The organism is Marinomonas sp. KMM3893, from assembly GCF_004352855.1.
In the GTDB taxonomy this organism is placed as follows: Bacteria; Pseudomonadota; Gammaproteobacteria; order Pseudomonadales; family Marinomonadaceae; genus Marinomonas; species Marinomonas arenicola.
Map to the genome: position 1 here is coordinate 1 of NZ_SJSC01000004.1, position 57,671 is coordinate 57,671.

Consider the following 57,671-nt stretch of genomic DNA (forward strand, 5'->3'; position numbering starts at 1 on the left):
AGATAAGCAAGAGTTTTAGATTGTGTTGGAGTGGTAGTTCAGTTGGTTAGAATACCTGCCTGTCACGCAGGGGGTCGCGGGTTCGAGTCCCGTCCATTCCGCCAATTACTTCTTTTCTTAAGAAAGTAAATATGGCAACGAGTTATTAGATATTCACTTTATCTAAACAGCGGGTGTGTAGCTCAGTTGGGAGATTCGTTTCCTAGCAAGGCGCAAAACACCGGGAGTTCAAACTCCACATCTAATAAGATGTAAAATTATTACGGGTGTGTAGCTCAGTTGGGAGAGCGTCGCCCTTACAAGGCGAATGTCGGGAGTTCGAACCTCTCCACACCCACCACTTACTAAACAGTGGGCTTATTGAGAGATAAGCAAGAGTTTTAGATTGTGTTGGAGTGGTAGTTCAGTTGGTTAGAATACCTGCCTGTCACGCAGGGGGTCGCGGGTTCGAGTCCCGTCCATTCCGCCAATTACTTCTTTTCTTAAGAAAGTAAATTTGGCAAAGAGTTATTAGATATTCACTTTATCTAAACAGCGGGTGTGTAGCTCAGTTGGGAGATTCGTTTCCTAGCAAGGCGCAAAACACCGGGAGTTCAAACTCCACATCTAATAAGATGTAAAATTATTACGGGTGTGTAGCTCAGTTGGGAGAGCGTCGCCCTTACAAGGCGAATGTCGGGAGTTCGAACCTCTCCACACCCACCACTTACTAAACAGTGGGCTTGTTCAAAGATAAGCAAGAGTTTTAGATTGTGTTGGAGTGGTAGTTCAGTTGGTTAGAATACCTGCCTGTCACGCAGGGGGTCGCGGGTTCGAGTCCCGTCCATTCCGCCAATTACTTCTTTTCTTAAGAAAGTAAATTTGGCAACGAGTTATTAGATATTCACTTTATCTAAACAGCGGGTGTGTAGCTCAGTTGGGAGAGCGTCGCCCTTACAAGGCGAATTTCGAACCTCTCCACACCCACCATCTAATTTTTCAGTTAATCCTTTCTAGATTTCTTTTTATAAAGAATTCTTCTTTGTTGATGCAATAAATTATTTTTGACCGATCCGTGCCATAAATGATTCCTATTTTTTGTTGCCTTATTTCAAAAGCCTTTCTTGTGTGTTTTTGAGGTTCGCCCTAATAAGCCACAAATCCTCCAGTTTTTCTCTTTTCGAGCACCTTGTTTCACCTCATTGACTCTTTTTTTCTCTCGCCTAATTTTTAACGTTTGCTGCTTTGTGTATTCGCCTGGTTTTGTGTGAGTAGAGTTCTATTTAAAGCTGTGTGACCTAGGCTTTTTCTTAGTCGGTGCTTGGAGAGACGCTGAGGGTGGTCTATACGCGGGTTTGTTTACGATGTGTTGGCTTGTATAAACGACGGCTATTTCGTTTTAAGGTGACATCTTCCCTGAGTAGAAGCGGTAAACATAGGTCTTTTATTCCCGTGAAAAAATAAAAGACTCGCTTTATGGTGTTTGACAGAGATTACCAAGTGGGATTTAGCCGACGCGTACATTGTCCCGTCCTGAAATAGGTTTACACCTAGGAGACCTATTATGGGGACATCAAGTAATATCAAGCGTAAGCGTACACAGCGTGATTATACAATGGGCTTTAAAATGCAGGTGGTGATGGCCGTCGAAAAAGGCGACATGACTTATAAGCAAGTTCAAAAAATCTATGGCATCCAAGGTCGATCTACGGTGCTGACGTGGCTTCGAAAACACGGCAAAATGGATTGGTCCACTACAATGAGGTTACCCATGTCCAAATCACCGAAGGCAAAAGAGAAGCCAGCCCAAACTATCAAAAGACTCGAGCGAGAGCTTGAAGATGAGCAATTGAGAAATCGTTTACTCAATACGGTGGTTGATATTCTCGATACTGAGCACGGAATGAATCTCAGAAAAAGTATATAGCCAAGGTGCAAGGCGCCTTCAAACTGAAGAAAAAATCAGTTTAAGTCGTTCTTGTCAGCTTCTTGGCATTAGTAGGCAAGCAGTATATCAACAAGAGCGGCGACAGTGAGTTCAACAACAAGCGCCGTCAAACACGTAAGGAAATTTTCCTTTCTCGCATGAATGAGTTGATGCCTTGGGATCAACTAGAAGCGGTTATTGAGCCGTTTTATCCTAAACTAGGGAATGGCAGAAGGCCTTATCCGCTATCAACCATGTTCCGCATTCACTGCATGAAACATTGGTACAACATGAGTGATCCAGCGATGGAGGATGCCTTGTGTGAGATCACGTCCATGCGCTTATTTGCTGACTTATCGTTAGATAACCCAATTCCTGATCACACCAGCATCTTTGATTTTGTGCTAGCTTGGGGTTAAGGGAGGGAGTGGGTCTGTTGCGTCCGTTTAAACTAAAAAGCTCGATAGATTCTAATAATCTATCGAGCTCTTCAAATTTGGCAGATGGTTAGCCATTATTTTTTGGCGTGGTAAGCCTTAGAAACTGCGTAGCTGTTTTCGAACCAGTTCCAGCTTTTTACCTTGCCGTTTTCAACATGAACTCGTACCGCCCAGCTGAACTTTCCAGTATCTACGCCCGATTTGTTAGTAATTGCACTCATCGTACCCATAAATACTGCTTGGTCACCACTTGCAAAGCTGTAATCTGTCGACCAGCTAGTGACTTTTAGGCCTGCACCGAAGCGAGGCAGAAAAACGTTAAGCACAGTGTCTTTAGATTTCCAGTTGCCAATCCACGGAATGCTAGAGTCACCTTCATTGTGCCAGACAAAATCGTCAGCCATTAATGACTGAAGTTTTTTCATATCGCCAGAGCCTGCTGCCCATAGGAATGCTTGAGCTGTTTCTAGCGTTTTAGCCGAGTCAACTGGTTTGGTGTTATCTGCGAAAGCTGGTGTTAGTTGGAAAAATGCCAATAGTGTCGCTAGACCAATTAGTAAATTCTTCTTAAACATCTTTTTCTCCTGATTGTCAGTTTTACATTTTTAATGTGTTGATATGAATATTATGCCTGTGCTATTTTTTTGTATATTCCCTAATTAAACACATATGGTATGCAAAAATGCACAGCTTGCGATGGAGCGATCTGCAATATGTTCTAGCGGTAGCGAATGAAGGCTCGTTATCTGCCGCAGCGAGAGCACTTGGTGTCAATCACAGTACTGTATTGCGGCGTCTTGAGGCGTTTGAGTATCGCCATAAAATACGCGTTTTTCATAAACTCTCTGCGGGTTATAAATTAACGGTTGAAGGGCAACAATTATTAGAGTCAGCTTTGGTGGTGGAATCCACCGTGAAAGCTCTAGAGCATAAAATCTTTGGTCAAGAAATGAAGCTAGAAGGGACGCTAAGATTGACCACGACAGACGCTTTGTCGCGTTTAGTCTTGAGCACGCATCTAGCCGCTTTTCATCAACTCTACCCAAAGATTCAGTTGGAGCTAAGCCTGACTTCTCGTCGCTTAGATATTTCGCATTTAGATGCAGATGTTGCCATTCGTCCTGCTAGTGAGCTGCCAGAAACCTTAGTTGGCTCTAAATTATGTAAAATAACGTTTGGGGTATATGGGGCACCTGACTATATCAATAGTTTGCAGGGCAAACATCCTATTGAGTCTGCAGCGTGGTTAGTAATGTATCAAGGCAGTGCTTCTTTGCAGATTTCAAATTTAATTTCACAAGAAAAAATACTAATGAAAGCCGACTCTTTTGAACCTTTGGTCATGGCTGCTGAAAATAAAATGGGGTTGGCTTACCTGCCTTGTTTTGTTGGAGATGACTCTAGATCGCTACAAAAAGTCGATATAGATATACAGCACCAAAGCATAGACCTTTGGATAATGACCCACAAAGATTTGCAAAGCTCCGCTCGGGTAAAAGTGTTTTTAGACTTTATGAAAGAAGCAATAAGAGGGGATTTAAATAGGCTTTCTGGCTTTGTTAAATAGTACGTTTGAGCATTCGCTTTCTAATTCAGTGCCTAAACAGGTAAGTGGGGTCATGCTGGAGAGGTGTCATAGCTGGCGTAGGAAGATTCGCTAGGCTTGAAAAGCGTATTTGCAACGGCGTTTTTCAAGGTGGTGGTCGCCTCAAATCTTAAGCTACGTTTTTGTGTCGCTCTGGATACTCATTTCTTTTTGTCTGATACCACATTTCTCGCTTCGCCAGTATCCCAACATCAAGACCATACTGTCTCTGGTTTGGTGTCACAAACTTAATCCTGCTATGGCGATGTGCATGGTTGCAGCGATAAACAAATTCATTTACCCGTATGCGTGATTCCTCTAATGATCTAAAACCTTCCACGGCCAACGTGGATGATACCTTATCGTTCTAAACAGTGATTCTGAGAGCAAGACGAATCATTATGGTGTCAGCCCTGCTTTTGACGTGTTGCTTATGGCATCGGGTTGGGTTTCTGGTTAAGGGGGAGCGCGCTAAAGAGTAGGGTGGTGTGGCTGAAATGCTGGAAACAGAATTAATATTGTTTTTTTAAATTAAAGTGTTGATTTAATAAGAATTTCACTTATAATTCGCGTCGTTGTCATCGAGGGCAGAATGAAATTTTCGCTTCTAGTTATAGATTGCTTAAAATTCAGATCGTATTCGTTGAGACTGGAGTGGTAGTTCAGTTGGTTAGAATACCTGCCTGTCACGCAGGGGGTCGCGGGTTCGAGTCCCGTCCATTCCGCCAATTACTTCTTTTCTTAAGGGAGTGAGTTTGGCAAAGCGTTATTAGATATTCACACTATCTAAGTATTAAGGAGTTAAAACTCCACATCTAATAAGATGTAAAATTATTGCGGGTGTGTAGCTCAGTTGGGAGAGCGTCGCCCTTACAAGGCGAATGTCGGGAGTTCGAACCTCTCCACACCCACCATTCGATAATTAAGAAATAAAAATATTTTAAGGCTGTAACTTACTGAATTTAATATATATTAAATTTCTAGTTCTTCTTTTTTTACAGTCTACCCTTCCTTTTTTAAATCTATAAATTTCAGCAGAAACTTGCATGTGGCGAATCTGTGACCATCATGTGACCATCTTAATTATTTACCTTTTCAATTTTTGCTCATATTTAGATCAGCTTGGCTATTTTATAGCTAATTTCGACCTTCGCCTGTTTTAGTTCACGATAAAACCATGATATTCATGGTCACAAATATTCTGTGACCACATTGGTTACTAAGTGACTTTAAAGTACCTAAAGTGCATATTTCTTTACTTGCATAACTTATTGATGAATAAAGAACTTTCTTGTTAGGTATGATTGGTCGGCTTTGTTGTAGTTAAAACTCCCATGTGACCAAAATACTTAAATAAGTTATTTTTTTGTTTATAGTATCGAAGTGGGTGTCTTCGTATTGAACGCTCGCGTATGATTTTTACTCTTAATCATAGGGGGCAGGGAGTGGGCACTAATTACAACGCATTATTTCGTCAGATAGAGATCTTAAGAGCTATTCCAGATAGCCCTGAGCGTGCTATATCGACTGCAACGATACAAACGGTATTAGAGGGGAAAGGCTTTAGTGTCCCAGAGCGCACTCTTCAGAGAGATCTTAAAGCGTTAACTAAGCAGTTTGGTTTAAATCGTGATACATCAAGACCTATGTACAGGTGGAGTTTTAAAGGTAATAGTCCTATTAACTTTGAGTCCATGGACACGCCTGCGGCTTTGGCGTGGGTTCTTGCTCGGGATCAGGTTTCTGGTTTACTCCCAAAAATTGCAACGGAGCAGCTTAATCAATATTTTGAAACTGCTCAAAACTACTTAGATGGCTTAAAGCAAAATAGTCTTGTCGACTGGGCCAATCATGTTACCTCATTGCCAAATGGTAAATATTTAGTTCCTGCGAGAGTTAATGATGAAATTTGGTGGAATCTCTCCCTTGCTTTACTTGAAGGCTACGCATTAGATGTCGTTTATAACAAACGCGGTGAGGATGAACCGAAGAGCTACGTGATCCATCCTTATGGGATGATTATTCGCCATAGTGTGAGTTATCTGGTTGGGTCAGCAAATGACTATCAGGATATAGCGCACTTTGCATTACATAGATTTTTGAAAGCAACAAAATCCGAACGAGCCTATCGTCCTGTGCCTAGCTTCAATATACAAGATCACATTTCTTCAGGTGGGTTTGGTGTGAGGATGTCTGAGCCGTTGAGTGATGATATTCAGCTTAGAGCCACCATCAAGAAGGAATTGGCTCAGACGCTGCTGGAGACACCTCTGAGTCTTAATCAAGAGTTGGTGTCATCAGATAATTCTGACTTGTATGACTTACTTGTTACTGTTCCTAATGATCAGCAAACGTTTATGTGGGTTTTAAGCCATGGCTCACAGATTAATGTAATAGAGCCTATGGAGTGGCGTAAAAAAATACATGAGCATGCTAGGGGGATTTTGAATTCTTCAGCATAGGGTATTCTTGGCTAGAATAAGATATATTTTCTCAAATGATAGGACTTCAAACCTCATGGTCGATGGAAACAGGTGTGGATTGTCTGGTAATTATACAGCCTGATTTGAATGCTGTTTTGTCGTTTTGTATTTTTTAGAAGTAACAACACTTGCAACATAGATAGGTGCAGATTATTCACCTTAAATTTAACTATGTTTGATTCTTGATTATTTAGAGGTGGAGCAGTCTAACTAATTGAAATGTATTATAAATACATTTCAAGCAGTTAGTTTTGATTTGACCTCATTCTGTTATATTAAGCTGTGCATAGTGCAAGATTGAGTATTTCCCCGCATTTTTCTATTGAGCGCTTTTGCGTATCAGCATAAAGGTCTAGTTCATCAAGCACTTCTGTTCCAAGAAAATTTTGAAACTCTATTTGATTAGATGAAATTTTGTATTGTGCTTGAGCATTGTCTCCGAGGTTTGATTGAAAGATTCCAGCAGCACTAACCGGTAGGAAATCTTCATATACTAGAGGTTCGTACTCGATGAACCCAGCGTTAATCAGATCCTTTAAATTAGTTGGTAGCGTCGTGTTGTCCAATGCTTTATAGCCTTTATCTGTTACAAAATAGCGGAAGTAAGCGAGGTCTTGATCGTTCATTTCTTTGTAACTATCAGGGAACTTAGAGAAATTTTTTACTAGTATTTCTTTGTAGTGTTGTGCGTTTTCCTCATTAGGGAATTCTTTCAATTCAGACCGGCTGGCGTTTAATAGTTCGTCATATAGTGCTCTACCTTTTGGAGTTAAAGCTGCACCACGTTGTTCAATTTCCCCGAAGCGAGCAGTGTGACTGCCTGCTTCACTGCCTTGGTTGCTGAATGTTACTTTTTCTTGCAAAGCTTTGAAGCTAGTTTGGCGCAGTAAAATAGGACAATTACGACGTGGTGGACCTTCTACAACGGCTTTCGGTGTGATGTTTCGAGCAGGCATTTGATCTTGAGCTTGATCGATATCTAGCGTGCGAGGAGTCAAATGGTTGATGTGAGGCCCTTTGAAAGCAACCACATCCGCAATCAATCTGTGCTGATTATGTAGTTTTTTATATTCGTTACTTGTGACAGTAGCAGTCGTATGCCAGCGAAATGTTTCTAACGCTTCATCAATGAAGGTCTCTGCGTCAACCTGGCTCAAACCACCGTCGTGTTCGTACTGTTTGATTAGTTCTAATAATCTTGGAGTGAATATTTGTCGTTTAGCTAGAGTGTCGACTGCAAGTTGTCGTGTTTCTAAATTGTCGATCAATTCGAGCCTAAGTAACGATGTAAACACTCGAAAGGGACTGACTTGTAGGTCTTCCTCACGTACCGCGCGAAATGCAGTGGAATGTACAGGTACGCCAGCAGCTGTTAAATCGTAATATCCAACTGGTTCCATTCCCATGACAGAAAAAAGGCGACGAATTGTTGAAAGCTCAGATGGTGTGCCTACACGAATAGCACCATGGCGTTCCATTGATAAGCGTTTTATCTCGCCAGTACGCTCTAACTGAGCTTTAGTATTTGGTGATATTTCAAGCACTTCTTGATTAATGTCTTCTACTAAAGTGAGCAAATCACCATACAGTGGCACCTCTTCTTGGTACATATCTGACATGTGCTTAGAGAACTTCGCACGAATTTTAGATGGATTTTCAAAACTCTCATTCTTTGGTTGCATGGCTTAAAACCTTTCAGAATTATTAAATTGGAATCTTTAATAAGCGGACGATTACGCTCATTTAAATCATCAACGTTAATTATTTTGATGTAGACGGGAGTAAAATATAAAACGATTTATACGCATAACATCATTCTAAATTTGAATGCTAAGCCTTTAATCTAAGATATTATGATGCGTCAAGGCTATTGATTTATACAGATTTTGATTTTATATGATCATTTTATTCGACAAATATCAGCTCATTTAAAATTAGCTATTGTTTTTGTTGGTTTTTTATTTTCATATATGAGGAACTAAAAAGTAGATCTAATTTTCCATGAAAAAGACACGAATTCAAAAAATGAATGCATGGTGTTCATATTTTGATGTTGTCTTATGTTCTTATTTTTTAGAATATGTGTATCGAATATATAAATAAAACCTAAAGCCGAAATAAAAATAAAAGAGGCAAAAAAATGAAGTTTAAAAATACTGTTATCGCAATGTCCCTTGTTGCTTCAAGTGTTGTAATGGGGCTGGGATCAAGCTCTGCCTTTGCTGATTGGCCAACGAAAGACATACATCTTGTAGTGCCGTACTCTGCGGGTGGCAATACGGATGTATTGTCGCGTCGAGTGGCGGATCTATTGCAAAATGAACTGGATGTAAACGTCATTGTAGAGAACCGACCTGGTGCTGGTTCAACGGTGGCGACGGGGCGTCTTGCTCGTGGTGGTCGTAATGCAGATCATACGATTTTGATGGCTTCACCTGGGCATGTAATTGGTGCTTCTATATACCCTAATCTTCCTTATGATGCTGTAAACGACTTCAAATTTATAGAGAAGTTGCTTGATGCTCCGAATATTATGGTTGTGCCTTCTAGTAGTTCGTATAACAGCGTTGCAGAATTTATTACAGCGGCCAAATCGAAGCCTATGACCTTCAGTCATCCAGGGGTAGGCAGCTCCGTACATATGTCTGGCGAGCTATTCAAAACACTAACTAAAACAAAGCTTACAGCGGTTCCATTTCCTGGCAGTGGTGCAGCACTACCTGCTCTTTTAAGTGGTGATGTTGATGTCTCATTTGAGAACGCTTCTACCGTTCTTCCTCATATCCAATCTGGTGGCTTGAAAGCTCTTGCCGTCACTTCAAGCACTCGTTTCAAATTATTACCTAATCTACCAACCGTTACAGAAACGGAAGGTTATGAATTGGGGGGATTTGTGACAACGATATGGAATGGGATAATTGCAGGCAATGCCTTTCCGGATGAAGGGGTAGTGGTCTTACAAGCGGCATTACAACGCGTGAAAGAAAGAAAAGAGTTTACTGAATTCATCGAAAAAATGGGCGCTGAGCCGAGCACGGCTTCTGGTGAGGAGTTCAAATTGTTTATCGCTTCAGAAGTTGAACGTTGGAAAATGGTTGCCGAAGAAGCCGGTGTTCGTCAGAAGTAATATGGTTACCGAGAGGGGTAGGATTTTTCTACCTCTCTAAATAATAATAAGCTTAATAAGGTGCCTGAAAATGTTTAAAGGTTCTAAGCAATCATCCGCTGATATTTCGACAGTCATGGTTGGCAGTGTGATGCTGGCCTTCGCTTGTATATTACTATTTTATCTTGTTCCTCACTATGTCACTGAGCCAGCAATGGTTCAGAACCCTATGATGTCTCCAAGCTGGCTACCTCGTTACATGGGGTGGTTGATTTTTATAATAGCAATTTTGCTGATTATCCAAGGCCTATTCAGTCAGAATAAAGACAATAAGGAAACTGACGGATCTGAAAAAGGCCCCATTTTACGGTTTTTGTTAATGGCTCTGGCGTTATTGGTCTATTTGTTTTTATTTGAACTATTTGGTTCCATATTTAGTGGCGTCTTAGCCACTCTTATACTCTTTGCCGCTCATCCAATTCGGAATAAATGGATTTACAGCCTCGCAGTAATTATTCCTGTTGCTATCACTTTATTATTTACCAAGGTTCTAGGTGTGCCATTACCTGTAATGCCTTATTAAATAAGATTCTTGAGTATATTTAGGACTGTTTTATGGAAAATTTTTCAGAAGTGTTAACACTCTTTTTTGTATGGGATAACTTCATTGCAATTGCTATCGGTGTTTTTTTAGGGGTGGTGATTGGTGCTATCCCTGGGCTTACAACAACCATGGCCGTGGCGTTAGCGTTACCTTTTACATTCTCTATGGAGCCTGTTTCAGCGATACTATTGCTAGTGGGGATATATAAAGGTGGTATGTATGGAGGATCAATAACAGCAATATTGATTCGTACACCAGGCACACCGGCTTCTGCTTGTACGCTACTGGATGGCTATCCTATGGCGCAGAATGGCGAGGCGAAGAAAGCGCTAAAAATGTCTCTATATTCATCAGTGATAGCCGATATCATCTCTAATATTTCACTGATATTTTTTGCGGCGTACCTTGCAAAAATTGCTTTAAATTTTGGTGCTCCGGAATTCTTTTGGCTCATCTGTTTCTCTTTAACCATTATCGTGTCTTTATCAGGTTCTTCGATTCTCAAAGGCTTTTTGGCAGCTACGTTAGGGATCATGATTTCCTTAATAGGTTTAGATCCTGTCTATGGATCTCAACGCTTTACTTTTAATGACTACAATTTGATGGATGGGATCTCATTCGTTCCGTTGCTAATTGGTCTTTTTGCTATCCCTGAAGTAATTGATTTTTACCAACGAAAAGTCGCATCAAAAATTGTTATTAATGCAAGCGGTAAAGAGGTCTCTTGGAGTGAGTTCAAAAGATGTTTTAAAACAATTGTTCGAGGCAGTTTCATTGGCGTCATCATTGGTGCTATTCCTGGTAGTGGTGCGACTGCGGCAGCCTTTATCTCTTATAGTGAAGCGCGAAGAAAATCTCCAAATCGAGAGAGCTTCGGTAAAGGCGAAATAGAGGGGGTTGCAGCCTCTGAAGCAGGAAACAATGGTGTAGCAGGGGCGACTATGATTCCATTGCTTTCACTTGGGATTCCAGGAGATGTTGTAACGGCGATTATTCTTGGGGCATTCATGGTTCATGGGCTGACACCAGGTCCTTTGATGTTCCAAGATAATCTCTCTCTCATCTATGCGCTCTTCATAGGAATCATGGTCAGCTCCTTGTTTTTATTGGTTGTTGGACTTGGTGCAATAAAGTATTTCTCAAAAATCGCAGATATTCCAAAGGAAATCTTATTCCCAATTATTGTGATGTTTTGTGTATATGGCGCCTACGCGGTCAATAACAATACATTTGATATCTGGTTGATGATGGGGTTTGGTGTTTTAGGTTATATATTCAATAAAACTGGGATGGCTTCTGCACCTTTTTTAATTGGATTCATATTAGGACCTATGTTCGAAGATAATCTTAGAAGATCTTTGTTAATTGGTAACTATGATATGTCTATTTTCTTTAGAGGGCCAATTACATGGTTCTTTATTGCACTTACATTACTATCAATTATCTTTTCTGTTAAGCGATGGCTTTCATATAGAAATAAATAGAAAGTTATTGTTCTGATTTAAAGGGTTAATTCAAAACTCAATGATTTATTTCCTTTTCTGGTAAGGGTTAACCTTGCCTGTTTATAAAGATTTTTATATTCACATTTATTATAGAATTGAGGGTTTATATGGATGCTTTATTGGATGCCATAGAAAAAGTAGTAGGTGAAAAAAACATCCTGCGTGATGAGGATGTCCGTTCACGATCAGCAGATTGGATTACAAGAGAGCCGTGTTTGGCGTTAGCGCTTGTTAGGCCAGTTAATGTCGATCAGTTATCACAAGTAATGGCTTTGTGTTACGAAGCGGATCAGCCAGTCGTGACACATGGTGGTTTGACAGGCTTGGTGCGCGGTGCTGTAGCCGCATCGAATGAGTTGGTTATCTCGCTTGAGCGTATGACTGAAATTGAATCGGTAGATCCTGTGGGCGGTACTTTGACTGTCCAGGCTGGGGCGCCGCTCCAAGTTGTTCAAGAAGCTGCGGAGCAAATCGGGATGCAGTTCGCGTTGGATTTGGGTGCTCGTGGATCTTGTACTATCGGTGGCAATATTGCGACGAATGCGGGCGGTATAAGAGTTATCCGCTACGGCATGATGCGAGATCAAGTGCTGGGTCTTGAAGTGGTACTGGCTGACGGTTCAGTGGTCAGTTCAATGAATAATATGCTTAAAAATAACGCTGGTTATGATTTAAAACATATGTTTATCGGGAGTGAAGGAACGCTTGGAATCGTTACCCGTGCGGTTCTCAAATTACAACCACAGCAGTCTGCGTCACAAACGGCTCTAGTTGCTTGCGACAGCTTTGAAAATCTCATTGGGTTACTGCAGCACATGAGACAAACCTTAGGGGGAGGGCTCGGCGCATTTGAAGTGATGTGGCGCAGTTATTATGCATTATTGACGGAAGAAAGCGGTCGTCATAATCCCCCTCTCGATACAAGTTCTCCCTTTTATGTGTTGATAGAGAGTTTGGGTAATGACCAAGGAGAGACAGCACAACGATTTGAGCAGGCGATTACATCGGCTTTTGAAAAAGAACTTTTAAGCGATGCCGTAATAGCAAGCTCGGATGCACAACGTGATCGTCTTTGGGCTATTCGAGAAGATATAGAAGGGCTTTCAGAGTTAATCGCTCCACGTTTTGTTTTTGATATTAGTTTATCGATTGTAGACATGAATACCTATGTTAATGCATTAGAAGTTTCAGTGAGAAATATCTGGCCAGATGCGAAAGTGGTTGTATTTGGACATTTAGGTGATGGTAATTTGCACGTCTCAATTTCTATGGGAGAAGTTAATGAGGAAATTCGGATTATCATTGAAGACTTAGTTTATAAGCCACTACAAGCCATTGGTGGATCTATTTCAGCAGAGCACGGGATAGGTATAAAGAAGAAAAATCACTTAAATATTTCTAGAAACCCTGGTGAGATAGCGTTGATGATGAAGCTAAAAGAAGTAATGGATCCGAAAGATTTGTTGAATCGTGGAAAAGTTTTACCGGATAAAACTAACTTATAATTGTTTTAGATTTTTTGAATGTAGATGATTCTAAGGTAAACGCTAATTCACTCAAATAAAAATGTCGGGATGTTTTTATGAAAATCATTGTTAGCGTCAAGCGCGTTATTGATTACAACGTTAAAGTACGCGTAAAGACTGATAACTCAGATGTGGATTTGACTAATGTTAAAATGTCTCTAAATCCCTTTTGCGAAATTGCGGTTGAAGAAGCAATCCGTCTAAAAGAAGTGGGTGTGGCTTCTGAAATCGTGGTGGTTTCAATCGGTCCTAATGCTGTTCAAGAGCAGCTGCGTACTGCCATGGCACTTGGTGCGGATCGTGCCATACATATCGAAACGGAGATGCAGCCAGAGCCATTAAACGTGGCTAAACTCCTCACTAAGATCGTGGAATCGGAGGAGCCTGGATTGGTAATCCTAGGCAAGCAATCTATCGACTCTGATAATAACCAAGTCGGTCAGATGCTAGCCGCTTTGACCGGCTGGCCTCAAGGTACTTTTGCTTCGGAGGTAAAGATTGAAGATGGCAAGGCATTAGTGACTCGCGAAGTGGATGGTGGACTACGATCTTTATCATTAACTCTGCCCGCTGTTGTTACTACAGACTTGCGACTAAATGAACCACGTTACGCCAAATTACCAGACATCATGAAAGCCAAGCGAAAACCAATGGAGGTGAAAACGCCAGCAGACTTGAGCGTTCATCTTAAGAAGCATATTTCTCAATTAAAAGTAGAAACACCACCTCAACGCCAAGTGGGCATTAAGGTTGATAGTGTTGATGCGCTAATTGATAAGCTGAAAAACGAAGCCAAGATTATTTTAAGGAAATTGGGATGAGTATTTTACTAATTGCTGAACACGACAATAACAAACTCAATCCAGTGACCTTAAGTGCAGTGACCGCTGCTCGTCAAATTGGTGGCGAAATTACAATACTGGTCGCAGGCAGTAGTTGCCAGAGTGTTGCTAATGACGCGGTCAAGGTTATGGGTCTTAGCAAGGTGTTGTTGGCTGATAGCGCAGTGTATGAAAAAGGCTTGGCGGAAAGTCTAAGTGCCTTGATTGTTGAGTTAGCTGCTGACTATAGCCATATTATGGCCGCAGCGAGCAGTACCATTAAGGATACTATGCCACGTGTTGCAGCCTTACTTGATGTGGGGCAACTTACAGAGATCGTCGGTGTTGAATCAGACGATACTTTTAAGCGTCCGATCTACGCTGGTAATGCTATCGCAACGGTTCATTCCCATGATGTGGTTAAGGTTATCACTGTTCGGGCTTCAGCGTTTGATAAGGTTGAAGCTGAAGGTGGTAATGCCAGTATTGACGTTGTAAATGTTGTCTTCGATATGGGCCGCTCGCGCTTTGTTAGTGAGGCGTTGCTTAAATCAGATCGTCCAGAGTTAGCGGTAGCTAACACCGTGATATCTGGCGGACGGGGCATGGGCTCTGCCGAGAGTTTTAATTTGCTTGAAAAGGTTGCTGACAAACTTGGAGCTGCGGTTGGTGCTTCTCGGGCTGCTGTAGATGCCGGTTTTGTAAGCAACGATCTGCAGGTTGGTCAGACCGGAAAAATTGTGGCGCCGGAGTTATATATTGCCGTGGGGATTTCTGGTGCGATCCAGCATTTAGCGGGAATGAAAGAATCTAAGGTGATTGTGGCGATCAATAAGGATGAAGAAGCGCCAATCTTCCAAGTGGCTGATTATGGTTTGGTAGGCGATCTGTTTGAGATTCTACCTGAACTGGAAGCGAAGCTCTAAAACCGAGTCCAGAGCTTCTAATTATACTCTGTAAAATTAAACGCGGCTGACGGTGCTCCTTTCTCATATGGATCATCGTGTATGTATAGTCACGCGCTCATTATTTGTAAACGAGGTTCCCCCATGCGTGAATCCATGGAATTTGATGTAGTCATTGTCGGTGCCGGGCCAGCTGGGCTTAGTGCGGCCTGTCGCTTAATGCAACAAGCGCAGGAAAAGACGATGGAGCTTACTGTCTGTGTTGTCGAAAAAGGTTCTGAAATTGGTGCCCACATTCTTTCGGGGGCTGTTATTGAGTCCCGTGCTATGGATGAGCTTTTTCCAGATTGGAAGGCAATGGGAGCACCATTGAATACGCCAGTGTTTTCAGATGAGCTTTACCTTCTTAAAAGTGAAACGATAGCGCAAAAGCTGCCTAACGCACTGATACCCAAGACGATGCATAACACTGGCCATGGTTTGGATAACTACGTGGTTAGTCTGGGGAATGTATGTCGTTGGTTGGCTGAACAAGCCGAAGGTTTGGGCGTGGAGATATTCCCTGGCTTTGCGGCCGCTGAAATTCTGTTTCATGAGAATGGACCTTTCAAAGGAAGTGTTAAAGGTATTGCAACAGGCGACATGGGGGTGACAGCTTCAGGTGAGCAAGGGCCAAACTATATGGAAGGGATGGAACTTCATGCGAAGTACACTCTTTTTGCAGAAGGTTGCCGTGGTCATCTCGGTAAGCAGTTGATCGAGCAGTTTAACCTCGATATTGAAGCGGATGCTCAGCATTACGGGCTTGGCATCAAGGAGCTTTGGGAAATTGATCCGAAAAAGCATAGGCCTGGTTTGGTTGTGCATGGTTCAGGTTGGCCGCTTGAAGGCGATACTACTGGAGGCTTCTTCCTATATCACCTGGAGAACAACCAAGTGGCAGCTGGTCTCATTGTCGATTTAAATTATACAAACCCGTGGCTTAGTCCGTTCGATGAGTTTCAGCGATTGAAGCATCATCCAGTGTTGGCGAATCATCTCGATGGCGGAAAACGTGTGGCGTACGGTGCTCGTGCCATTGCTAAGGGTGGATTTAACTCGCTACCTAAAATGGTATTTCCTGGTGGATTATTGATCGGTTGCAATGCAGGCACTCTTAATTTCAGTAAGATCAAAGGGACCCATACCGCCATGAAATCGGGCATGTTGGCTGGTGAAGCAGTGTTTGAAGCCATTGCTGAGGGTAATGAAGGCGGCTCTGAACTGAATAGCTTCAGTAACAAATTTAAGGCGAGCTGGGCTTATGATGAACTGTTTCGATCCCGTAATTTTGGACCATCGATGCATAAATTCGGACCGATTCTCGGAGGCGTTTTTAATTTTGTCGATCAGAATCTGTTTGGCGGTAAATTGCCAATAACGCTGCATGATAACAAGCAGGATTATGCTCAGCTGAAGCCTGCGGACCAGTGCACGAAAATTAAGTATCCCAAGCCAGATGGCAAGCTAAGTTTCGATAAACTGTCCTCAGTATTCATCTCAAACACTAATCACGAAGAAGGTCAGCCCTGTCATCTAAAACTGAAGGACTCAAGTCTTCCAATAGTGCGAAACCTACCTATTTTCGCAGAACCAGCTCAACGCTACTGTCCCGCGGGGGTGTATGAGGTTAATGAAAGAGAATCTGGTGCGTTTTTTCAGATTAACTCGCAGAACTGTTTACACTGCAAGGCGTGCGATATTAAGGACCCTTCTCAGAACATCATCTGGACGGCTCCTGAAGGTGCTGGCGGACCAAATTATCCGAATTTCTAATACTGTACTGCTTTATATGCCAAAGCACTGCTAGTCGTTAAGAGTTTTATTCGGCCAGTACAGTGCTGTTCTGGATAGGGGTATGAGAGATCTTAGGCGATCAAGTAGCCTGTAATGTTATTTATCGGTTCAGAGTCTCTTATGGTTATTGATAGGATTTGTTATTGGGTAGACATTTTTAGAAGCCACTCCCGTAAAGCTGATACAGTAGGAGACTGGTCTTGATGAGGGGTTATATGTAGAGAGTAGTCATATTTTAGTGCATCTACTTTTAATGGGGTGAAAGGTATAACTAATGATCCGTTTGCAATTTCATCTTCAACGAGACAAGAGGGTACCAACGCAATTCCAATTCCAGCGGATGCGGCTTGGAGTACATGGGAAGTCATTTCGAATTGAGGCCCAAGACGAATATTGGTTGTTGAAAGGTCATGGACAGCAAACCATTGAAACCAATCATCGGGCCTTGTTGATACTTGTAAAAGCGTGTGTAATCCAGCATCAGATGGTGTGTTAAAAGGTACCCTTTCGAGTAGTGCAGGACTGACTACTGGTACTAAATAATCCTTGACTAGGTGGTACGATGTCATTCCTGGCCAAGCTCGACCACCACCACTTATAGCAGAGTCTATTCCTTCTAATTCCATATTAAATTGGCGTACTTTTGCATGTATGTGAACAAGAATGTTGGGGTGCTCAATATAGAAATCAGCCAAACGTGGCATTAACCATTTTGCAGCGAAGGTTGGTAAGCAGGCAAGGTTAATTGATGTTGCTGTAGTCTTATAGGTATTTAAATTTTGTGACGCATTGCGTATTCGTTGAAGTCCACTGCTCACTTCTCGCATGTACATTGCACCCGCATCATTCAATTGTAATTGTTTTCCGTTTCGGACAAATAATTCAACTTCCAGTAAATCTTCCAATGATTGTATGTGCCTGCTTACAACGCTTTGTGTGAGAGAAAGCTCTTTGGCTGCTAGCGTAAAGCTAAGGTTCCTTGCAGATGCTTCAAAAGCTAATAGCCAAGGCATGGAGGGGGTAAGTCGGCGCTGGTTTGTTGATTTATTAGTCATATATGTACTCTATAGACCTCTGTCTCAATTTTAGAATTTTAGGAAGTTTAAATGTAGTGACTTAAATGTACAATTACTGAAACGCCAGATTTATGCCTTAAATAAAATAGGTATGAATTAAAATAAGATAGCGAAATAGCTTCGTGTAAACAATCCACTTTTATTAAATAGCCTCAACGTAACTCATGACCTATTTCGGGATTTTATAAAACCCATCTCCTGCGTCATATGGTGACGCATGCTTTTCACGACTACTCTTTTATTTTCTGTTTCGTCTGTTAGTATCAAAAAGTCAACTGATTGATTTTTGTATTTTAATGGTGGATTACACATGGCTGAAATGAACTTAGGTGAAGTGGTATGTAAGGTGGATCTTGAAATTGAAGGGATAGCTTTTTATGAGAAAGAAGGTGGTGTGCTTGTCTCTGCGATGGACAGTAGTGGTAATGAAGCTGTTAAACTTATCAGTAAACTATTGGGGGATATTTCGTTTATAGCCAATAGTAACGGTCTCCTGAAGTTAGAAAAAAAACAAGCAGGCTTCAAACTAAAAAAAGATTGTTTCTCAATTCTAATATTTCCTAAATACTTTAAGATTTTGTATTTTTTCGATGATAAAAACAGAGACTTATTTAGTACTGTGCGAAAAATTGTATGTGATGTTATGGATACATCGTTCAAATATTACGGTAAATGCTTTGATACTATTAATAATGCAAAAACTAAGCTAGACAACTCAGTTTATGATATTGCAGGCGAAAACTGCGTTAAACAAATTGCGAGTTCAGTTGCAACTATACGTGAGCTATCTAAAGGCAAAGAAATTACTGTCGAAATTGATGATTATCAACCTATTATCATTAATACAGAAACTGTTCCACACAAGTTAATTAGTAAAATTGATGATAAGCCGCATAATTTAGAACAATACGAAATTATAGCAGTAGATAAGAAAAAGAGCGAAACTATGGTGTTGCCGTATACGGGTAAGGGCAGCAAAAAAATAACATTATCCCATGATCAATTCTGTTTGTTTCGAAAGGAATATGGTTTTGGTTTGTTGCCTGAAGGTCCTTTTTTCGACTTTAAAGTTAAGCAGATTACAGGAGGGAAATACAATTTACTTAGTTTTAACGTATTTGAAAGTCCGCAAAATCAGTTAGGACTTTGAGTATGATTTCTCAATTACTGAGTAATTGGCCTGAAGAGGGTGTGTCATTTGATCAAAAGAGGGCCGCGCTTCGTTTTTTTGTCCGAGGTTTACGTGCTGTTAAATACAAGCAAAATATAGAAGAGCCACTATTAAGCGTAGATGCTTTATTCCAGGAAAGCGTCTCGGCTGAAATTGATTTACATCTGCTGAAAACAAACGTCACAGGAAAATTTGAATCTAGAGCTGTGTCTACTTTAGCAACTATTGATGTTGCTACTTACTATTCAGTTGAGCTGAGTAGGGTTCCATTATTAATGCAATCCGCTGTATTTATTTCACTATTTTCCCACAACAATTCACCTCGCGATAGTGTAACTATTATGGAGGCAGCTGGAAATATTCGACGTTTGATCACGTCTAGTAGATTAATGATATCTGAAGTTCCTGATGGCTTGGATTTGTTGGAAACATTGGAATATGTTGTACATTTGAACATCAAAAGAAATGCAGTCTCGTTTGTTTTTTTTAAACTTGTTAAACAAGGCTGGTCGGTTTTTACTCAGTTAAAAAGTGATGTCCGTGCTGACATCATCCCACCGCGAAGAAAGCGACATCACAAGCCTCAGATTCAAACGCAGCCAATACCCTTTTCTGGTAATGAATTAACGATAGAGGAACCCGAAGAGAGCCAACACATTGAACTAGATGAAAGCTCTGTATTTCCAGTTCGTGCTGCACAGCGAGATTTATTTCGTAATAAAATCATTGAAACCAGAGAGCAGTTTGGTCTGCTGCTTTGCCCAGTTCGTTTATCATCTCTCGAAGTGCAAGGTGTTCGGAAATGGTTGAGTTCAGCGTCTGGCTCAATATCATCTGTATTAGCATCATTAGTGATGCTCACTGCGTTGAAAGAGCATGAAATTTTGGGGCTGCATGTTACTAATTTAACGACTGAAGTAGAGCCTCTAATGAGTGATGGAGCTGTGTATGGTGTGGTTGATCTTCAAGCACATGTCTACTGGCGTAGAGAGCTTGATGTCCAAAACCGCTTTAGTCCTTCAGAAGAAAACTTACCTTGGTTAAATAATCATCAGCAATGGTTAGCTTTACCCATCCCTGAGCTTTTTATTGGAATTATATCTGGGGTAGTGCTCCATTCAGATCAATGTACAGTTGAGACATGGTTGGATCTCAGTAATGAAAAACAAGCAAAGGAGTTTCTTAATCATGCCTGTAGAGAAATTCGAGAAATAGGGCAATTACAAAGGCCTATTAGTAGAAGGGAGCTTCGTTACTGGCTATTTGCTTGTGTTGCAGATCGGTTCGGACAACATGTTGCGTCGTTAATTTTTGCAAATAACAGTTTTTCTAACTCGACAAGGCACTACTACATGGCTGCGAGTGCAGAAGATCTTCAGCGGCTCTTTGTACAAGCCATCAACCCATTTACACCAGTTGATATGTCCAGTGCCCGAGATGTTGATCAAGCAGGGATGGTAGGATCTCGTCTATCTATTTCAGTGGCTCGTTTTAAACAACGATTAGCAAGTAAGGTGAGCGCTTTAAATGAATTGTTGCTGACAGTTAAAACGGAAAAAGACCTTGAACAGCTAAGATATATTTATAATTTGATCGCAGCTTATACAGTGACCATGTTCGCGTGTGCTACTAGTCATCGACGACACAATTCAATTTTTATTGAACACTCTTGTTGGAACTATGATTATTCACAGGTTCTTGTTGCTGATAAGATTTTCTTCGGTGAAAGTGCCGTTCGAATTATACCCGTTCCAGAAATGTTATCCTCACAAATCAGAAATTCTAAGGGGTGGGTTGAGCAAATTATTAAGCGCTTAATAGCTATACGACATCCTTTTTCTGAAATATTGATTGCGTCTTTATCCCGCAGAGGCAATACCCCTTTTCTTGGTGTTTGGGTGGGTGAGAATACGTTGACTACAGCTGGAACTTCGCAAATTTCAATGTGCTTAGGTGACGATTGGACACTTCCCCAAAATTGTATGCGACAGCTTTCTTATCAAGCCATGTTTCAGCAACCCCAATCATCTCAATATTTAGATCATCAAATGGGGCATGTTTCATCCGCTCTTAATTCTTTTCAGAACACATCGTTAAGAAGCTTGCATGATGATGAGAAGAATTCACATCGAGACTTTATTGGGAATAGTTTAAACGAACTTGGTTTTGTGAATTTGAGGCGTACCAAATTTAGTGGCATTGCAAAGCTTGATGCCACTTATTTTTTGCCAGAAACAATCAACGGTAATGACACTATAACGACTAAACAATTAGCGACAACCGCTCTAACTAGTGTTATGGCAGAGGTGAAAGCTACTAATAAATCAGTATATGAGCTTCTTGATGAAAAGCTTGCTGATCAACCATTTATACATGAAGAAGCGTTGAAACAATTAGAAGCCTTAATGATCGATGAGAATGGCAATCAGTTAGATGATGAAACCTTTGAGCGTTTACTCAAAGGTGTATATTTCAAGAGCCCAAAAGTTGAAACGGTTTTTCCTTATAGAATGCACATGGCTGAGCATAGTCACCAAATTCTGTATGCTCAATTTATTGAGCTAGTTGCAGCTCTGTTTAATCAATATGAAGGTCTAGATAATGACTATTTAAAGTCGATATTATTAATATCTCTCATATTTGATGGGGAAAATACAGTCGCTGATTTTTTAAAAATAAAGACTGAGAAATCCTTAATCATTGAAAATATTTCCTATAAGAACCATTATTTAACTGGCGATATTGAGAAGAAGCCTATCATCTTTTCAGGCATTAGTAGTGTGCTATTGATTCTATTGTTGAATAAATCGGATTCAAGAAGTGTAAAGTTCAACATTGCACAACTTGATAAATGTCTTATCCTTCTAACTGGCCGAAAGCGTCAAAGCATTGCTGGAAATCTCCTAAACCTAATGCGTGACTTTGTTAATGTAGCTTTGCGCGAGCTTCAAGCTAATACCTGGAGTCTGGTTGGCTTGCTTAAACACATTAGTATTAATCCTCGACCAGGTGAAACTGGGGTTCTATTCGGGCTACGTCAAGGTACGGTTAAAACGAAACACTTATCTTTTCATGCCTTGATGCGTTTGATATCACCAATACAGTTTTTTACGCTTAACAGTACTCAGGAGCTAGCCTCTGTCCAAGAGAGGGCATTGGAAAAACGATCCTATAAAACGACTAAGGACAAATCGTTTTACAAAGCGTTTTTTAAAGAGTTACCGCAAGCACTTGATGAAGCAGATAACAATGCAAAGATGGGCATAAGAAGCTATTGGAATCATTTGATTAAAGATGGCAAGTCACGATCATCTGTTAGCGAGTTGGTAAATGACTCCAATTCGCTGCCTGAAATAATAGTATTGATTCTGTCCTGGCTACTTGAAGCGGCTTCTAGACATGGGCAGCGCGATACTGGGTTGCAGATATCGACAATAAAAACATATTTATCTACGATTGGTCCTGCGTTGTGTGAGCTATGCTCGAATACATCATTACTATCATTAGACTACGACGACCTTATTGATGTTTATCAAGGTGTGATTGACATGGGAGAGCCGACTCACACGCAATCCAGATCAAAACGTTTGATGGACTTTCATAAACAATGCCGACGATATTTTCCATTTCCCAAAGTAGATTGGCAAGATCTGGATGTGCCATTAGTCGATGAAGCAATTACTCGAAATATCATCACGCATGTGGAATACGAAAGGGCGTTTAATCTTCTAGAAAATGACCAATATCTAACCCCATCAGAGCAAGAATCTTGTCTTGCTGTTCTCATTATTAGTTATCGACTAATGACAAGACGTGGAGAAACTCGACGTCTAAGAGTAAACGACTGGTGTGTGCAAAGTGGTCTGTGTTCGGTGCGTAGTAATGTTTTTGGTAGTACCAAGACGGTTAAGGGGAATAGACGAATTCCTTACACTGTCTTAATGACAACAGATGAGCAAGAGCGAATTCACGGGTTCATTGAGAAAGCAAAGACGCAAAATGGCAATTCTCCATTATTTTGTGATTCATTGTTTCCAAACCGTATTCGAAGTATGGATAAAACATTCAATCGAGTAACAGAGGCCCTTCAACTGGCAACAGGTGATAAAAGTACGCGTCTTTATGATTGCAGGCATACGGGTATAAACTTTATTTCAACAGCATTGCAATTAAGTGATAGCCAGACAGATCCGATTGCCTTATCCATCAAGCGATGGTTGCCATGCGGTACTTTTGCAGAGTTTCAAGAGAGTTTTCGCCAAGCGACTATAGGCAACCCATCAACACGTCATGCCTTGTTACCAGCGTTGGCAATGATGGTCGGTCACAGTTCAGCGACAACCACCATCAGTAACTATATTCACCTGACTCATTATTGGAGATGGCTTGCGATAGAGCGAGAACTTAGATCTCTGAAAACCTTAGATAGCGGCTTACAAGCTCTTGTTAAAATGCCTAAAGCACAATTTTTCCGACAGAAAAACAAAACAGGTTTATCTGCTGCTTATTGCATACTCGAAGATTTAATAACAAAGGGCGCCACAGCAAATCTTATTAGTGAAGAGGGAAGCCACTTTCCAGAACTAGAGTTAAGTGATATTGCGCAAGATACTCTTACTGCGAGGCTGGTATCGATCAAAGACATTGAGCGGTCACTTAGAGTGCTGGAATACCTCAATGTGACCTCAGGTAGTAACGGTATTGATCTGAATGGTGAACAGGCCCAGTATGTGATTGAAAAGTCTGATTTAGAAACCAGCTTTGTGAGTCGTGTTTGGCAAGCCTATCAAGACACGTTAGAGAAAGATGTTGGCTATCGGGCTTTTTCCATTCCAGCTCGCCTCAATAATGTCGTGTTGCCTGATGCCTATCGTCCAAAAGCCGCTGAAGCATACCTATCTGACCCTGATTTTTGGGGACCCATAAAAGTATTACTTTCTCTTGATCAAACTACATTAAACCGTTTTTTATCCCTATGGGGGCACGCTTGGGATGCCTCAGACCGAGTGTGTAAAGTACCCGAAAATAAACGAGCGGAGTGGCAAGCTATTTTGGGGCGATTATCTTGGTATCCAGAGTTCAAGCCACAATCAGAGGTGAGAAGGCATCAGCATGGTATTCTAGTGAAATGTCATGAGTTAAGACTGCTAAGCAAGAATAGAGAAGAAGAGGGGGTGAGTATGTTGAAGCTAAGTCATGCCTTGTTCTTAATGACGTTACAGCAGAAGCTAGCATTGAGTTAATGTAACGTTAAAAAGACGGCTTGCTCATTGAAAGGAACAATAGCTTTCTTTGCTCATCTTTTCTGGATTAAACTTTATGAATGAGTGGAGGTATCTCGATATGATGAACACTTGGTTAGAAAGAAAACTTGAAGAAAGCTTCCTTTGTTTACTGCTATTGTCTCTTCCTGCTGCTTTCGCGGTTGGCTACTGTATTTTTTAAAGAAAATAATGTGATCGGAAGAGTTTTTAGGCGCCGCGAGGCGCCCACAGCAAAGCTGTGTTTGCTCTAATGTAGAAGGCAGTGCCCGAAGTGTTCCAAGGGGGAGATGCAGGGATGGCGCAGGTTACTGATAGAGATAATTTAGCTGGCGATAAAAGGCTATAGACTGCTTTGGGTTATCAATAAAAGACATTATCAAGTAATATACCTGTATTTTTTTCGCAAGGTAAAGTAGTTGCTATCCAGCGTTCATGCATCTTACTTTGCTTAGAACAAGTACCCCGTTTAGAACAAGGCGAAACACCGCCAATGGAGAAAATCCAGCTCATGGAACCGACAGAAGTAAACGCAGCATCGGCTAAACCTGTAAAAACCCCTTCAGCAAAAAAGAAACCCACTAAGAAAAAACCAAGCAAAGGCTTTGAAGAAACCTTATGGGATACCGCGAACCAATTGCGCGGCAGTGTTGAATCCTCCGAATACAAGCATGTTGTATTGAGTTTAGTGTTCCTTAAATTCATCAGTGATAAATTCGAAGCCCGTCGCCAACAAATGATGGACGACGGTCAAGAAGCCTTTATCGAGATGAAAGAGTTTTACCAGCAAGACAACATCTTCTATTTGCCCGAAGAAACGCGCTGGTCTTATGTAAAAGTGCGTGCCAAGCAAGACGATATCGCGGTGATTATTGATTCCGCCTTAGCCACCATAGAAAAGAACAACCCAAGTTTAAAAGGCGCACTGCCAGACAATTACTTCTCTCGCCAAAACTTGGAAGTAAAAAAGCTTGCGTCCCTTATCGACAGCATTGAAAACATCGACACCCTCGCCAACGAATGCGACACCACAGAAGAAGACCTAGTGGGTCGAGTGTACGAATACTTTTTGGGTAAATTTGCTGCCACAGAAGGCAAGGGCGGCGGCGAATTCTACACGCCAAAGTCTGTGGTGACCCTATTGGCACAAATGCTCGAACCCTACCAAGGCACAGTGTATGACCCTTGTTGTGGTTCTGGCGGTATGTTTGTGCAATCTTTGAAATTCGTCAAAGAGCACGAAGGCCGCAGTAAAGACATCGCCATTTATGGGCAAGAACTTACCTCGACCACCTACAAACTGGCGAAGATGAACTTGGCGATTCGTGGCTTGTCGGGCAACTTGGGTGAAAAGCCCGCAGACACCTTTTTCTCCGATCAGCACCCTGACTTAAAAGCCGATTACATCATGGCGAATCCGCCATTTAATCTAAAAGACTGGCGCAGCGAATCGGAACTTACAGACGATCCACGATTTGCAGGCTACCGTACGCCGCCAACGGGCAATGCCAACTATGGTTGGATATTACACATGCTCTCGAAACTCAGCGAAACCGGCACCGCAGGGTTTGTACTGGCGAACGGCTCCATGAGTTCGAACACGTCAGGGGAAGGGGAGATACGCCAGCAGCTAGTGGAAAACGACCGCGTAGAATGCATGATCGCTTTGCCGGGGCAGTTGTTTTACACCACACAAATTCCTGTTTGCTTGTGGGTTATCAGCAAAGACAAAACTGCGAACGCAAGCAAAGGTTTCCGCAACCGCGAAACCGAAACCCTATTCATCGACGCCCGTGAAATGGGCTCCATGATCAGCCGTGTACACAAAGACCTCACTGTGGATGATCTCGCGAAAATCGCCGACACCTTCCACGCCTGGCGCAGCAGCGATGAAGCCTTGAAACAACGCGTGGCAAGCGGCGACTGCAAAATCAGTGAATACCAAGACCTTGCAGGCTTCTGCAAATCCGCCACCATAGAAGACATCAAAACCAACGACTATGTACTCACACCGGGCCGTTACGTGGGCGCTGCTGAGATTGAAGACGACGGCATTCCCTTTGAAGTGAAAATGCGCGAACTCAGCCAAACCCTTTATAGCCAAATGAAGCAAGCGGAAGAGCTTGATAAAGCCATTCGCAAGAATTTAGAGGGGCTGGGTTATGGAGAGTGAGTGGCCGTTACAACCATTAGATAGTTTAGTCACGATTCATGACTCAAAAAGAAAACCTATAAAAAAATCAGAGAGAAAAGCTGGTCCTTATCCTTATTACGGTGCATCAGATATAGCAGATTATGTTGATAGTTATGCCTTTGATGGGCTTTATCTTCTTCTCTCTGAAGATGGTGATAACTTAAGAACTAGGAATACCCCAATTGCATTTACGGCAAGCGGTAAATTTTGGGTTAATAATCACGCTCATGTATTACAAGGATCTGATGATTTAGATACCATTTTTTTATGTTATGCATTGCAGTATGCAGAAATAGATAGCTATATTTCTGGTTCGACGAGACCTAAAATCACTCAGACAGACTTAAAAAAAATTCCTGTTAGAGCTCCTAGTATGAAAGTTAGGCATGCAATTGCGGAATTTGTATATGACTTTGATAACAAAATCTCCCTTAACCGCCAAATCAATCAAACCCTAGAACAAATGGCGCAGGCCTTGTTTAAATCGTGGTTTGTGGATTTTGATCCTGTGATCGACAACGCTTTAGATGCAGGCAACCCCATTCCAGACGCCTTGGCCGAACGTGCCGCATGTCGCCAAGACGCTCGCGCCAGCGATGACTTTCAACCTTTACCAGATGATGTACGACAACTTTTCCCCAGTGAATTCGAAGAGAGTGAACTTGGGTGGATTCCGAAAGGGTGGAATGATGTAACGCTTCATGATTTAGTCGAATCAAAGTCTGTTACTTATCCTCTTAAAAGTGTTAAGGAAGTTGTGTTCTTAAATACTGGAGATATTGAAAATGGCCAATTTTTACACAGAAATATCTCTAAAGTAGACGGTTTACCAGGGCAAGCAAAAAAATCCATTAAGGAAAAAGATATTTTGTTTAGTGAAATACGCCCAAAAAATAAACGCTTTGCCTTTGTTGATTTTAATTCAGAGCAGTATGTTGTTTCTACAAAATTAATGGTTTTAAGAGCTAAAGCTGGAATCGAACCAGAGCTGCCATATTTCTTACTGACATTAGAAAAAACAACAGATGAGCTTCAGCGTATTGCAGAATTACGATCAGGTACCTTTCCACAAATAACATTTTCTGAACTGGCGTTTATTAATTTTAGCCTGCCATCAAACATGGCTTTAATTGAGAAGTTTGTTTCTCAAACATTAAAGCCTTTTTATAGGAGAGTATCTCAGTTAGCAGTCGAAAATAGTTCGTTAGAGTCACTTCGTGACACCTTACTCCCCAAACTCATTTCCGGTGAGTTACGTTTGGATTCTGTCGAAGTTGAACAGGCCAAAAGCCTGCTTGATGGTGAGTAAAACGAGACAGTCAATGGGCAATACAACGCCAAATATAGAAGACTATTTGGTGTTGTATTACCGCCGGTAATTGAATAACGTTTTTTCGCTATTGCGGCAAGATGTGCGCAGGCTAGAGTATGTATCTTAATCAATTTTTTACTGACTACGACGAGACCATCACCCAATCTTTAAATATTGACCCATTAGGCATGACCATGATTTGGTCGAGCTTGGGTCAAGCCATTTTCAATAATCGTGTGAGCTCAATTTCGAATGATGTGCGCAATTACACGCTCAATCTCGTGCATCATTATGTGATAAAAACCTTAGTCGACAGTGTTGATGCCAAGTTAAGCGGCGAGCTAGAGAAGGTCTATGGACAAATAGACAGCTTGGCTTTTAAGCAAACGTGTTTGATATTTCTCGAAAACGTTTTTGTCTTTTCCATGCTGGCCGCAGAATCGGCAGAAGATGTGCAAACACAAGGCATTTTGGGGGCATCAAAAGCACGCTTAAAGATTTCTCAAAATACGACCAAACGCATACCCAAAGCACCCCTTATTTTCACCCGAGACTCGCAAGAGCAGCTTTTGGTTCGACAGCTGACCTTAGGTGTCAGTGGCCGATATAAAACCCCTTTTATCGAATTATCCTTTTTTGACAAAGCGCTTCGTTATCATCAACCCCACTCTATTCCACAATGGGAAAACGCCCAGGCGTTTATTGTCTCTCATAAGGGGTTGCGCCAATTGGCTGAGACATCTGTTTCGTTTCTAAAAGCATTCATCAAACAAAACCATTTTAAACCCCGTGTGAGTTGGCAAGACATTCCCGAAGCCATAAAGCGCCAGTATGTTGAATGCTTTGCTTCTTCTGAAGTGGTGGGAAGTTACAGCAAAGACTTTTGGTTGAAGGTGACGGCGCTGGATCAAAAAGCCTCTGGTTCGCTTTATCAGGCCATTAGTGAGTTGGGCAGTGACCATTCTTCTGCTCAAGTGTATTTTGAGCGCGCTCTTCAGCTAGAAACCGATGATCAAGAAAAGAAGAGGCTCAATGATATTTGCCAAGTGGAGCCTTTTCTCGCGGAGTGTGAGCTGTTGTTTACCGTATTGATGAGTCAAAAGCTTCAGACAGAGAAAGAGGTTTACGATACCTACTGTGGTTTAAAACGAAATGTGAGTTCAATCATCACGCTTGCACGAGGTTTAGCGACTCTTGATGTGAAATGGTCAGATTCTGCTAGAAAGCGTTATGAAACATTGCTCGAAATGAGAGAGCTGGAAGGTAGTGACGCACAGGCGAATATGACGGTGCTGGTGGATAAACTACTCCAATATCACCACAATATTATGGCGCAGAGAGGGCAGAGCCCTTGGGTCGAAAAAGATCGTCAGGGAAATTATCGGTGTCATGTGGCGCTTCGAAGTCTTCCCGAGCCAGAGAGAAGGCCGTATAAATCTTGGTATCATAGGTATTATCTTGACCAATTTAGCCAGTTAATTCGCGGCTTAGAAGGAAAGGGTCATGACGCAAACATTTAAAATGACGGATGCCTTAAAGCAGCAAGTTCAAGATTTAGGGACGCTAAAATATGCTTGGTTTACCTCTTTTAATCTAAATGTGGACTTTTTCGAACGCCACGTTTTGTCTACGCTGTTGGAAATGGAGCCTCCTCGAAGTCGGATTGATTTTGAGCTGATGCAGCAAAAGCTTAATGGTTCCGTATTAGACAATAGAAAAGCGGGGCCTAGTATTGATGTTAAAGTGTTTGCTGATCAGAGAATGTACGATGCCAATGACGTTAAGCGCACGGCAATAGAGGTGTATGGCGTTGCTCCGGTTTCCATGACTGGCGTGAGGAAAAGTCGTCTGGATAAGAGTTCTTTATTCCACCCCAAGGTGATCTTTCTTCAGGACGATCAGGGAAAAGCTATTTTAGGGGTAGGCAGCGCCAATTTAACGCAAAGTGGTTGGTCAACAAACCAAGAAGTCTTTTCTTTTCATCAGGTCGAATGTGCCCATCAAGCAGAGGCAATACGATGTTTTTTTAAACCACTCTTCAAATTTAATGCTATCAAACACCCATTTAAGTTTGGAAAAACGTTAAGAAAGGCGCCAAGCCCATCCGATTGGTATTTTGTGCATACCTTTTTGAATGCGGAGCGTGGCTCTGAACACACTTCTCTTCTTGGGCATCTTTTGAATGAGCCAAATACAAAGGAACTTGTTGTCTGGTCGCCTTACTTTCCGAGAGACTTAGCTGGGTTTATAGACCGCCTTCGAGGCATCCATTCCAGTGAGGAGTTGACCGTGTGTTTGATTCCAGATTTGGTTGAAAATAAACAAATGCGTACGGAGTGGTCTTCTTCCTTAAATGACCAGATTAATGATCAGCAATTACGGTTTTATCGAAACCCTGTTCAGCCAGATGAACGCAGCGAGCTATGCCACGCTAAGGTCTGGATGACGGAGCACAAATTGGCTATTGGTTCTTGGAACTTTACGGCTCCGGGTTCCAATATTGCACTTGAAGAGGGCGAATCTGGTCATGTGAATGTGGAGGCCGGTGTGGTGTTTAACCATACCCAGCCATTAACGGATGTGCTGAAAGAGTCTTTGACTATTGGTGAAGGTAACTTCATGGAAAGCGTAGAGCTAAATGCGCATGCCCTTGAGGTGGCTGAACTTTTGCCTGTCAATGTGAGAGTGTCATTTGATTGGGAAACACTGACTTACAATTTAGCCGCTGAAAAGGTGGATAAGAGCCAAGTTTTACAAAGCGTAGAAATACGCTTGCCTGATATTATCGGGCCCATATCTTTCGTCTTTGAGACGGATGGCGCTGCTCTTGAACTTAATAAAACGTTGACGGTTGAACCAAGCGAATTACTGGTTAATCACACTTATGAGTTGATCATAAACAGCGATCAACGATACCGTTGTTTCATTGTTGAACACAATAGTGTCATGCGTCGTGTGGAGCAGTTTGACTCGTTAGATGAAATTTTTGACTGTTTAATCTCTGGTCAACCGCTTGTGAATCACCCAAATGCCTCATTGCGAGAGAGCATTTTAAACAATGACCACGATCTGCTCATTGAGCAAGAAGCAGGCTCTTTGGGCTCCCAATCCGCCCCTTCGGCGTTAAGTTATTTCCGAATGTTTCAAGCGATGCATGAATACGAGAAGCGCATTCAGTTGTCGAAGTCAGACGTCATGATTGAGCAGTATGGCTTTGTCATTCCTGGGTGTCTCATTGAGATGAAGAACAGAATCGAGACAGAGCTAGACCGAGAGATGAATGTGTTCAATTGGTATATGGCGCAGGAGTTTAATCGATTAATTAAGTTGGCTAAGTGTAAAGCGAAAGCACCAAGCTTAGAAAAGCGCTTAAGTTCGCTTAGTCTCCGCGACTTGGATAAAGCAAAGGACATAGGCAGTCATAAATATCGTAAATTGATCAAGAAAAAGAGTGATTATGTCACTATCTAATTGGGCAAGGATTACCCCTCAAGAAGTATCAAAGCAGATGAGTTTTGTAGAAGGCGATAAAAGCTGGGCATACAAAGCGGACCAAAACCATTCTATGGCGGCCAAGCAAGCAGAGGGTGTCGCTTACTTATGTCGATTATTGCATCAGCACGGTCTTGCCTTACTCGCTGATGAAGTGGGCATGGGAAAAACCTTTCAAGCCATCGGGATTATTCGCCTGTTACAGCAAGTAAAACCGGATGCCAAAATATTGGTGATTGCCCCCAATAAAGGTCTCTGTATTCAATGGATAGGGGAGTTTGATACATTCGCGAAAAGTCATTGGCGCGGAGGCAGTACAGAGCCTCTTAAGATTGCAGAGCCTCAATCCCAGCTTGAAGATATGGTTAACTTGATCGATAAAGAGCATCATGTTTACTTTACGACGATTCATTCTTTTAGTGGCTTAGCGGACAGTGAAAACGGAAAAATTGCGCAGGCAGAGAGCAAAGCTAAAGCGCTAAATAACCGTGTGATGGAGGCTTTAGGCGGGGAAGGGTTTGATCTTTTAGTGATCGATGAGGCCCATTATTTACGAAATATAGAAGGCGGCTCGCAAAGAGTGGCCGCTGCAAAAGCGTTTTTTGGCGAAGGGGACGAAGCGCTGGCAAAGCAAGTGTTGCTGATGACAGCGACGCCCACCCATTCATCGGTAAATGATGTCGCCAATATCCTTGGTTATTTTGCCCCTGACAGTGAATTGAAAAACAGTGAAACACAAGCGCCTTATGATGCATCAGACCTGTTAACAAGGTACGGATTAAGACGGCACCGTCTTTTAGAAGGCGCTAGTGGTCGTCATTATGCTAAACAACATTATCGTAAAGAGACTGTACTCCCTGTTTCTTTTTCTGGGAATCAGAACGCAGAGCTCTTCTTCGGGCTTTATCAACGGGAATTAGTAAGGAAAGTTCAAGGCAAGGGAGCTAATCGACAGTTTCTCTATGGTTATCTTGAAGGGTTTGAATCCTTTGGTGAGGATAAAGATCAAGCTGATAAAGCTAAACAAGAGAAAAAAGAGAAGCAGGACAAAGAAAAGACTAATAGTGCGTTTAAGAAAGCGGCAGATACTGAGCTTCTGGCTTGTTTGAGTCGAGAATATTATGAATATTATGAATGTTTTGGAGCGTTTCCAGAACATCCAAAATACAAAGCCTTAGTGGATCATTTTGTTCCAAATCAACTGAATCACACAAAGCTGGATAATATTAAACACCTTGTATTTGTTCGTCGTATCCCTTCTGTTAGGGAGCTTACTAAGCGGGTTAATTCACGTTATGACAAGGTATTTGGCGATCAAATATCCGAGGCACTTAACTTAAGCAAGGCTCAAAAGCAAGAATGGCAGAGTACTCAGTGGAGTCGGGTTTGGCTGAACAATCAGTTCAATAAAGAGAATGATCCTACCGGACAAGACGCTCTTACAGATGAAAAAGAAGATGGCGCCGATCTTGATCAGTCGAATAACAGCGATAACTACTTACGGTCACGGATCACCGAATTGTTCGTTGTTAAAAAGCGTGATGAAGAAAATCTGCAGGAAACTCAGAACACGGTGTGTACGAATATCGCGCTGCGCTTTAGAAAGCCTGAAAGTATTTTTTCTATGTTTTTGGAACCCGCTTTGGATTATCTGGAAGAAGATTACCCCTATTTTTGGGAGGCTCAGAGTGGTCAGAGTAAGCGAGCGATGTACGCGACAGCGGCACATCACCAGCGTGCTGAGCGGTATTCGTTTAACGTGACTGATTCTAAGGGCAATGAGAAAAAGGAAGAAGAGCCACTGCCTACTATCTGGAAGTACTTAGTCAATAAGTTGAACGATAAAGAAAAAAGTACACTAAATAGCTGGGACCCATCGACCAAAGAAAACTTTTCGAACTATTTTAAAGCCGGTGTGTTGTTTGCCAGCCCCGTTATGATCGAGCTTTTTTGTTGGCTATATATATTTGATAACGATGTAAGTTTGCATAAGCGTGGTGAAAGTGCCCAACAGCGTTATAAGCGCTTCATCAAAGATTTTTCTGAGAAACTGTCAAAATCAATGCTTCTGTGGTATTTCAAAGCGGCACTGACAACGTTTGAAGATGTGTGTAGAAAGGTTGCTCGTGTGGCGTTAGATAACATAGAGAATGACTGGCATGAGCTTAAAGCGCACAGCTCTCCTGCAGCCTATGCGAGTGGTGAAAGCTCTAATAGAGAAAATTTACAGCTTGGGTTTAATACGCCTTTTTATCCGAATGTGCTGGTGGCGACGTCGGTTTTTCAAGAGGGTGTCAATTTACACCTTCAATGTAATGAGGTGCATCATTATGGCCTGGCTGGCAGCCCAGGGAGTCACGAACAACGCGTAGGTCGTATAGATCGCTTATTCGGCAAAGTGAATCGCCAGTATAAAGATCAACAGCAAAGTGAATTGAGAATAAACTTTCCGTATTTAGAGCATTCCTTTGATGAAGATCAGCTAGCTTCTTTCCTAGAACGTAAAGTGAAGGCTGAAAGTAAATTAGACAAATGCTTAATGGATGACACTGATTCACGAATAGGGACAGAGAAGTCGTATGAATGGAAGTCTTACTTGAAACAACCAGAACGGACAGAAGACAGTACCATTGAAGATCCGTATCCCGCGATATTTTCTGAAGAGAAAGAGTAATAAAAGAGTATTTCAAAAACGATGTAAAATATCGCTTACGACGAGCGGTTAAAAGGCTTGCCTGGCGTAGTGTAAAGTGAGACTGTAAATACGCAGTACGAACAAGGACATAGAGGGAATTTTTAGGCATGGTTGCAGTGGTTCGCGACATTAAATTTACCGAAGCAAGATTAGAGCAAGCTATTATCGAGTTACTCGGTGAGCAGGGCTATCCCCATGTTCTGGGTCAGGACGTGGCGCGAAACGAGCCGTCTCAAGTATTGATTCTGGACGATCTACGACGTTATCTGTCTAAGCAGTATCAGCAAGACGGCATTACGCCCAGCGAAATCGAATCCATTATTCGTCAGTTACAGAGTTTACCCGCCAGCGACCTTTACCGAAGCAACAAAACCTTTTGTCATTGGTTAGCAAATGGTTTTTTGTTTAAACGAGAAGACCGTAACCAAAAAGATTTGTACATTGAGTTGATCGACACACAGCAACTTAATGCCGCTCTCGCTCAATTATTCAACGTATCAGAGACGTTGGCCGACGAGGCTGATTTACAACAAGTCGCTGATCCTGTGCCGCCTTATTTCCTTTCTCCGTCGAACGTATCTTCTGACTCGAATGTTTATAAATTAGTGAATCAACTTGAAATAGAAGGCGTCGATGGGCAAATGCGCATTCCCGATGGCATTTTATATGTGAACGGTTTGCCGTTGGTCGTGTTTGAGTTTAAGTCTGCGGTACGAGAAAAAAGCGCTTCGGTTTATGATGCGTGGAAACAAATTTGTATTCGCTATAAACGCGACATTCCACAACTCTTTGTTTATAACGCCTTTACCATCATCAGTGATGGCGTGAATAATAAGCTTGGTAACCTGTTTGCGCCTTACGAATATTATTATGCGTGGCGCAAGGAAACTGGCTTTGAATCTGCCGAAAAAGACGGCATTAATTCCCTTTACACCATGATCCAGGGTTTGTTCAACAAGACGCGATTATTGGACGTGGCGAAGAACTTTGTCTTCTTTCCCGACACCACGAAAAAAGAAATCAAGGTGTGTTGTCGTTACCCTCAATATTATGCGGCTCGCAAGCTGTATTTTAATATTTTAAAGGAACGCAAGCCCCAAGGCTCAGGTAAGGGCGGCACTTACTTTGGTGCGACAGGCTGTGGCAAAAGCTACACCATGCAGTTCTTGTGTCGTTTATTGATGAAGAGCATCGACTTTGAAAGTCCCACCATTGTCTTAATCACGGATCGTACCGATTTGGACGATCAGCTTTCTAAGCAGTTTGAAGACGCTACTAACTACATTGGTGACGACACCATTGTGTCGGTCAGCAGCCGTGAAGATTTGCGGGCTAAGTTACAAGGTATCAAGAGTGGTGGCGTGTTTCTGACGACCATCCATAAGTTTACCGAAGACCTGCAATTACTCTCTGAGCGCACCAATATCATTTGTATTTCAGACGAAGCTCATCGTTCTCAAGTGAATCTCGACAAAAAAACCGTGATCAAATACAGCGAAGGCAAAGCCATTTCGATGAAAGAAACCTACGGCTTTGCCAAGTATTTGCACGACTCTTTGCCGAACGCCACTTATGTAGGTTTCACCGGCACGCCCATAGACGCCACGCTGGATGTATTTGGCCAAGCCATCGACAGCTACACCATGACCGAAGCGGTGAACGACGAAATCACGGTTCGCATTGTCTACGAAGGCCGCGCCGCGAAAGTCTTTTTGGATAATAGCAAATTAGCGGAAGTTGAAAAATACTACGACGATTGCGCCGCAGAAGGCTCCAGTGAACATCAAATAGAAGAGAGTAAAAAAGCCTCGGCCAATATGAATGCGATTCTGGGCGACCCTGACCGCATTGACGCCTTGGCGAAAGACTTTGTTTTCCATTATGAAAGCCGAGTGAACGAAGGTTCTTCTATTAAAGGCAAAGCCATGTTTGTCTGCTCGAACCGTGAGATTGCCTATGATTTTTATAAAGCGGTTAAAGCACTGCGACCAGTTTGGTTTGAAAAACGCCAAACCGCCGATGAGGTTGAGTTAACTGAGAAAGAACAAAAAGAGCTTATGTCTCTGGAACGGGTGCAAATGGTAATGACCCGTAACAAAGATGACGTAGCCGAGATGTATCAGCTGGTCGGGACAAAAGATCATCGCAAAGAACTGGATCGCCAATTCAAAAATGCGAAATCCAATTTCAAAATCGCCATCGTAGTGGACATGTGGCTTACTGGGTTTGACGTGCCAGAGCTAGATACCATTTACATTGATAAGCCGTTACAGAAGCATAATTTGATTCAAACTATTTCTCGGGTAAACCGTAAGTTTGAAGGCAAAGAAAAAGGCTTGGTGGTGGATTACATCGGCATTAAATCTCGTATGAATCAAGCCTTGGCCATGTATTCCAAAGCCGACACAAGCAGTTTAGAAGATGTGAATTTGTCGGTCGTGGAAGTAAAAAACCACTTGGATTTACTCAAGCAAATGTTTCACAGCTTTGATGTTTCACCGTATTTTAGTGACGAGCCACGTTTGCAATTGGAGTGTTTAAACCAAGGGGCCGAATTCGTCTTACAAACCAAAAAGGGTGAAAACCGTTTTATGGGCTTGGTTAAGCGTTTAAAAGCCGCTTACGATATTTGCTGTGGCAGTGATCGTATTGATCAAACCGAACGCAACCTGATTCATTTTTATATCTCCGTGCGGTCTATTGTCTTCAAATTAACCAAAGGCGACGCCCCCGATACTGCGCAAATGAATAACCGCGTAAGAGAACTAATCGCCGAAGCACTTAGAGCGGATGGGGTGGAAGAGATTTACACCATTGGCGAAGACAAAGCCGACGCCATCGATATTTTCGATGAAGAATATTTAGCGCGGATCAATAAAATCAAACTGCCTAACACCAAGATTCAACTGCTGCAAAAAATGCTGCAAAAAGCCATTAGTGAATTTAAAAAAGTGAACCAAGTGAAAGGCATCGACTTTTCCTCACGTTTTGAAGCCTTGGTAGAACAATACAACGAACGCCGAGAAAACGATGAACTCAACGGCGAAGAGTTCGACACCTTTAGCCAAGAAATGACCGACATGATCTACGACATGGCAAAAGAAATGGGCTCCTTTGCTGACCTCGGAATCGACCTAGAAGAAAAAGCCTTCTTCGACATCTTAGAACACATGCAAAAGAAATATGACTTTAGTTATGATGCTGGCAAAATGCTTGAACTCGCTAAAGCCATGAAAGTCATCGTCGACGATGTCTCCAAATACCCAGACTTTGCCAAACGCGATGATATTAAAGCCACACTCAAAGTTGATTTAATACTGCTGCTACATAAATACGGATTCCCTCCCGTCGCCAACGACGACGTGTACAAAAGCGTGTTAGAGCAGGCGGAGAACTATAAAAAATACAATTCGAATTAGTATGACCGTTTCAATATTAGGTATAGCACTCGAAAGAGTGTGGGGGATGAATAGGTATTTTTAGTATGTTGAAGATTGAAGATTTAATTTTTAAAGAAATCAAAAATAACCCACATATTAAAGCTAGAGATATAGCCAAAAAGCTATCTCTTGATCGTAAGCTTGTTAATAAATACCTTTATGGTCAATTGAAAGATAAAGTTTTGAAAAGTTCAGATTTCACATGGTCTTTAAAAAATATAAACCAAAAGGAATTCAAGAAAGGAATGGAGAATATGTCGAATACTCAGGAGGACTCTAATTTTTCATTCGATTCCTTGCAGGCTATTAGAAATAGATTGTTAGACCTTACTGGGCGAAACAGACTGCTTAATTTTAATCATGGCAAATCGGGATTTATAAGAGTTGTAGATGAAATGCCGGATCAATTAGCTTCTAATATACTTGAAGGTGATTCTTTTACTTTTATACCTGTTGCGGAACCATTGCGAGAAGAATTAATTGAGAATGGATATATCCTTATTGATGATAGCCAAGAGGTAAAAGTAAAAGCTGATCCAAGTGCTAAAGAATGGGCAAAAGTCAAAGGGTTTAATACAAGCTATGAGCTGCCATTAAGTATTAAATCTAAAGATTCAAAGCATAACGATACCAATATCCAATCGCTTCTTTATCCACGAGAGCTAGAAGCACAGTTACGTAACATTCGAACCAAGGCAAATACTGCTATTGAAGAAACTGGCGCAAATATCCTTTATTTAGCATTTGGCTTTCTTGAGTGGTTTGAAGATGAAAAATCAAACGTAAAAAAACAAGCTCCATTGTATTTGATGCCGGTAAAAATTGATAAAGCTTCATTAAATAAAGATCTTGGTACATATACTTACACTATTGAATACACAGGCGAAGATATAATTTCAAATTTATCTTTGAGAGAAAAGCTAAAACATGATTTTCATCTTGAACTGCCGGAATTAACGGTAGACGTTCTACCAGAAGAATACTTAAAGAATGTTGAAAGCCAATTTTTACAACATAAACCTAAATGGAAGGTTAAGCGTTTTGCTACGCTATCTATGTTCGATTTCGGAAAGTTATTAATGTACTTGGATTTAGATCCTGCTCGCTGGCCTGAAGGTGCGAAAAACATTCAAAACCACTCAATTCTTAAAAAGTTCTTTGCTAAACAAGGTGTTGATGATGGTAATGGAAGTAACACAAGTTTCGGTGAAGAGTATCTAATAGATAAGCTTGATGATGTACATCAACAATATCCATTAATAGACGATGCAGATAGCTCACAGCACAGTGCGTTGGTTGATGCTATTCAGGGAAAAGACTTAGTTATCGAAGGTCCTCCAGGCTCTGGTAAATCTCAAACCATTACTAATTTAATCGCAGCGGCTATCTCTCAAGGTAAGAAAGTACTTTTTGTTGCTGAGAAAATGGCTGCACTTCAAGTCGTAAAATCTAGACTGTCTAGAGCTGGTTTAGGTGATTTTTGTCTAGAACTACACAGTCATAAAACACAGAAAAAACAAGTATATGAAAATATAGCCAAGCGAATAAACAACCAAGATGATTATCGTTACCCGTCAACAATTGATATTGATATCCAAATGTATGAAGAGAAAAAAGAAGCATTAACTCGTTATGCAAATTTGATCAACAGCACATGGAAAAACACAGGGAGAACAATTCATCAAATCTTTTCTACAGCAACACGGTATCGTGAAGAATTCGCAAATATTTCGTTAGAAGATATTAAGCCTGATCACATTAATGGCCAAAGATTCGATGAAATATCATCAAGAAGAACTACAGATGAACTTAAGAAATATACTGATGTTTTTGATGAGGTGAAAAAACAATTCGGTTCAGAGGCTGAGTTATCAGACCATCCTTGGTTTGGTGTCTACAATAAATCAATCCAGCTATTTGATTGTGATGATGTATGCAAGCTGTTGGTTGCTTGGAATAGCACTATTGCTGATTTAGAAGAATCAGTTAAGCCATTTAATGAACAACTTAACAGCGATATAGTGAATGATATTAGCTCATTGAAGCAAGTATTAGCTGACAGTAATAAGATACCTAAACTAAAAGGTTCGGAATATCTTCAAGCTCTAAAATTAATAACCGATCAGAAAGCCAATGAATTAACCGAATACATCAAGCGATTTAAAACGACATCTGCGCAGTTAGAGTCGTTGAAAGAATTATTTGAGCTAACCGTTTTAAGCGAAGGTGAAAGCCTAGAGCACTTTACAAAATCGAATCAAAATTTACAAAAAGAGTGTAAAAATCTCGAATTAAAGCTAACTAATATTTTTCAACAGTTGCAGCAGCTTAAAACATTAAGAGACGTAAGTCTTTCGCTTTCAGATGATTTAAAAACATTAACTGAGCAAGACACCAGCTTATCTAACTTATTATCCTCATCGTATAATGGCTTTTTAGAATGTAAGCAGTATTTTGAACATATTAACGCCCTTGATATCACGTTAATATCTAGAAGGCATGAGCTATTTGATAATGAACTTTTAGACCGTCACCTAGCTAATTTAGAAGAGCTTCTTCCTAAAATTCAACCTCTACACAAGAGCTTAGAACAACACTTTAACCTAGAAAATTTACCTACAGAAAATGAACTAAAAGAAATTGATAGCATTATGAAAAATGCAGGAATTTTCTGTTGGTTTAGTAGTGAGTGGCGAGCAGCTAAATCAAAACTGCTTATGTATGCTAAGGGTTTGAAGCCTAAAGCTAAAAAGTTAGTACCATTTATTGCTAGCTTAACAGCGTATCGAGAGTTGATAGATCAATTAAACAAAGAATCCGCTTACCAAACTTTGCTACAACATGAGTTTAAAGGGATTGATACACCAATAGCTGAAGTCATCAGCCTTAGAGCGTGGTATAAAGATATTCGTGCCTCGTATGGTGTAGGCTTTGGTAACAAAGTGTCTTTTGCTAATTCATTATTTTCTATCGAGAGTGAATTATTTAAAGGGTTAAAGCATTTAGCTGCATCAAAATCACTTGCAGAATTCGAGCAGTTTTCTCAATTGTTTCCTCAACTTGAAAGTGTTTTTTCTCATCCATTATTTGACGATAAAAATACAGATTTGTCAGCAGATGTTGGTATTTCATCGTTTGTTGATGAACTAGAAAGCGATATTAGAACTTTACAATTCTTATCTAAGAAAGACTTTACTTTAAGTCAGTTAACAAAATGTATTGAACAAGTTTCAACTTTAGTGAGTGCAGAGCATGTACTTAATGAGAATGATATTGTTCGAGAGTTATTTGATGAAAGTACTCAATTATCAATTAGAAATGATTCTAGAACGCAACTCATAAAAATAGAATCTACATTAGAACTAAGTAGAGCAATTAATTTTCTCGAATCAGAGCCTTTAAAAGAGTACTTATTAAGTAATGTTAGCAGTGAAGCACTTCAGATAATTAAGGGGAATTTAGAAAATATTTCAATTGTGTTTAATAGCTATCAACATACATTACAGGAGTTTTCTCACAAAGTTGATTTGGATGAGAATGCCTGGTTTAAAGGCACAAATGGTAAATTAACGCTCATGCAAGAACGTAATAACAAAGCCATTAGCCAACCTCGCTGGTTAAGTACTTGGGTAGACTTTATAAGAATAAGATCATCCTTATCAGATAAAGGATTAGAAAATTTATTACATAACACCGAAATTGGTGCTTTAGATTTAGAAAATATTGAACAAATCTATGTTTACTCAGTATTTGATATTCTAGCCAGAGAAATCATAAATGAAAATGAGGAGTTAGCTTATTTTTCAGGAGCCGACCAAAATGCAATTCGTAAACAATTTAGAGAATACGACAATAAGCTAAAAACATTACAACAAGAGAAAATAGCTTATCAAGTCGCACAAACCGGCGTGTCTAACATCGTTTCTGGTATTTCTAGCGGCAAGGTTTCTTCTTACACAGAAATGGGGCTTATCAATAATGAGGTGAACAAAAAAACTCGTCACGCACCGATAAGGCAACTAGTTAGACGAGCAGGTAAATCTTTAGTGGCTTTAAAACCCTGCTTCATGATGGGGCCAAATTCAGTAGCGCAATACCTAGCACCTGGGGAATTAGAGTTTGACTTGGTTGTGATGGACGAAGCATCACAAATTAAACCTCAAGATGCTTTAGGTACTATTGCTAGAGGTAAACAATTAGTTGTTGTTGGCGACCCTAAACAGTTACCACCAACTAGTTTTTTTGACAAAGCAGTTGATAACGATGATGAAGATACCACAGCGATAGAGCAATCAGAAAGCATCCTTGATGTCTCTTTTCCTATGTTCCATGCTCGTAGGTTACGTTGGCATTATCGCTCGCGTCACGAAAGCTTAATCGCCTTTTCAAACCAAGAGTTTTACGACAGTAACTTAGTGGTATTCCCATCACCATCAAGTAAAAGTGATGAATTTGGTATTAAATTTACTCATGTAAAAAGTGGTCGCTTTGTAAATCAGCATAACATTGAAGAAGCGAAGGTGATTGCCGAAGCAGTGAGAAATCATTTATTGCATCGCCCACATGAGTCGTTAGGTGTGGTTGCTATGAGTTCAAAACAGCGAGAGCAAATAGAGCGTTGTGTGGAAGAACTATCTAAAGATGACCCTCAATTTAGAGATGTACTGGCGGATAACGCTAATACAGATGAAGCATTATTCCTTAAAAACCTTGAAAATGTGCAAGGTGATGAAAGAGACGTGATCTATATTTCATGCACCTACGGTCCTCAAGAAGCAGGTGCGGCTCAAATGCCACAGCGTTTTGGCCCAATTAATTCAGCCGCAGGTGGTAGACGCTTAAACGTCTTATTTACCCGTTCTAAAAAACGTATGCATGTTTTCAGTTCGATGACCGAAGGGCATATTGTCGCCTCAGAAACATCAAGCCCCGGAGTGAAAGCGCTGAAAAGCTTTTTAAGCTTTGCCCAGACTGGCAAACTTCAACAGCAAAAACATACTGGCAAACAGCCAGATAGCGATTTTGAAATTTCAGTGATGAACGCCCTAAAACTTGAAGGGTTCAATTGTGTGCCACAAGTTGGGGTTGCCGGTTACTTTATTGACCTAGCTGTACAAGATCCAGGGCAGCCTGGCCGATATTTAATGGGCGTGGAATGTGATGGAGCAACATACCACTCTGCTAAATCTGCTCGTGATAGAGACAGATTGCGTCAGTCGGTATTAGAAGGTTTAGGTTGGAATATTAAACGAATTTGGTCAACCGACTGGTTTAAAAACCCGCAGGCTCAATTAAAACCGGTTATTGAAGCACTTCATCAGCTAAAAACTGAAGTACCTGAACATGCAGAAATAGAATCTGAAGTAGAAGATATTGAAAGTGTTATCGAGCACGAGAGCCAGGTATTAGACGAACTAGATAGGTTTATTCAAACAAATGATTTATTAGAGGACAAACTTCAAAAGTTTGCTGAGGAAGTTATCCCTACTACCGATGAAGTGCCTTTGGCAAGTAGGCTGCTAAGACCTGCTATGATAGCCGCTTTATGTGAATTTAAACCTATTTCAAAAAGTGAATTTCTGGAGCTAATACCTTCATATCTCCGTACAGCTACATCTAACAAACATGGAGGATATCTTGAGCAAGTACTCAATCTTATTGCTCAAGATGAAAAGGAAATTTAGAGATATGTAATATTTAAGCCTAAACTGAAGTGTATAAACTGCGTAGATATCAATCTACGCAGGCTTTGAATTTTACTTTTAATCGCCAATTAATCTCTTTTCCCATATTTTGAAAGGAGTCTGGTTCTTAAGTTGGATTAATTCCTTGCCTACGATTTCAATATTGAGGTTTTTATAAACCTTAGCTGTGAGATCAACGCAAAACTCATAATCGTTAGTATTTGAGTGTTGCTGATAAAGCTCTAAGCTACTGTAATAATTGGTTTTTTTGTTGAAATGCTGTACTAATTTTAAGCAATGCTCCTTAATTTGGATGTCAGTGATGGCGTTTATACGTTCGAATAATGATAAATAAATTTTATTGTTTGGCTTTACAGTCTGGCTTTTATTTAAAAAAGTTATTTCAGAATTTAGTGTGTTATTAGTCACTGACTCATACCACGCTAAGTAAAAAAAGTACCCATGTTTATAGTTCTTTACAGCAGCCTCAAGCATGATGTAGTCGTTTACCTTTTTTTCTAGCCGCTGAAAATTATCACCAAGTAGACGGAGCTCTAATTCACCAGTTCCTTCAATATCGGTGATAATTGCTACGCGCTGGGGGTAATTGCTTTCATTATGAATGACGTTTAACTTTTTCAAAAAATAACACCCCTTGAATCGGACTAGATTACTAATATCATCTAAATCTGGTTGGGTGGCGGAGCGAGCTTGTAAGTTACGCATGACGAATCTCCAATTTGGTGTTTAGTAATTTTTCCATGGCACTGCCATCCATTCTGGTTAGATTGGGAACGTATCGAGAGTAGACGCGAAATAACATTTCGGTATTTGCATGGCCCATTTGTCGGGCAATCCACTCTGGTGACTCTCCTGAGGCTAACCAGAATGTCGCGGCTGTGTGTCGTGTTTGATAAGGCCTTCTTTTTTCGATACCTAAGCTGCCAAGTAAGGGGTACCAAACCCGTTTGGTAACATTGTTATGGCTTAGTGCTTCGCCTTCACGATTGCAAAAGACAAACTTATTAAAATGAGCAGAATGTTTTTGCTGACGCTTTAATGCCTCAAAAACCGGTGTGCTCATTTGGATATCACGAAGAGAAGATTCGGTCTTGGTTTCGTCCTCTGCACCAGCAACGATAGTTTCACGGATCTTGATTAGCCTTTTTTCGAAATCAACGTACTTCCATTTAAGACCATCAATTTCACCTGTGCGCATTCCTGTAAAGAAACGTACGAGAAAATAGTCTCGGTAATCAGGTCGAACTTTACTGAGAATTCTATTTACTTCAGTCACTGTAAAAGGGTGCGCGTCCGTCTTTGGTGACTTTAATGGTTTAATGCGAATGTAGGGCGTGATAAAGTTAAATTCATCGGCAGCGTCCTCGAAGATGCGTTTCAATGGATTCATGATCTTATTAATACGAGTGTTAGATAGGCTTTCTTTACTGTTTCGTCCAGGTACTTTGGCGAGAACTGTGCGAAACGTAAGCAGATCATTTCTTGTGATGCTGTCGATTTTCTTGTCACCAAAAAATGGCAGATAATGTTTATTGATGATGCTTTCTACATTGATTATATGAGACCGTCTCCAACTTACTTTATTGTGTTTGAACCAGGTTTCAACAAACACAGAAAAGACTTCAGCTTCTTTTCGTCCTTGCTGTTCCAGCCAAAGATCAGGCTCGTACGTTTTTTGTTCTATATCTGAGAAGTAACCACTCATTTTGCTTTCTGGAAAACGCATGGCGTATCTGAAGGTACCTGCAATGATTTCAGACTCGACCTGTGTGAGTAGCTTTTCAAGCTTACGCTTATTTGCAATGGTCGCTTTCAGCGCTGTTTGTTCTCTGCAACGTTTCCCCATGTATCGAAAATCAAGGTAAAGAGTGTTTGTTTCTTTGCGTACGCTGACACTTGCCATAACTACATCTCCTCTGAGTAGGCCAAAGCCAGTGAGTCTTCCACTAGGCTTAACATGTCTTGCTCGACATTTTCCCAAATAAAAAGAATTTTTCTTCTATTGAAAGGGCGTATGTAGTGACGTCCTTCAAATAGGCAGCTATCCACTAAATCGTTACGGATAGTGCGAACGTTATAATGGATTCTCTCTGCGAGCTGTTCTGTGGTAAGGTAAGTGTTCATAGTTATCTCCTCAAATGAGTAAATATATCATTATTTGATAATATATATTATCAATATGATCAATTTAGGTCACTTCGAGTAGGTTGTCAACATTTTTGATTAAAAATATTATCAATGGATCTTAAATATGATCAGATTTAGGTTGCAAGAGTTGATTACTGATAAGTCGTTTAAAGAAAACAGGCGTATAACAATAGGGGAGGTTGCTGCTGAGACTGGCATTAATCGTATGACGTTATCTAAAATGATTAATCACAAAGGTTATAGTACTGTGACGGATAACTTAGATAAGTTGTGTTCATACTTTGATTGTGAATTAGTGGAGCTTGCGGAGTATCTACCTGTAAAACAAGATGATTAGATTTTCTCAAAGTCACAGTGCTTTATGACTTTTATATAAAGAAATTCGTAAGAATGAAAAAACAAAAAGTGTGAAATCAATGCCTTTTCGTTGGTAGAGGAATAGTTATTTTTGGCGTCAAAGAATTATATCTTCTAGTTGGCTTAACAATTGTTGGCCTTTTGATGTAAGTCTTACTCCTCTGTTGAAACCAGTGTCTGCATACTCTACCAAGCCAAGGCCATCACTAGAGCGATATTTACTCCCTGAAGAAAGCTTTCGAAATTGTCCTAAGGCGAATTTATATTCAGCAGAGGTTGCGTCATTAGTAGAAGCTAGGTCGAGAACGGAAAGAGCTGCTTCTTTTTCTTTGGCGATCATTAGAAAGAAAATCATCTGATTGATGCTAGTAATACCGAAACTTTGGGCTATATGAAGGGCTTTTATGAGTTTCTGGTGTTCATTCATTTCTATTTAGGCTCTTTCGCTTTATGAGTATTTGGACTGTCGATTGTAATAGTTTCCATTACAAAGGCCATCGCGTAAACCTATCAATAGGGCTTAAAAAATGCTAATTCAAGTTATTCAAACGGCTAATATCAGCATAATCAGTAGCCCTGATAGACTGCCTGCCACTAACTCTGGAGTATCCTGGCAGTTTGCCTAGAGTAGATTCCCTAATTTTTCTCTTAGAGTTTGGAATTTATCCTCTTGCGAGAATTCACTTGGCTATTCGTAGTCTCTAAATATATACTGTATATCCATACAGCATATTGGTGAGTTATGCGTGTAACTTATTTAGGTGTATCTGAATCGTCGGAGTTTATCGCGGCAAATAGTCTGCGAATTCCGCTTTATGCTGACTCTGTGTCAGCTGGGTTTCCTTCTCCGGCGCAAGATTTTGTTGAGCGAACGTTGGACCTTAATGAGTTTTGTGTCTCCCGTCCTGCATCTACGTTCTATGTTCGTGCCCAAGGTGACTCCATGATTGAAGCTGGTATCTTATCAGGTGATGTTTTGCTGGTAGATAAGTCATTAACCGCTCGTCATGGTGATATCGTAATTGCCTGTATTCATGGAGAAATGACTGTAAAGACCTTGGAGTTACAACCTAATGTGCTTCTTCGCCCTAGAAATCAGGCTTATAAAGTCATTGTGATAACAGAAGAGTCAGAGTTCGAGGTTTTTGGTGTAGTAACCAGCGTGATTCGTAAGTATGAGCGTGGCTGATGCAAACAGTGTTTGCTTTAGTCGATTGCAATAACTTTTATGCTAGTTGTGAGAAGTTGTTTCGACCTGATTTGAAACGCACACCCATAGTTGTCTTATCTAACAATGATGGCTGTGTCATTGCACGTTCAAAAGAAGCAAAATCGCTGGGTATTAAGATGGGCGTGCCGATGTTTCAGGTTCAGGAAGAGATAAAGCAGCATGGGATTGTGTGTTTTTCATCGAACTATGCACTGTATGCGGATATGTCGAATCGAGTAATGACTATTTTGGAAGAGGAAGCGCCACGGCTGGAAGTGTATTCCATCGATGAAGGCTTTATGGATTTAACCGGTGTTGATCATGTAACGGGTTTGCTGGCGTTTGGTAAACGAGTAAAAGCTAAGGTCGATAAATGGACAGGAATTACAGTGGGGATTGGTATAGCTCCCACCAAAACATTGGCTAAGTTGGCTAATCACGCTGCAAAGAAATATCCAGCGACGGGTTCTGTCGTGGATTTGATGGACTCAGATAGACAAAAGCGTTTGCTTGCATTGGTTGACGTGAGTGATGTGTGGGGCGTTGGCAGTCGTACTACGGCAAAGCTAAAGGAGAGGGGGATTCATATTGGGTTGGACTTAGCTAACGCTGATCCTAAATCCATTCGTAGTGAGTTTTCTGTAGTGTTAGAGCGAACTATTCGAGAGCTGAATGGTGTGTCTTGCTTGGATTTAGAGTTAGTCAGGCCGACTAAACAACAAATTATTTGTAGTCGTTCATTTGGTCATAAAGTGACGGAGAAGCGCGAACTTCGGGAAGCCATCGCCAAGTACACAACCAGAGCCGCCGAGAAACTACGTGGGGAAAACGCCTTTGTCGCGTTGTGAGTGTGTTTATCCGTACCAGCCCCTTTATTCCAAACGAACCGCAGTACTCGAAAACGTTATCTGCAGAACTCCCCAATCCAACTGACGACACACGATATTTATTAGAAGTGGCCGACGTGTTGTTTCGTCGTATGTATCGGACGGGCTATCGCTATGCCAAAGGTGGGGTGATGCTGACAGACTTCTACGAACATGGAGCCTTACAACAAGATTTATTTCGAGCAGACAGCACGAAAACCAATTCAAAAGCCCTAATGAGTGTCGTGGACAAAATCAATCACAGCGACCTGGGTAACGTCTTTTTTGCCTCGCAAGGTGTGTCACCACAATGGTCAATGAAACGAGAACATCTATCGCCAGCATACACGACTAGGTGGGAGGAGTTGCCAAAGGTTTTTTGATTCAAAGTGTAGAAAATTTAAATTGACTATTGGTTTAAAAACGCCAACGACAATGATTGATTGAGAGGTATTCCATGAGCGATAAAATCACCAAAGAAAATGCTAGTAATGTGCCAACAGACCAGATAGTAGCAACGGTTGTTTTATGGCTTGAGAAACAATGCCTACAGGAACGTTGGGATATATCTGATGAACAGATATGTACTTTTCTCGGTGGTATTTCGGTTTTTACGTGGAATCAATGGGTAGAGACTGCACAAAGTCATAAGAGTATCCAAGTAGACCAAGAGACTATTGATAGATTAGCGCTACTAGTGGATATTGATAAGATGATTCGTTGGAGTGCACCAAGTGGATATGGTTATGACTTCTTCAAAAGGGCAATTAATCACCCGACATTTAATAGCAAATCAGCTAAAGAGTTCATGCTAGAGAACCATTCGCTTGCTGATTTTGTTAAGGTCAGAAATCATTTTCGAAGCAGAGTGCTTTTTTAAAAACACCTTAGTCTTATTTGGCTTTTCATGTAGATTGTCATTGTATTCAACAGTCATTCTGGGGGAGATAGATGATGCCTAAACGAGAGAACTATGCAGAAAAAAGCATTGATATTAATGATGTTGAGAAAAATCTTGATCGAGTCTTGAATGAGTCTAAAGATGCGTCTATTGCTATTGTGAAGGACGGAACCCCCGTATTTTACTGTGTACCTGCTGACACTTATGCCGTTATGCTAGAAACGATTGAAGCATCTGAGATGGAAGAGTTAAGTGCAGAATTCATCAATTAGGCCTGAAGCTGTTTGGTGACGATGACAAGTGGAAGTCTTGGATCAAAAAGCCAGCGTTAGCTTTAGGTGGTGAGGCTCCAGAATCAGTGATGGTGACTAAAGAAGGAATGCAGCGGGCAAGTGATCTTTTGGGAAAAATTCGCCACGGAGTTATAATTTAAATAATAACTTAGTTATCTGATACTAAGAGTCTAAATGCTAGCCGCTTTTTTACTTGCAATAGACTCATAGTTGGTCGCTACTGGTTAGATCTCTGATCTATCAAGATTCTCAGTTTTTGCTGTGACTGGGTTTATAACAGTCAGGGAAGTCCATCCAGTTTAGTTTGAACTTTCTCTGATAATCAGTTTTCCTGTTACCAATGCTTTTACTGGCGGATTAGTAGACTGGGCTATTATCATGTCATCAATTAATCGGATGGCCATAGATCCTATTTGCTGCTTTGGTACATCTATAGTTGTTAGGGAAGGGGATAGAAGGCTACTCATTGGTAAATTATCAAAACCTATTACTGATACATCCGCTGGAATTTTGTGCCCTAATTCTTCCAAGGCGCGCATTACGCCAAATGCAACTATATCGTTGACGCAAAAGTAAGCATCAGCCACACTATCTTGTTGTTCTATATATTGCTTTGCTTGTTCGTACGCTTCGTCACGAGTTGCTGCTACAGTGAACTGATCTTGTTTCGATATTTTGATATCTAGCTTGTAACAAGCTCGGTAGAAAGCTTCTTCACGTAATCTGAAGTTTTCAACCTTGGTATTACTTCCAACAAAACCCACTCGCTTAAATTTAGAGTTCTTAAATTGTGAAGCAACGGCAAAAATTGTCTGATCATTATCCATATTTACAAAGTTAGCTTCTAAAAATGGATAAAATGTATCTATGAAAACAATATGTTGTCCACATTTAGAAAGAACTGTGATGTCTTCTTCAGTCAATTCTGTGCCTAACGCTATAATACCACTGAGATCGCTCCCTTCTATCGCTGAAAGTATGCTATGCATGTCAGTCCCATTCAATGTAATGACCTCTAGAGCATAATCGCGTCGAGAAGCTTCGATTGACATACCGTCTATATAATCAGAAATAAAATGGTTGTGGTCACGATTCACGGTTTGGCCATGCTTCGCTATTTTAAGAAAACGTAGTGTGTGTGATGAGTCATTCTTTGATTTGTTTAGCCTAGGTCTATAGTTTAGCTCCAAGACAGCTGCATGTACTCTGTCGCGAGTCGATTTCGAGATGTCACCTTTACCATTGAGTACAAGAGAGGCTGTTGATGTGGAAACTTGAGCGTGATTGGCAACTTCTTTCAGAGTGACAGTTTTTTTGTTCGTTGTATCCATGGTTTAAATGTAGGTTCCTATTATTAGGTTATTTAATAAAACTTTTTAAATTCTTCTAAACCCATGACTCATGCTTTTTTTAAGAGATATGTATTGTACACGAAAAATCTTACTGATATGGTTTAGTAAATCAATGATTAGTTTTACTAAATTTTAGGAGGGCTTATGAAACGCGATGCAAATCTTTGGGTGTTATGTACTCTGATCATCGTTTTATTCGGATTTGGTGGTGTCGTTTCTGGCGGGACTTATCTGTCATTATTCAATCTTCAATCTATGGCGATGCAGGTTCCAGAAATTGGTTTGTTAGCTATTGGTGTTATGTTGGCTATGTGTGCGGGAAACGGCGGAATTGATTTGTCAGGGATCGCAAACGCGAATCTTTCTGGTGTCGCGTCAGGTATTTTTACTCTCTCACTTTTTGATGCTTCTCAGGACCCTATGCTCTTCACTATAGCCTTTGCTGCTGGATGTGTTGTGATTGGATTACTTGGAGGGATTTTTAACGGAGTTATCATCTCGAGATTTGGTATTACTCCCATTCTTGGGACTTTAGGAACACAAATGTTATTTACTGGAGTTGCCGTGGTTTTGTCTGACGGACGCTCAGTTACAGTCGGTTCACCTGACCCTTTGTATGTGATCGGTAATGGGCTTGTTTTTGGTATTCCTACTAGTTTTATTATCTTTATTCTAATTGGTTGTTTATTGGGTGTGATCTTGAAATATACACCTTATGGCATGCGTTTGATGCTGACTGGTGCAAATCCAAAAGCAGCAGTTTATAGCGGCTTTCCAAGTGGACGAATTATTATCACGACATATGCTATTTCAGGGCTTTTAGCCGGAATTGCAGGAATTATTATTGCGGCACGTAATATCAATGTTAAGTGGGACTACGGATCATCTTATCTGCTTGTTGCAATCTTGATTGCTGTTATGGCAGGCGTAAGACCCGAGGGAGGGTATGGCCGCATTATTACTGTTATTTTATCCGCAGTCGTTCTGCAATTACTATCGAGCTTACTGAACTTTATTGGTTTGTCTAACTTTGTTAGAGATTTAGCTTGGGGAGTACTTTTGTTGTGCTTCTTAGGTGTGGGGCGCTTTGATCTGATAAACCGGATTTTAGCCTCTTTAACTTCGATGCGCTCCCCTCACGTGACGAAGTAATGAGATTAAAGAGGGATCATTGTAGGAGAAAGGAAATGAAAAATAAAAATAATACGCTAAATAAAAGAGTCAAATTAGCTTTACTTACTGCCGCTATGGGTATGGCTGGTCATAGTGCATTTGCTGCAGATGGAAACACAATTACAACCGTTGTAAAAATTAGCGGTATTCCATGGTTTGACCGTATGGAGACGGGGGTTGAGTTGTATGCTAAGCAGCACCCTGAAATGAATATATCTCAAGTTGGTCCCGCAACAGCAGATTCAGCACAACAGTTACAAATAATCCAAGATCTTATTGCTAAAGGTACTGATGCTCTTGCAGTTGTCCCGATGGATCCCACAATTCTTGAGGCTCTTTTGAAACGAGCTATGGCTCGTGGAACAATCGTTGTGACACATGAAGCAGATAACCAAATTAATACAATGGTCGATGTTGAAGCCTTTGATAATACAGATTATGGAACTGCTTTAAATGAGCGTCTTGCTGACTGTATGGGGGGGGCTGGGAAGTGGACTACATTTGTGGGATCACTTGGTAGTCGAACTCATTTACAGTGGGTTGGGGCTGGTGAAAAAAATGCGATGAAATATCCTGGAATGAAACTTGTTGATCCGAATAACGAATCTTTCGATGATGCAAATGGTACCTACAAGAAGGCTAAAGAAATTCTACGTAAACACCCTGATATTAAAGGGTTTCAAACATCTGCGGGTAATGACGTTCTTGGTGTAGGGCGTGCGATTGAAGAAGCAGGTCTTGCTGGTAAAGTTTGTCTTGTCGGAACAGGGTTGCCAAATCCTTCAGCGGCGTATCTCGATAGTGGAGCTATCACAGCTATTGGTTTCTGGGACCCTCAAAAAGCCGGTATGGCAATGAACGAAGTTGCACGTATTTTACTTAAAGGCGGACAGATTGAAGATGGTATGAACCTTGGTGTTGAGGGATATGAGCACGTTTCTGTTCGCCCTGGTGCAGGTGATGGAAAGCTTTTGGTTGGTAATGGCATGGTCCTTGTCGATAAAGAAACTTACAAAGAACACCTTTTCTAAATAACGATGGATATGTCCAGTCGGAGATGAATTCTCCGACTGTTTCACCTACATATGTGGCAGATCTTTAGTCTGTCTAAAGCGTCTACTTAGAGGGTTAATCCTATGAGTAAAACTCCATTACAAAATGCGCCTTTTTTGTCTCTAAACAATATTCACAAACATTTTGGCGGTGTCCGGGCTTTACGTGGTGTCGATCTGACGATTGAGCAAGGTAAGGCTTATCATTTACTTGGAGAAAATGGTTGTGGCAAAAGCACGGTAATCAAGATTATGTCAGGAGCGCATGATCCAACGGAAGGTGTTATTAATCTTGACGGCGAGCGGCTTAATCGTTTGACACCGATGAGCGCACTCGAAGCTGGAATTGAGACTGTTTATCAGGATCTGTCGCTCTTACCTAACCTTACAGTAGCTGAAAATGTAGCGTTAGGTGAGCAACTAGTCGCTGGAAAAGGAAGGCTGCTTCGTTTACTAAATAAGCAAAAAATCAAGCAAACCGCCATCGATGCTTTGCAGAAAGTGGGCTTGGAAGCAGACGAATCTCTGTTAGGGCAAGTTATAGCTGATTTACCTTTGGCTGTCCGTCAGCGTGTTGCAATTGCACGTGCAATTGCCGCAGAAGCACGTCTTGTAATTATGGATGAACCTACAACGTCTTTGACTAGACACGAAGTTGAAGTGCTGATCGAAGTTGTTGGGCGACTTCTAGATAATAATGTTGCCGTTTTATTTGTAACCCACAAACTTGAAGAAAGCTACCGGATCGGCGGAGATGCAATAGTGTTCCGTGATGGTCTATGCGTGGCACAGGGGGCTCTTGAAAACTACACTCGTCTTCAGCTTGCTGAACTTATGACTGGGCGATCTATTGAGGCTGTCCGCTATAGAACAGGGAAACCAAAAGGTACAGTGCTATTGGAGGCAACAGAGCTTGGTTCAGGGCATGGTTTCCATAATATTAGCTTTAATATTCAACATGGTGAAATTGTTGGAGTAACAGGTTTGTCGGATTCTGGCCGCAATGAGCTTGCTATGGCTTTGGCTGGTCATGTGCCTATTCAGCAAGGCGTGCTGACGCTTGAGGGAGAAGATGTCCGTATATCTTCGCCTGAAGACGCTATCAAATATGGTATTGGATACGTACCAGAAGACCGTTTATCGGAAGGTCTGTTTATAGAAAAGTCTATTTATGAAAATGAAATCCCTTTGATTCTTGATCGTATTTCTGGAAGTTTTGGTTTGCTTGATGACAAAAAAGGACGGGCGGCTGCGGGTGAAATATCGGCGGAAATGAAACTTAATACTACAAATTTAGATTTACCTGTTAGCGCATTGTCCGGTGGTAATCAGCAACGAGTTTTGATAGGGCGGTGGCTTAGTATCAATCCGAGGTTATTGATCTTGCATGGACCAACTGTTGGAGTGGATGTTGGATCAAAAGAGACTATTTTTCATGCAATTCAAGAAATGGCCGAACGTGGAATTGGCTTGTTGATTATCTCCGATGATTTGCCAGAATTACTACAAAACTGTGACCGTATTCTTGTGATGCATTCAGGGTGTATCGTTGAAAATTTTAATGCTGAAGAGGTGAGTGATGATCGCATTTATAAATCCATGCTTGCTAGCTCCCTAGAAGTCTCAGAATAAAAATGGTGGTGTATAAAATGACAGATAAAACAATGGACAATCAATCCGATTTTTCGCCTCATCTAAAACGGAAACGGAGATTTTTGCTCTTTCAAGGGCGTCCAGAAACAGTGAGTTTACTTCTACTCATCGTGATTTTTGCTGGGGTTTCTTTTATTAATCCTTCTTTTTTGCAGATATCATCTTTAGTCGATATCGCGCGTGCAAGTGTGGTGACTGGATTGTTTGCTCTTGGTGTATTTACTGTTTTAGCGGCTGGTGGAATTGATATTTCGTTTCCTGCAATCGCAGCTCTTGCTATGTATGGTGTGAGTACGTTTGTACTCGATGTTTTTCCAGAAATGCCGATAGCTTTGATCGTTTTTTCATCCGTGTTGATAGGGCTAATACTTGGATCTGTGAATGGTGTTTTGGTACATGGTTTGAGAGTGCCAGCTTTAATTGTAACTATTGGAACACAGTACTTTTATCGAGGAATTCTACTCGTTTTTGTTGGAACTGTGTGGTTAATGGAAATGCCATCTCAAATGACTGATTTTGGAAAATGGTCCTTATTAGACATAGAGTCCAACAACGGAGTTACCGTTAGTTTACCTGTATATTTTTTAGTATTACCAATTGCTGCTTTTACTACATGGTTCATTTTTAACCGAACACTTATGGGGCGTGCAATTTTTGCAGTGGGCGGCAACGCTGGTGTGGCTGAACGACTTGGATATGATCTTAGGAAAGTGCGTGTATTTGCTTTCGGCTACGCCGGAGGGCTAGCTGGACTAGCAGGTATTATTCAAGCTTCTGCAAATCGTATGGCCAACCCTTTTGATTTTGCGGGAACTGAAATCGGCGTCATAGCGGCGGTTGTTTTAGGGGGGGCCCGTATAACGGGCGGTACTGGATCTGTTATTGGGACCATTCTTGGTGTTTTGCTTGTCACAGTTGTTAATAACGTACTTGTTCTAGTTGGCATTCCAAGTACGTGGCAACGAGTTGTTGTCGGTGCCTTTATTCTTCTGGCTGCGGCCTTTTTTGTTCTGCGTGACCGTAAGTCCGCTCGGTAATATTGGAGTTAAACATATGAAAAAATTTCTTAATAACCCTGAAAACTTCGTCGATGAAATGCTCGAAGGTATCTACCATGCACATCCAGAAGTAACCAGTGTGGGTGAAGATCTACGCTGCTTTGTACGGACGAAACCGGTAAAAGGTAAAGTCGGCTTAGTTACTGGTGGAGGATCTGGACACTTACCTTTGTTCCTCGGATATGTAGGCGATAACATGCTAGATGGTGCGGGGGTTGGCGGAGTTTTTCAGTCGCCATCGTCTGAGCAGGTTCTAGAAGTAACAAAGTATGTAGATCAAGGTGCTGGGGTTCTTTATCTTTATGGTAATTATTCGGGTGATCTCATCAATTTCGATATGGCTGGTGAATTGGCAGATTTTGAAGGTATTAAAACCGCTACAGTTGTTGGGCGTGATGATGTGGCATCTTCTATTGTTGGTGAAGAGCACAAGAGACGTGGAGTTGCAGGTATTTTCTTTCTTTACAAAGTTGCAGGAGCTGCCGCAGCGCAGATGAAACCACTAAATGAGGTAGCTCGTTTGGCTGAAAAAGCAAGTGCGCGTACACGGACTATTGGTGTGGCTTTATCTCCTTGTATTGTGCCAGAAATTGGTAAGCCAAGTTTTAACCTTGGAGAAAATGAAATGGAAATTGGTATGGGTATTCATGGTGAAAATGGAATTACTCGTAAGAACATGACACCAGCAGACGAAGTAGTAGACGAGATGATGGTTCGTATTCTAGCAGAGCAATCTTACGAAGTAGAACAAGACGTTGCTGTGTTGATTAATGGCCTTGGAGCAACACCTTTGGAAGAGCTTTATGTTATCTACCGCCGTACTGCTCAAGTGTTGGAGAAGGCTGGAGCAGTAATTAGGCATGTTTTCATTGGGGAGTTTGCGACCTCAATGGAAATGGCTGGTGCTTCTATTTCTGTAATGCAGTTAGATGATGAGCTCGAACCTCTGGTCGCTGCAGGCGCAAACACACCATTTTTCAAACACATTAAGCGTCAAGGATAAGTATCATGGACTATTTTACTTCTAGCAATATTCCGGCTCTATTCGAACGCTTTTCCTTAGTTTTCGCAGAGCAAAAAGAAGCGTTAATTGAGCTTGATAGCAAAGTTGGTGACAGTGATCTTGGTTTGACAATGGCAAAGGGGTTTGCAGCAGCAGCTGCTGCTGTTTTAGAACTTGAAAATGCAGATATAGAAACCCAGTTTAAAACAGCAGGGGTAGCAATTGCCCGTGCAGCGCCATCAACAATGGGAACGCTTATGGCGACCGGGTTCATGCGTGGGTCTGGTGTAACTAAAGGATGTGAGACATTAGGAACAGTGAAACTTGCCGAGTTTTGGGTAGCATTTCGAGATGGGGTGGCGCAACGTGGCCGTGTGCAACTTGGCGATAAGACGGTCGTTGATGTATTACATCCGATTGCTGAAACCATGATGATACAAGCGAAAACGGATACGGCTTTGCCTGATGCATTGAACAGTGCGTATGTAAGTGCAGTCGAAGCCCTTGAGGTTACCAAGGGGTTAGTGGCACAGCATGGTAAAGCCGCAGCTTTTCAGGAAAAAAGCCGAGGTGTCCAAGATGCAGGAAGTACGGTAGCTGTTATTTTAGTTAAAACGATGGCTGATTTTATTTGTGAAGTTTGAATTCAAGCTTTCTCAAATTGAAAGTGTATAGGGAGAATTATTATGCAGTATCGAACACTTGGGCAAAGCGGATTGAAGGTTTCAGCTTTATCGATGGGGACTTTTTCATTTGGTGGGGCTGGGCCATTCGCGGCTATAGCATCTCAAGGAACTAAAGAAGCGTCACGATTGATGGATTGCTGTATAGATCACGGTGTCAATTTGATTGATACTGCTAATATGTACTCAACGGGTTTGGCAGAGGAAATTGTTGGTGAAGTGCTTGTTGGGCGCAGCGCAGATATTTTGGTGTCGACCAAAGCTCGCATGAAAATAGGAGATGGGCCAAATGACGAGGGAGCGAGCCGATGGCATTTAATTCGTGAGTGTGAGCGTTCTTTGAAGAGGTTGGGGCGGGATCATATAGATATATACCATATCCATGAATGGGATGGACAAACACCGGTTGAAGAGACTATGGAAGCTCTTGATACACTCGTACGTCAAGGCAAAATCCGATATGCGGGGTGTTCCAACTATACTGGTTGGCAGATTATGAAATCTTTGATGGCTTCTGAACAAAAAAAACTTCAGCGCTTTGTTACCCAGCAAATACATTACACACTTGAAGCGCGAGAGGCTGAATATGAACTTTTACCTCTTTCAATAGATCAAGGAATTGGTGTTACTGTTTGGAGTCCATTAGCTGCTGGCCTGCTTAGTGGTAAACATACCCGCGAAAATCCAGTCGCGCCTGGTAGTCGTCAGTCTAAAGGGTGGAGTGAGCCTCCAATTCGTGACCAAGATCGTTTATGGCGCATCGTAGATACTCTGATAGATATCGCATCTGTGCACAGGGTCGAAGCTGCTCAGGTTGCTTTGGCTTGGACTCTTTCTCGCCCTGCGATTGCATCTTTGA

36 protein-coding genes, 8 tRNA genes and 4 pseudogenes (1 of these 48 running past the window's edge) are annotated in these 57,671 nt (G+C 41.2%); 39 read left to right on the plus strand and 9 right to left on the minus strand.

Features of this window, described 5'->3' with window-relative positions:
* Positions 1–27: 27 nt before the first annotated feature.
* The 8 genes and pseudogenes from E0D71_RS10925 to E0D71_RS10960 all read left to right on the plus strand — a co-directional run.
* Positions 28–104: transfer RNA gene (locus tag E0D71_RS10925), tRNA-Asp, on the plus strand.
* A 160-nt stretch (positions 105–264) separates the two neighbouring features.
* Positions 265–340: transfer RNA gene (locus tag E0D71_RS10930), tRNA-Val, on the plus strand.
* A 52-nt stretch (positions 341–392) separates the two neighbouring features.
* Positions 393–469: transfer RNA gene (locus E0D71_RS10935), tRNA-Asp, on the plus strand.
* Positions 470–629: 160 nt separating this feature from the next.
* A tRNA-Val gene (locus tag E0D71_RS10940) sits at positions 630–705 on the plus strand.
* 52 nt (positions 706–757) lie between these two features.
* Positions 758–834: transfer RNA gene (locus E0D71_RS10945), tRNA-Asp, on the plus strand.
* Positions 835–901: 67 nt separating this feature from the next.
* Positions 902–969, plus strand: a tRNA-Val gene (locus E0D71_RS10950).
* A gap of 574 nt (positions 970–1,543) precedes the next feature.
* Positions 1,544–2,009, plus strand: a pseudogene (locus E0D71_RS10955) (IS3 family transposase); the annotation flags it as partial.
* Positions 1,993–2,307: pseudogene (locus tag E0D71_RS10960) on the plus strand (transposase); the annotation flags it as partial. The pseudogenes E0D71_RS10955 and E0D71_RS10960, both read left to right, overlap by 17 nt.
* 113 nt (positions 2,308–2,420) lie before the next feature.
* Here E0D71_RS10960 and E0D71_RS10965 read toward each other — a convergent pair.
* A complete protein-coding gene (locus E0D71_RS10965) occupies positions 2,421–2,921 on the minus strand; it encodes a nuclear transport factor 2 family protein (RefSeq protein WP_133003362.1) in 501 nt (166 codons plus the stop codon).
* 107 nt (positions 2,922–3,028) lie between these two features.
* On the opposite strand from E0D71_RS10965, the gene E0D71_RS10970 reads away from it, so the two are divergent.
* Entirely contained in the window at positions 3,029–3,913 is an 885-nt protein-coding gene (locus tag E0D71_RS10970) for a LysR family transcriptional regulator (protein WP_133003363.1), read from the plus strand.
* Positions 3,914–4,088: 175 nt separating this feature from the next.
* On the opposite strand, the pseudogene E0D71_RS10975 reads toward E0D71_RS10970, so the two are convergent.
* Positions 4,089–4,315: pseudogene (locus E0D71_RS10975) on the minus strand (IS3 family transposase); the annotation flags it as partial.
* Positions 4,316–4,582: 267 nt separating this feature from the next.
* Here E0D71_RS10975 and E0D71_RS10980 point away from each other — a divergent pair.
* The 3 genes from E0D71_RS10980 to E0D71_RS10990 all read left to right on the plus strand — a co-directional run bounded on the left by E0D71_RS10980 (position 4,583) and on the right by E0D71_RS10990 (position 6,393).
* A tRNA-Asp gene (locus E0D71_RS10980) sits at positions 4,583–4,659 on the plus strand.
* A 110-nt stretch (positions 4,660–4,769) separates the two neighbouring features.
* Positions 4,770–4,845, plus strand: a tRNA-Val gene (locus E0D71_RS10985).
* Between the two features lie 531 nt (positions 4,846–5,376).
* Positions 5,377–6,393, plus strand: a complete 1,017-nt coding sequence (locus E0D71_RS10990; protein WP_165942986.1) for a WYL domain-containing protein — start codon at positions 5,377–5,379, stop codon at positions 6,391–6,393.
* Between the two features lie 296 nt (positions 6,394–6,689).
* Here the strand turns inward: E0D71_RS10990 and E0D71_RS10995 are convergent, their stop codons facing one another.
* Positions 6,690–8,096: a VOC family protein gene (locus tag E0D71_RS10995; RefSeq protein WP_133003365.1), complete on the minus strand. Its 1,407-nt coding sequence runs from the start codon at positions 8,094–8,096 to the stop codon at positions 6,690–6,692.
* A 512-nt stretch (positions 8,097–8,608) separates the two neighbouring features.
* Here E0D71_RS10995 and E0D71_RS11000 point away from each other — a divergent pair.
* From E0D71_RS11000 to E0D71_RS11030, 7 genes are all read left to right on the plus strand, one after another.
* On the plus strand, positions 8,609–9,541 hold the full coding sequence (locus E0D71_RS11000) for a tripartite tricarboxylate transporter substrate-binding protein (protein ID WP_243712025.1): 933 nt from the start codon (positions 8,609–8,611) through the stop codon (positions 9,539–9,541).
* 70 nt (positions 9,542–9,611) lie between these two features.
* Positions 9,612–10,103 (plus strand): tripartite tricarboxylate transporter TctB family protein, encoded by a 492-nt coding sequence (locus E0D71_RS11005; protein WP_133003367.1) that lies wholly within the window; start codon positions 9,612–9,614, stop codon positions 10,101–10,103.
* Positions 10,104–10,135: 32 nt separating this feature from the next.
* Positions 10,136–11,608, plus strand: coding sequence for a tripartite tricarboxylate transporter permease (locus E0D71_RS11010; RefSeq protein WP_133003368.1), 1,473 nt, complete (start codon positions 10,136–10,138; stop codon positions 11,606–11,608).
* Between the two features lie 128 nt (positions 11,609–11,736).
* Positions 11,737–13,134 (plus strand): FAD-binding oxidoreductase, encoded by a 1,398-nt coding sequence (locus E0D71_RS11015; protein WP_133003369.1) that lies wholly within the window; start codon positions 11,737–11,739, stop codon positions 13,132–13,134.
* Between the two features lie 77 nt (positions 13,135–13,211).
* Positions 13,212–13,976, plus strand: a complete 765-nt coding sequence (locus E0D71_RS11020) for an electron transfer flavoprotein subunit beta/FixA family protein (protein ID WP_133003370.1) — start codon at positions 13,212–13,214, stop codon at positions 13,974–13,976.
* Positions 13,973–14,902 (plus strand): FAD-binding protein, encoded by a 930-nt coding sequence (locus E0D71_RS11025; protein ID WP_133003371.1) that lies wholly within the window; start codon positions 13,973–13,975, stop codon positions 14,900–14,902. The genes E0D71_RS11020 and E0D71_RS11025 overlap by 4 nt, the downstream gene beginning before the upstream one ends.
* 123 nt (positions 14,903–15,025) lie before the next feature.
* Positions 15,026–16,696: an electron transfer flavoprotein-ubiquinone oxidoreductase gene (locus E0D71_RS11030; RefSeq protein WP_133003372.1), complete on the plus strand. Its 1,671-nt coding sequence runs from the start codon at positions 15,026–15,028 to the stop codon at positions 16,694–16,696.
* Positions 16,697–16,857: 161 nt separating this feature from the next.
* Here E0D71_RS11030 and E0D71_RS11035 read toward each other — a convergent pair whose 3' ends face one another.
* Positions 16,858–17,772: a LysR substrate-binding domain-containing protein gene (locus E0D71_RS11035; RefSeq protein WP_133003373.1), complete on the minus strand. Its 915-nt coding sequence runs from the start codon at positions 17,770–17,772 to the stop codon at positions 16,858–16,860.
* Positions 17,773–18,103: 331 nt separating this feature from the next.
* Between E0D71_RS11035 and E0D71_RS11040 the strand changes: the two genes are divergently transcribed.
* The 9 genes from E0D71_RS11040 to hhe all read left to right on the plus strand — a co-directional run bounded on the left by E0D71_RS11040 (position 18,104) and on the right by hhe (position 43,042).
* Positions 18,104–18,943 carry a hypothetical protein gene (locus E0D71_RS11040; RefSeq protein ID WP_133003374.1) on the plus strand — a complete coding sequence of 280 codons (840 nt, stop codon included), beginning with the start codon at positions 18,104–18,106 and terminating at the stop codon, positions 18,941–18,943.
* A gap of 2 nt (positions 18,944–18,945) precedes the next feature.
* On the plus strand, positions 18,946–24,207 hold the full coding sequence (locus tag E0D71_RS11045; RefSeq protein WP_133003375.1) for a hypothetical protein: 5,262 nt from the start codon (positions 18,946–18,948) through the stop codon (positions 24,205–24,207).
* A 529-nt stretch (positions 24,208–24,736) separates the two neighbouring features.
* Positions 24,737–26,398, plus strand: coding sequence for a class I SAM-dependent DNA methyltransferase (locus tag E0D71_RS11050; protein ID WP_133003376.1), 1,662 nt, complete (start codon positions 24,737–24,739; stop codon positions 26,396–26,398).
* Positions 26,388–27,728 carry a restriction endonuclease subunit S gene (locus E0D71_RS11055; protein ID WP_133003377.1) on the plus strand — a complete coding sequence of 447 codons (1,341 nt, stop codon included), beginning with the start codon at positions 26,388–26,390 and terminating at the stop codon, positions 27,726–27,728. The genes E0D71_RS11050 and E0D71_RS11055 overlap by 11 nt, the downstream gene beginning before the upstream one ends.
* A gap of 119 nt (positions 27,729–27,847) precedes the next feature.
* Positions 27,848–29,251 (plus strand): hypothetical protein, encoded by a 1,404-nt coding sequence (locus E0D71_RS11060; protein WP_133003378.1) that lies wholly within the window; start codon positions 27,848–27,850, stop codon positions 29,249–29,251.
* Positions 29,235–31,202: a hypothetical protein gene (locus E0D71_RS11065; protein ID WP_133003379.1), complete on the plus strand. Its 1,968-nt coding sequence runs from the start codon at positions 29,235–29,237 to the stop codon at positions 31,200–31,202. The genes E0D71_RS11060 and E0D71_RS11065 overlap by 17 nt, the downstream gene beginning before the upstream one ends.
* Positions 31,189–33,897: a DEAD/DEAH box helicase gene (locus tag E0D71_RS11070; protein WP_133003380.1), complete on the plus strand. Its 2,709-nt coding sequence runs from the start codon at positions 31,189–31,191 to the stop codon at positions 33,895–33,897. The genes E0D71_RS11065 and E0D71_RS11070 overlap by 14 nt, the downstream gene beginning before the upstream one ends.
* Before the next feature lie 128 nt (positions 33,898–34,025).
* Positions 34,026–37,337, plus strand: a complete 3,312-nt coding sequence (locus E0D71_RS11075; RefSeq protein WP_133003381.1) for an HsdR family type I site-specific deoxyribonuclease — start codon at positions 34,026–34,028, stop codon at positions 37,335–37,337.
* 65 nt (positions 37,338–37,402) lie between these two features.
* Positions 37,403–43,042, plus strand: a complete 5,640-nt coding sequence (gene hhe / locus E0D71_RS11080) for a DUF4011 domain-containing anti-phage protein Hhe (RefSeq protein ID WP_165942987.1) — start codon at positions 37,403–37,405, stop codon at positions 43,040–43,042.
* A gap of 78 nt (positions 43,043–43,120) precedes the next feature.
* On the opposite strand, the gene E0D71_RS11085 is transcribed toward hhe, so the two are convergent.
* The 4 genes from E0D71_RS11085 to E0D71_RS11105 all read right to left on the minus strand — a co-directional run bounded on the left by E0D71_RS11085 (position 43,121) and on the right by E0D71_RS11105 (position 45,995).
* Complete coding sequence (locus E0D71_RS11085; protein WP_133003382.1) at positions 43,121–43,768, minus strand: hypothetical protein; 648 nt, start codon at positions 43,766–43,768, stop codon at positions 43,121–43,123.
* A complete protein-coding gene (locus E0D71_RS11090; RefSeq protein ID WP_133003383.1) occupies positions 43,761–44,966 on the minus strand; it encodes a site-specific integrase in 1,206 nt (401 codons plus the stop codon). Before E0D71_RS11090 ends, E0D71_RS11085 begins: the two co-directional genes overlap by 8 nt.
* A gap of 2 nt (positions 44,967–44,968) precedes the next feature.
* Positions 44,969–45,187, minus strand: a complete 219-nt coding sequence (locus E0D71_RS11095; protein ID WP_133003384.1) for a hypothetical protein — start codon at positions 45,185–45,187, stop codon at positions 44,969–44,971.
* Between the two features lie 478 nt (positions 45,188–45,665).
* The gene (locus tag E0D71_RS11105) at positions 45,666–45,995 is read right to left on the minus strand and encodes a hypothetical protein (protein ID WP_133003386.1); all 330 of its coding nucleotides are present in this window, start codon (positions 45,993–45,995) and stop codon (positions 45,666–45,668) included.
* 315 nt (positions 45,996–46,310) lie between these two features.
* On the opposite strand from E0D71_RS11105, the gene umuD reads away from it, so the two are divergent.
* From umuD to E0D71_RS11125, 4 genes and pseudogenes are all read left to right on the plus strand, one after another.
* Positions 46,311–46,757, plus strand: a complete 447-nt coding sequence (gene umuD, locus E0D71_RS11110; RefSeq protein WP_133003387.1) for a translesion error-prone DNA polymerase V autoproteolytic subunit — start codon at positions 46,311–46,313, stop codon at positions 46,755–46,757.
* Positions 46,757–48,027, plus strand: a pseudogene (gene umuC / locus E0D71_RS11115) (translesion error-prone DNA polymerase V subunit UmuC). The gene umuD and the pseudogene umuC overlap by 1 nt, the downstream one beginning before the upstream one ends.
* Before the next feature lie 74 nt (positions 48,028–48,101).
* Positions 48,102–48,524, plus strand: a complete 423-nt coding sequence (locus E0D71_RS11120; RefSeq protein ID WP_133003388.1) for a hypothetical protein — start codon at positions 48,102–48,104, stop codon at positions 48,522–48,524.
* Between the two features lie 71 nt (positions 48,525–48,595).
* Positions 48,596–48,817: a hypothetical protein gene (locus E0D71_RS11125; RefSeq protein ID WP_133003389.1), complete on the plus strand. Its 222-nt coding sequence runs from the start codon at positions 48,596–48,598 to the stop codon at positions 48,815–48,817.
* A gap of 320 nt (positions 48,818–49,137) precedes the next feature.
* Here the strand turns inward: E0D71_RS11125 and E0D71_RS11135 are convergent, their stop codons facing one another.
* Complete coding sequence (locus tag E0D71_RS11135; protein WP_133003390.1) at positions 49,138–50,169, minus strand: LacI family DNA-binding transcriptional regulator; 1,032 nt, start codon at positions 50,167–50,169, stop codon at positions 49,138–49,140.
* Positions 50,170–50,334: 165 nt separating this feature from the next.
* On the opposite strand from E0D71_RS11135, the gene E0D71_RS11140 reads away from it, so the two are divergent.
* The 7 genes from E0D71_RS11140 to E0D71_RS11170 all read left to right on the plus strand — a co-directional run.
* Positions 50,335–51,342 carry an ABC transporter permease gene (locus E0D71_RS11140; protein WP_133003391.1) on the plus strand — a complete coding sequence of 336 codons (1,008 nt, stop codon included), beginning with the start codon at positions 50,335–50,337 and terminating at the stop codon, positions 51,340–51,342.
* A 35-nt stretch (positions 51,343–51,377) separates the two neighbouring features.
* Positions 51,378–52,394: a substrate-binding domain-containing protein gene (locus tag E0D71_RS11145; RefSeq protein ID WP_207923377.1), complete on the plus strand. Its 1,017-nt coding sequence runs from the start codon at positions 51,378–51,380 to the stop codon at positions 52,392–52,394.
* A gap of 105 nt (positions 52,395–52,499) precedes the next feature.
* Positions 52,500–54,047: a sugar ABC transporter ATP-binding protein gene (locus tag E0D71_RS11150; RefSeq protein WP_133003392.1), complete on the plus strand. Its 1,548-nt coding sequence runs from the start codon at positions 52,500–52,502 to the stop codon at positions 54,045–54,047.
* Between the two features lie 17 nt (positions 54,048–54,064).
* A complete protein-coding gene (locus tag E0D71_RS11155; RefSeq protein ID WP_207923378.1) occupies positions 54,065–55,105 on the plus strand; it encodes an ABC transporter permease in 1,041 nt (346 codons plus the stop codon).
* Between the two features lie 16 nt (positions 55,106–55,121).
* Positions 55,122–56,129, plus strand: a complete 1,008-nt coding sequence (locus E0D71_RS11160) for a dihydroxyacetone kinase subunit DhaK (protein WP_133003393.1) — start codon at positions 55,122–55,124, stop codon at positions 56,127–56,129.
* Between the two features lie 5 nt (positions 56,130–56,134).
* Entirely contained in the window at positions 56,135–56,773 is a 639-nt protein-coding gene (locus E0D71_RS11165; RefSeq protein WP_133003394.1) for a dihydroxyacetone kinase subunit L, read from the plus strand.
* Positions 56,774–56,815: 42 nt separating this feature from the next.
* A protein-coding gene (locus tag E0D71_RS11170; RefSeq protein WP_133003395.1) for an aldo/keto reductase crosses the window boundary here: on the plus strand, positions 56,816–57,671 show its 5' portion. The gene runs 191 nt beyond the window's last position; the window shows 856 of its 1,047 coding nt (coding positions 1–856); its start codon is at positions 56,816–56,818; its stop codon lies beyond the right edge, outside the window.

What these genes read in the sequence shown, in the direction of transcription:
- E0D71_RS10965 (WP_133003362.1), bottom strand. Translation starts at nt 2,921, where the DNA reads ATGTTTAAGAAGAATTTACTAATTGGTCTAGCGACACTATTGGCATTT.
- E0D71_RS10970 (WP_133003363.1), top strand. Translation starts at nt 3,029, where the DNA reads ATGCACAGCTTGCGATGGAGCGATCTGCAATATGTTCTAGCGGTAGCG.
- E0D71_RS10995 (WP_133003365.1), bottom strand. Translation starts at nt 8,096, where the DNA reads ATGCAACCAAAGAATGAGAGTTTTGAAAATCCATCTAAAATTCGTGCG.
- E0D71_RS11000 (WP_243712025.1), top strand. Translation starts at nt 8,609, where the DNA reads ATGGGGCTGGGATCAAGCTCTGCCTTTGCTGATTGGCCAACGAAAGAC.
- E0D71_RS11005 (WP_133003367.1), top strand. Translation starts at nt 9,612, where the DNA reads ATGTTTAAAGGTTCTAAGCAATCATCCGCTGATATTTCGACAGTCATG.
- E0D71_RS11010 (WP_133003368.1), top strand. Translation starts at nt 10,136, where the DNA reads ATGGAAAATTTTTCAGAAGTGTTAACACTCTTTTTTGTATGGGATAAC.
- E0D71_RS11015 (WP_133003369.1), top strand. Translation starts at nt 11,737, where the DNA reads ATGGATGCTTTATTGGATGCCATAGAAAAAGTAGTAGGTGAAAAAAAC.
- E0D71_RS11020 (WP_133003370.1), top strand. Translation starts at nt 13,212, where the DNA reads ATGAAAATCATTGTTAGCGTCAAGCGCGTTATTGATTACAACGTTAAA.
- E0D71_RS11025 (WP_133003371.1), top strand. Translation starts at nt 13,973, where the DNA reads ATGAGTATTTTACTAATTGCTGAACACGACAATAACAAACTCAATCCA.
- E0D71_RS11030 (WP_133003372.1), top strand. Translation starts at nt 15,026, where the DNA reads ATGCGTGAATCCATGGAATTTGATGTAGTCATTGTCGGTGCCGGGCCA.
- E0D71_RS11035 (WP_133003373.1), bottom strand. Translation starts at nt 17,772, where the DNA reads ATGACTAATAAATCAACAAACCAGCGCCGACTTACCCCCTCCATGCCT.
- E0D71_RS11040 (WP_133003374.1), top strand. Translation starts at nt 18,104, where the DNA reads ATGGCTGAAATGAACTTAGGTGAAGTGGTATGTAAGGTGGATCTTGAA.
- E0D71_RS11045 (WP_133003375.1), top strand. Translation starts at nt 18,946, where the DNA reads ATGATTTCTCAATTACTGAGTAATTGGCCTGAAGAGGGTGTGTCATTT.
- E0D71_RS11050 (WP_133003376.1), top strand. Translation starts at nt 24,737, where the DNA reads ATGGAACCGACAGAAGTAAACGCAGCATCGGCTAAACCTGTAAAAACC.
- E0D71_RS11055 (WP_133003377.1), top strand. Translation starts at nt 26,388, where the DNA reads ATGGAGAGTGAGTGGCCGTTACAACCATTAGATAGTTTAGTCACGATT.
- E0D71_RS11060 (WP_133003378.1), top strand. Translation starts at nt 27,848, where the DNA reads ATGTATCTTAATCAATTTTTTACTGACTACGACGAGACCATCACCCAA.
- E0D71_RS11065 (WP_133003379.1), top strand. Translation starts at nt 29,235, where the DNA reads ATGACGCAAACATTTAAAATGACGGATGCCTTAAAGCAGCAAGTTCAA.
- E0D71_RS11070 (WP_133003380.1), top strand. Translation starts at nt 31,189, where the DNA reads ATGTCACTATCTAATTGGGCAAGGATTACCCCTCAAGAAGTATCAAAG.
- E0D71_RS11075 (WP_133003381.1), top strand. Translation starts at nt 34,026, where the DNA reads ATGGTTGCAGTGGTTCGCGACATTAAATTTACCGAAGCAAGATTAGAG.
- hhe (WP_165942987.1), top strand. Translation starts at nt 37,403, where the DNA reads ATGTTGAAGATTGAAGATTTAATTTTTAAAGAAATCAAAAATAACCCA.
- E0D71_RS11085 (WP_133003382.1), bottom strand. Translation starts at nt 43,768, where the DNA reads ATGCGTAACTTACAAGCTCGCTCCGCCACCCAACCAGATTTAGATGAT.
- E0D71_RS11090 (WP_133003383.1), bottom strand. Translation starts at nt 44,966, where the DNA reads ATGGCAAGTGTCAGCGTACGCAAAGAAACAAACACTCTTTACCTTGAT.
- E0D71_RS11095 (WP_133003384.1), bottom strand. Translation starts at nt 45,187, where the DNA reads ATGAACACTTACCTTACCACAGAACAGCTCGCAGAGAGAATCCATTAT.
- E0D71_RS11105 (WP_133003386.1), bottom strand. Translation starts at nt 45,995, where the DNA reads ATGAATGAACACCAGAAACTCATAAAAGCCCTTCATATAGCCCAAAGT.
- umuD (WP_133003387.1), top strand. Translation starts at nt 46,311, where the DNA reads ATGCGTGTAACTTATTTAGGTGTATCTGAATCGTCGGAGTTTATCGCG.
- E0D71_RS11120 (WP_133003388.1), top strand. Translation starts at nt 48,102, where the DNA reads ATGAGCGATAAAATCACCAAAGAAAATGCTAGTAATGTGCCAACAGAC.
- E0D71_RS11125 (WP_133003389.1), top strand. Translation starts at nt 48,596, where the DNA reads ATGATGCCTAAACGAGAGAACTATGCAGAAAAAAGCATTGATATTAAT.
- E0D71_RS11135 (WP_133003390.1), bottom strand. Translation starts at nt 50,169, where the DNA reads ATGGATACAACGAACAAAAAAACTGTCACTCTGAAAGAAGTTGCCAAT.
- E0D71_RS11140 (WP_133003391.1), top strand. Translation starts at nt 50,335, where the DNA reads ATGAAACGCGATGCAAATCTTTGGGTGTTATGTACTCTGATCATCGTT.
- E0D71_RS11145 (WP_207923377.1), top strand. Translation starts at nt 51,378, where the DNA reads ATGAAAAATAAAAATAATACGCTAAATAAAAGAGTCAAATTAGCTTTA.
- E0D71_RS11150 (WP_133003392.1), top strand. Translation starts at nt 52,500, where the DNA reads ATGAGTAAAACTCCATTACAAAATGCGCCTTTTTTGTCTCTAAACAAT.
- E0D71_RS11155 (WP_207923378.1), top strand. Translation starts at nt 54,065, where the DNA reads ATGACAGATAAAACAATGGACAATCAATCCGATTTTTCGCCTCATCTA.
- E0D71_RS11160 (WP_133003393.1), top strand. Translation starts at nt 55,122, where the DNA reads ATGAAAAAATTTCTTAATAACCCTGAAAACTTCGTCGATGAAATGCTC.
- E0D71_RS11165 (WP_133003394.1), top strand. Translation starts at nt 56,135, where the DNA reads ATGGACTATTTTACTTCTAGCAATATTCCGGCTCTATTCGAACGCTTT.